We start from the raw sequence: 57,671 nt of genomic DNA on the forward strand, positions 1-57,671 counted from the left end.
GGCGAACCCGGGGAACTGAAACATCTAAGTACCCGGAGGAAAAGACATCAACAGAGATTCTGCTAGTAGTGGCGAGCGAACGCGGAACAGGCCAGTGGCTTTAAAGAGGTAAGTAGAATGGTATTGAAAGACCAGTCATAGAGGGTGATAACCCCGTATACGTAATATCTTTAAAGTCCTTGAGTAGGGCGGGACACGTGAAATCCTGTCTGAACATGGGGGGACCTCCCTCCAAGCCTAAATACTCCCTGATGACCGATAGTGAACAAGTACCGTGAGGGAAAGGTGAAAAGCACCCCGACAAGGGGAGTGAAAGAGACCTGAAACCGAATGCTTACAAACAGCTGGAGCCTCTTATGGGGTGACAGCGTACCTTTTGTATAATGGGTCAGCGAGTTTCTGTTTGCAGCAAGCTTAAGCCGATAGGTGTAGGCGCAGCGAAAGCGAGTCTGAATAGGGCATTAGTTGCTGGCAGAAGACCCGAAACCAAGTGATCTAGCCATGGCCAGGTTGAAGGTGCGGTAACACGCACTGGAGGACCGAACCCACGTCTGTTGAAAAAGACGGGGATGAGCTGTGGCTAGGGGTGAAAGGCCAATCAAACTTGGTAATAGCTGGTTCTCCGCGAAATCTATTGAGGTAGAGCGTCATGTATTACCTTGGGGGGTAGAGCACTGAATGGGCTCGGGGGTCCCAAAGACCTACCAAACCTAATCAAACTCCGAATACCCAAGAGTATGAGCATGGCAGACAGACAGTGGGTGCTAAGGTCCATTGTCGAGAGGGAAACAGCCCAGACCACCAGCTAAGGCCCCTAAATGATATCTAAGTGGGAAAGGATGTGGAGATTCCAAAACAACCAGGAGGTTGGCTTAGAAGCAGCCATCCTTTAAAGAAAGCGTAATAGCTCACTGGTCTAATTAAGAAACTCTGCGCCGAAAATGTAACGGGGCTCAAGATATCTGCCGAAGCTGTGGGTGCATATTTATATGCGCAGTAGCGGAGCGTTCTGTAAGTCTGTGAAGGAGATGGGGTGACCCTCTTTGGAGATATCAGAAGTGCGAATGCTGACATGAGTAGCGACAAACAGTGCGAGAAACACTGTCGCCGAAAGTCCAAGGGTTCCTGCGCCAGGTTAATCCACGCAGGGTTAGTCGGCCCCTAAGGCGAGGGCGAAAGCCGTAGTCGATGGAAATCAGGTTAATATTCCTGAACCTGCTAGAAGTGACGAATAGAATATGTTGTCAGATCTTATTGGATTGATCTGGCTTTTGGACTATTCCAGGAAATAGCTCTAGCGGATAGACCGTACCCGAAACCGACACAGGTGGACTGGTAGAGAATACCAAGGCGCTTGAGAGAACGATGCTGAAGGAACTAGGCAAATTACTTGCGTAACTTCGGGATAAGCAAGACCGGATTGTGGGCAACCATAATCAGGTGGCACAGAGCAGGGGGTAGCGACTGTTTAGTAAAAACACAGGGCTCTGCAAAGTCGAAAGACGACGTATAGGGTCTGACGCCTGCCCGGTGCCGGAAGGTTAAGAGGAGGTGTGCAAGCACTGAATTGAAGCCCCGGTAAACGGCGGCCGTAACTATAACGGTCCTAAGGTAGCGAAATTCCTTGTCGGGTAAGTTCCGACCTGCACGAATGGCGTAACGACTTCCCCGCTGTCTCCAGCATCGGCTCAGCGAAATTGAATTCCCCGTGAAGATGCGGGGTATCCGCGGTCAGACGGAAAGACCCTATGAACCTTTACTGCAACTTTGTAGTGGCATCAGGAAAACGCTGTGTAGGATAGGTGGGAGGCTTTGAAGCAGAGGCGCCAGTCTTTGTGGAGCCATCCTTGAAATACCACCCTGAGTTTTTTTGATGTCTAACCATATCCAGTAAGCCTGGATTGGGACCCTGCATGGTGGGCAGTTTGACTGGGGCGGTCGCCTCCCAAAAAGTAACGGAGGCGCGCGATGGTGGGCTCAAGCCGGTCGGACATCGGCTGTTGAGTGCAATGGCATAAGCCCGCCTGACTGTGAGAGTGACAGCTCGAACAGAGACGAAAGTCGGCCATAGTGATCCGGTGGTTCCACGTGGAAGGGCCATCGCTCAACGGATAAAAGGTACTCTAGGGATAACAGGCTGATCTCCCCCAAGAGTCCACATCGACGGGGAGGTTTGGCACCTCGATGTCGGCTCATCACATCCTGGGGCTGGAGCAGGTCCCAAGGGTTCGGCTGTTCGCCGATTAAAGTGGTACGTGAGCTGGGTTTAGAACGTCGTGAGACAGTTCGGTCCCTATCTGCCGTGGATGTCGAGACTTGAGAGGATTTGCCCCTAGTACGAGAGGACCGGGGTGAACATACCTCTGGTGTACCGGTTGTTGCGCCAGCAGCACCGCCGGGTAGCTAAGTATGGAAAGGATAACCGCTGAAAGCATCTAAGCGGGAAACCCCCCTCAAAACAAGGTCTCATTACGGGCCGTGGTAGACCACCACGTTAATAGGTCAGGTGTGAAAGCATGGAAACATGTGCAGCTAACTGATACTAATCGCCCTTGCACTTACACTATAAAACACACATACACTCATATCAGTCACTCTTATAAAATAACCAATTCCAATTAACCAACCATACACTCACAATACCAACCAACACACAAGGGTATATTAGATGACCTGGTGGCAATGGCGGGGAGTGAACCACCCGATCCCATCCCGAACTCGGCCGTGAAAACCCCCAGCGCCCATGATACTATGTCTTAAGGCATGGGAAAGTAGGTCGCCGCCAGGTCTTCTAATATACCCCCCTCTAAATATAAAATAATCCCCATTAAACTAAACACTCAGTTTAAACTTTCTATTACTATTATAAATAAAATAGGATTATCATTTATACTCTGTCCAATATACCTCGCAGAGTAAGAAAATAACGATCTGAACTATCCTTCAAAATAAAGAACGATAACTCTCAGATCTAAAATTAACTGAGATTAACTCAATTCATGTTAATTCAGTTCTCATATGCCAATAGGGAAATCATGCATCCCTCAACTACAAAGGCATATACACCCCTGCGGGGTGGAGCAGCCCGGTAGCTCGTCAGGCTCATAACCTGAAGGTCAGAGGTTCAAATCCTCTCCCCGCTCCCAATCAAATACATGTATAATCTGTAAGAATTAATCGCGTCGTTTACAGTGATATGGAATATATTAAAAAACCTCACTATCACTATTATCCCAAAAAATAAAAAAATTAAGAAAAACACATACGTGAATAAAAATACTAAATATGGTGGTAAAAATAAGTAACTTTATTACTTATTAATAAAGATTATCTTATATATGACCTCGGTAACGGGATACTTTGTGACGATTACCACATACATCCATACTGCACCAACGACGGCGATGTGACTTGCTTCTGTCATAAAACCATAATATACAATTCAAACCACAACAGCGCTTCAGTAAATTAACATCTAAATTAATTAGTAAATCAGCAGCGGCTTCCGCCAATGGTGATAAAACTTCAATAGTAGAGTCACTACGATATCGCCTTTGAAGCATAAAATTATTAGAGCTTTTAGTAATTGCTAAATAACTTGAAGCGCCACTCAAGAATAGAGATAACTTGGTAAAATCAAGATTACATCCAGCTTTTCGTTGTTCCACTAAAGTACGGATCACCTCTCTTAATTCTATTGCATCGTTAAACAACTCTTGATCACTGAATGATCTGGTAGGTGCGATATCAATACCAGCAATATTCACCAGCCAACGAATTACATTCTGAGAAGATCGCCAATAATCAACAATACGACCATCTAAATAGGAAACAGTATTCAGCATGTCTAAGGCAATGTGATCGCCTATCGTAAGTGAGTATAAATTTTCATTAATCATAAATAATAAACTCCATTATAACCTGTAACCATGTAAAATAAAATTTACAGGTTACATATTAAGTGTTAGCATACTCTAAGTGTTACATTTTATAAATTATACAAGGTTAAGATGGAATATATTCATTATCCAGTTTATTATAACTATATAGAATTAAATAAGGTACGTGTTTTTTATAGAGAAGCAGGTAGGAAAAATTCTCCTACATTATTATTGTTACATGGATTCCCAAGCTCATCTCATCAATTTCGGGAATTGATTCCTTTATTGGCACAGCATTTTCATATTATTGCCCCTGATTTTCCTGGTTTTGGATTTACCGAAGTGGATTCTTCTCTTGATTATACATATAGTTTTGATTCTTTATCACAGACATTAATTGGTTTTGTGGATGCTTTGCATATTGATCGTTATATAATGTATGTTTTTGATTATGGCGCACCAGTTGGGTTAAGAATGGTGCTTGGTCAACCAGATAGATTGCAAGGATTGATCTCTCAAAATGGGAATGCATATATAGAAGGATTAGGAAGTGCTTGGGATCCTATTCGTTTATATTGGGAGCAACCGACACTGCAAAATCGGCAGAATCTTAAAGATTCTTTGTTGAATTTAACAGCTACGCGTTGGCAATATACACATGGTGTAGAAAATATTGAGCAAATAGCGCCAGAGACCTATTTCTTAGACACGGCTTTGTTTCAAAGGGCAGGTAATAAAGAGATACAATTGGATCTGTTTTTAGATTATGTGAATAATTTAAAATTATACCCTCAATTCCAAGAGTATTTTAGAAAATATCAACCCAAATCTTTGATTATCTGGGGCAAAAATGATCCTTTCTTTATACCAGATGGTGCTCATGCATTTAAGAGAGATAATCCAAATGCAATTGTTGAGTTATTGGATAGTGGACATTTTGCTTTGGAGACACATGTGGCTCATATTGCAAATGCTATTTGTGATATGTTTGTGGAATAAAATATGATTTATTGAGTAAACAAAGGTTATTCTTGAAATTTTCTGAAATAAGAGGGATATATTTTAATATATTCTTAATTTTTTAATAGGATTGGTTAAATGCCCAAATATCGTTCACATACTTCTACTCAAGGTCGTAATATGGCAGGGGCTCGCGCATTGTGGCGGGCGACTGGAATGAAAGATGGGGATTTCAACAAGCCTATTATTGCTGTGGTGAATTCTTTTACTCAGTTTGTGCCAGGCCATGTCCATTTAAAAGATTTAGGCGATGTTGTAGCGCGTGAGATTGAGGCAGCAGGTGGTGTTGCCAAAGAATTTAATACCATTGCTGTGGATGATGGAATTGCCATGGGTCATGATGGTATGTTGTATTCATTGCCTAGCCGAGAAATTATTGCTGACTCAGTTGAATATATGGTGAATGCACATTGTGCAGATGCTATGGTTTGTATTTCAAACTGCGATAAGATTACGCCAGGGATGTTGATGGCTGCGATGCGTTTGAATATTCCAGTGATTTTTGTTTCTGGCGGTCCAATGGAAGCAGGAAAAAGCGCAGTTGCCAATCATAAACTTGATTTGGTTGATGCAATGGTGGTTGCAGGAAATAACAATATTTCTGATGAAAATGTAGCTGAATATGAACGTTCTGCTTGTCCAACCTGTGGGTCTTGTTCTGGGATGTTTACTGCGAATTCGATGAACTGTCTAACCGAAGCTTTGGGGTTATCTTTTCCAGGTAATGGAACGATGTTAGCAACTCATAAAGATAGAGAGTTGTTGTTTAAACGGGCAGGGAGTCGCATTGTTGAATTATGTAAACAATATTATGAGCAGGGTGATGATAGTGTTTTACCGCGCTCAATTGCACAAATTGCTTCCTTTGAAAATGCAATGACATTAGATATTGCAATGGGTGGATCAACAAATACGATTCTACATTTATTAGCGATTGCACAAGAGGGTGAAGTTCCATTTACTTTGGAAAATATTGATCGTTTATCTCGTAAAATTCCACAACTTTGTAAGGTCGCTCCGAATACTCAGAAATATCATATGGAAGATGTGCATCGTGCAGGGGGTATTTTCTCTATTTTGGCTGAATTGGCCAAAGGTGGCTTGATTGATACCACTGTAAAAACGATTCATTTTGATGTATTGGGTGAGGCCTTACGTCACTGGGATATTACAAGCAGCAAAGAAGAGTCAGTTTTACAATTTTTCAAAGCTGCACCTGGTGGCGTTCCAACACAACAAGCCTTTAGCCAAGATAAGCGTTGGGATAGTTTGGATACAGATCGCAAAGAGGGTTGTATTCGCAGTGTAGAACATGCGTATTCTCAAGATGGTGGGTTAGCAGTTTTATATGGTAATATCGCCGAAGCTGGGTGTGTGGTGAAAACAGCAGGCGTTGATAAATCCATTTTGACTTTTACAGGCACAGCCAAAGTATTCGAAAGTCAAGATGCGTCTGTTGAAGCAATTTTAGACGATCAAATTGAACCTGGTGATATTGTAGTAATTCGCTATGAAGGACCAAAAGGCGGACCTGGCATGCAAGAAATGTTATATCCAACCAGCTATTTGAAATCTAAGAATTTGGGTAAACTTTGTGCATTGCTAACGGATGGTCGTTTTTCAGGAGGGACTTCTGGGCTTTCGATTGGTCATGTATCTCCAGAGGCAGCATCGGGTGGGGCTATTGGCTTGGTTCAGAATGGCGATAAGATTATTATTGATATTCCTAATCGTTCTATTCAACTGGATGTCTCTGACGTAGAGTTACAAAAACGTCGCACAGAGCAAGATCAAAAAGGATGGAAACCAGCAAAGCCACGTGCCAGAAAAGTGAGTCTTGCCTTGAAAGCATACGCCATGATGGCAACCAGTGCTGATAAAGGTGCAGTGAGGAATAAAGAGTTGTTTGAGTAACAAGATAATAGCATAATTGTACGAAATATAAATATACCATGAAGCTCAAGCAGCAGATGTTTGCGTATAAGGGAACAGTGAATAATGGTAGACGAAAATGCTTCTTTCCTACCAATTTTAGGTAGTTTTAATGGACCATTTGCTTTTGGTGGTCAGTGCTATGACATGAGTTATAGTCCAGAACGTTTGTTGTCGATGCCTATTGCAGCATATGATGCTCAACGATTCCAAGAGTTTGAATTGGGCTTAAAAGCTTATGATGTGAGAAGTTTTATAAGAAATACTGCTTGTGTAGATGGAAATGAGAATGGACAAGCCATTATGCCGGCTCGGACTTTAAAGATGTGCACCCTTGAGGATGCTTATCTTGTTATAGCTCCTGAATTGTATGGCGTGATTGTGCAAAGTGATTACCGAATTGTTGGTCCTCCCTCTTGTTTTAGGAATCGTATAATTGATAGAGAGGGTTGCATTAAAAATATTCCATTTAGAGATAAATTAGATGATGTTTTTGTAGGTTGCGATGCGGCATCTACCAATTATTATCATTGGTTATTATATGCAATTTCAAAAACACAATTTGCGAATTTTATATTGCCATCTGATACGCAGTTAGTTCTTCCATCAAGAAGTAGTCTGTTTGAAAATAGACAGCCTGCATATAGTTTATCAACTTATGAGCAAACACTTGCGCTGAGTGGTTTAAAAGATCGTGTTACTTTATTGGATGTGGGTATTTATCCAGTCAAAAATTTATCTTATTGTTGGCATATTCCAGATTTTAAGCCCGAGTTGTATTTACTTTTTTCTGAAGTTTATTCTTTGTTTGATAAATTTGATGTGCCTAATATGCCTGAATTACCAAAACGCGTTTATATTAGCCGTGAAAAGGGACACGACAGTAGAGTTAATAGCGAAGAAAAAGAAATCATAGAGCGGGTTTTACAAGCTAAAAATATTCAAAAAATATATTTAGAAAATATGGATTTTGTTACGCAAGTTGCTCTTTTTCGACAAGCAGAATTTGTAATGGCTCCTCATGGTGCGGGTTTAGCAAATATGGTTTTTGCTCGTCCAGGAACGCCTTTATTAGAGTTAAATCGTCAATTTGAACAGCCTTATTTAAGGAATTGTTTTTATCTAATCACGGCTATGAAACAGCAACCTTATTGTTTTTTCAATTTATCAAAAGATCAATTAACAGAGGAACATCTACTGCAAGCAATTAACCGATTAAAGCCAAATTGGTGATTGGGAGATTATGAGCTTTCTAATTTAGAAATCTTGCTTTGGTATTGGCATCCCTAGGGATTTAGACCGTATTTCAGTCTTGCGTAACCAGCTGTTATTTTAAAGTGGTAACTGCTTAATTGCAGTTTATATATTAGGATTTAGGATTTGCATAATATTTCTTGATTATATGCAATCACTAAAGAATGATTGGCGTCCCGTACGGGATTCGAACCCGTGTTGCCGCCGTGAAAGGGCGATGTCCTAGGCCTCTAGACGAACGGGACAGAGGCAATATGTTCTTTTGAAATAGAAGAACGAACTATTTATATAAACACCAACAATCATTAAGGAATGATTGGCGTCCCGTACGGGATTCGAACCCGTGTTGCCGCCGTGAAAGGGCGATGTCCTAGGCCTCTAGACGAACGGGACAGAGGCAATGAGGTTCTACTTACATGGCTATTTGGTTTTGGTCAAGGATAATTTATACAAAAGCTGCATCTTTTATGAAAAAATCTGCATTTTCACGACCATTCCAGCTATTTGAACGCAACCAGCCTGCTAAATGCATTGGGCGGCGGTTATTGTAGTCTTCTAAATATGACGTAATTGGATTCTGATCGGCTTTAAACATCAAGGCTTTGATACTGGCACCATTTTCCCCTTGTAAAGTTAAACGTAATGTATTGCTGTCTTTGCCGATTCGATCAGAGCGCAGAATATGAACATGCGATAAGACAATTAAAGGTTCATCATTCCCATTTCCAAAAGGGGTTAAACGTTCTATTTGTTTAGCTAATTCAACAGAAGCACCAGCAATAGTCGTCACACCTTCAATTTCTAGGTCAACCACACTAGGGGCTTGGGCTGCTTTGGATAAATACTCATTAAGAAATTGATGCAAAGCCTCGGTTTGATTTTTGTGATAGCTATATCCAGCAGCCATAGCATGACCACCACCATGCAGTAACAAGCCAGCTTGTTTGGCTGCGATAATTGCGGCACCTAAATCTAACCCAACAATAGAACGTCCAGACCCTTTGATCGTCCCATCTGAAAGCTCTGCTCCAATCAAAGTAGGTCTGTTAATTTGTTCTTTGATTCGTCCTGCCACAATCCCAACAATGCCAGGATGCCAGTCACTATGATGTAATAAAATAACAGGCGAGCCTTTTTCATGTTGCTCTAACGCTAAGCCCGTTGCTTGTTGTAATACGCCTTGTTCGATATTTTGGCGCTGTTTATTAATTGTGTCTAATCGTTCTGCGAGTTGATGGGCTTCAACAGGGTTGTGGCACGTTAATAATTTTAACCCTAAATCTGATTCTGAAATACGACCGCCAGCATTAATTCTGGGCCCTAAAGCAAAACCACAACTGAATGCATCGGGTGCTTTTTGAACGCCTGAGACTTCTAAAAGGGCAGCCAAACCAATGCGCTCTCTTTTTCCTAAAACCTTCAAACCTTGCGTGACGAGTGCACGGTTTAATCCTGTCAATGGCATAACGTCACAGATTGTCGAAAGAGCAACTAAATCTAATAGATTGAAAAGATCTGGTTTTGGATGATTTTCAAAATAATGTTGCTGTTGTAAAGCCCGAGTGACTGCAATACAAGCAAGAAAACTGACACCACCAGCGCATAAATATCCTAGATTTGAATTACACTCTAATTGATTGGGGTTTACGCTGGCAAAAATAGAAGGTGCTGATTCGCATTTATGGTGATCTAAAACAATAATATCGGTTTTATCTTGAGGAGTTGCATCAAAAACTTGATGTGACGCAGCGCCACAATCAACACAGATGATTAATGTCACGCCTTGATTGATTAGATTTTGTAGAGCAGGGGTATTCGGTCCATAGCCTTCTTTAATTCGATCAGGAATATAAATAATTGGGGAGAGGTGAAGGTCATTAAAAAATTGCGTCAAAATTGCTGAAGAACATCCGCCGTCAACATCATAATCTCCAAAAATTGCGATTTTTTCTTGTTGAATGACAGCTTTGGCAATGCGATCAGCAGCTTTATCCATATCTTTTAAACAAGAGGGATTTGGCAGCAAGTTTTTTAACTTTGGATCAAGGAAATGCTCAACAGCCTGAGGGGATACCCCTCGCACAGCAATCATTCTGCCAACGATGTCGTATAGCGAGGCTTTTTGTGCAATATGTTGAGCATGACGATCCAGCGTGCCTGAATCGCAAAAGGATGGCATACGCCATAACCACCGCCGCCCAGACAGGCTTTGTTGTATATTCAGGACAAGCGGTGCTTCTATAGAAGGTTTTTTTAATAATTCAGACACTAGATCACAGTTAAATTTATTTAATATCCATCGGTTTTGCTAAGATATTATGACGTGCATTCACAAAACGGACTGTTTTTGAACGAGAACGTGTTACCAAAGAATTCGTCCAAACGTAGTTGCCTCTCCATTGCACGCCTTTCAGAATATCGCCTGTGGTCACACCTGTTGCAGAGAATAATACGTTGCCACTGGCCATATCTTCTAAAAAGAGCTTTCTTTGAGGATCGCCTTCGCTCATTGTTTTGGCACGATCAATCTGAGATTGGTCTTCAAACAGTAAACGCCCTTGCATTTGCCCATCAAAGCATCGAAGTGCAGCTGCTGCTAATACCCCTTCGGGGGCACCACCAGAGCCAATAAATATATCGACATTGCTGTCAGGAATACAAGTGGCAATAATCCCAGCAACATCGCCATCTGAAAGCAATTTAACACGCACGCCAACTTCACGAGCTCTGGCGATCATTTCTTGATGGCGATCTCTGTCCAATGCGCTGAGTGTAATTTCAGACACATCAACTTTTTTTGCTTTGGCAAGATTGCGAAGATTGGTTTCAATGGAATTATCAATATCAATGATGCCTTCTGGATAATCAGGACCAATGGCAATTTTATCCATATAAATATCAGGCGCATGAAGAAATTTTCCTTCTTCAGCCAATGCAACTACTGTAATCGCGTTAGGAAGATTTTTGGCAGTTAGGTTAGTTCCTTCTAATGGATCAACAGCGATATCCATTTTCGGACCACCAGAACCAACTTTTTCACCAATATACAACATTGGTGCTTCGTCCATTTCACCTTCACCAATAACGACGGTTCCAGAAATGGCAACGGTATCAAAAGCGTGCCTCATCCCCTCTACGGCGGCGTTATCAGCTTCATTTTTTTTGCCACGTCCAATCCAGCTGAAAGATTGAATAGCAGCAGCTTCGGTGACTCTGACAAGTTCTAATGCAAGGTTGCGATCAGAAACAGTATAGGTTGAAGTCGTAGGAGAAGATAGAGGCATAGTAAATGATATCCTTAAAATAACTGCTTATGCTTCTTCGATACGAAGCATAATATGTTTTTCTGTAATAACTGGAAGTTGTTGAATCGCTTGTAAAGCTTGTAACAATGATTCTTCTTTGGTTTTATGCGTTACTAAAATAATAGGCACTATGGGCGTATCATCAGTATCATTGGTTGCACCATGTTGTAATAAGCTGCGTAAAGAAACATTATGCTCTTTTAAAATAGTCGCAATATCAGCAACAACACCAGGTTTATCTTGAACCATTAACCGAATGTAATACGCTTTGTTAAACTCATTACGAGAGACAACGGTTGCTGGGGTTAACTCTTTCCAATCTGTTCCCCACATGGGAATTGTTGAGCCTCTGGCAATATCAATAATATCAGCACTGACTGCGGTTGAAGTTGGTCCTTCTCCTGCGCCGGCACCTTCTAACATTAATCGACCAGAAAATTCGCCTTCGGTAAATACTGCATTTGTTACACCATCAACACGAGCCAACGGTGTATCACAAGGTAATAACGCGGGATGAACCCGTAATTCTATACGCTCGTCATGGTGTTGTTGTGCAATGCCGATCAATTTGATGGTATATCCCAACTCTTTGGCATAGCGCAAATCATCTGGATTAATGCCACGAATACCTTCAACAAAAACATCCTTAAAGTGAATCGTATGTCCAAAACCTAGGCTGGCTAGAATAGCCAATTTATGTGCTGCATCAAACCCATCAATGTCCATAGAAGGATCTGCTTCGGCATAGCCTAATTCTTGAGTTTCTTTGAGAATATCATTAAATGCACAGCCTGTCTTTGCCATTGCAGTCAAAATATAGTTACAAGTCCCATTGAGGATTCCACCAATGCGTTTTAAACGATCTGGGGTCAATGCTTCTTTGATGGTTTTAATAACAGGAATACCCCCTGCAACGGCGGCTTCAAATAAAAGGGGAACATTTTTTTCTTCAGCAAGTTTAGCCAATTCATTACCATGCAAAGCAATTAACGCTTTGTTAGCAGTAACCACGCCTTTATGTGCTTTTAACGCTGCACAAACCAAGTCATAAGCAATCCCGCTGGCACCACCAATCAGTTCGACAATCACGTCAATATCTGGATGGGAAACAAGATCCATGGGATTATCAACCCATTGAATGTGGGATAAATCAATTCCTCGATCTTTATTTTTGCTTTTGGCACTGATCGCTACGATTTCAATCGAACGACCTGCTTTATGGGTGACGGCTTGGGCATTGGCTTGTAAAAGCCGAACAACGCCAGCCCCTACGGTGCCAAGACCAGCAATTCCCAGTTTTAATGGCTTGCTTATAGACGGGTTACTCATAAAATGTTCTCCAGGTTACGATAATTATATAGGTATTCGTTTTACTTTATTCTTTTGAATAAGAATTCATGAAATTTTTAATAGAGCGACAAGCTTGCCGTAATCTTTGTGTATTTTCAACCAAACCAATGCGGACAAAATCATCCCCATATTCACCAAAGCCCAAGCCAGGTGCCACGGCAACTTGTGCTTCTTTCAGGAGTAATTTAGAAAATTCAACACTACCCAAATGTTTAAATGGTTCTGGAATAGGCGCCCAAGCAAACATGGATGCGGGTGGGGAGGGGACATCCCACCCCGCATTATGTAATCCTTTGATTAAGGTGTCTCGACGCTCTTTATAAAGATCACGCATGTCTTGAATATAATCTTGTGGACCATTAAGTGCAGCAACAGCAGCGATTTGAATGGGCGTAAAAGCGCCATAGTCGAGGTAAGATTTAATACGTGTCAACGCAGCAATTAATTTAGGATTGCCCGCAGCAAAGCCAATACGCCACCCAGCCATCGAATATGTTTTTGACATAGAGGTAAATTCAACAGCAATGTCTTTTGCGCCAGGGACTTCTAGGATAGAAGGTGGAATTTGATCTCCGTAATAGAGTTCCGCATATGCAAGGTCTGACAGAATCCAAATAGATTCTTTTTTGGCAAAAGCAACTAGTTCACGATAGAAATCTAAACTTGCGACATAAGAGGTTGGATTGGAAGGGAAGTTCACAATCAATGCAGTCGGTTTTGGAATAGAATGATGAACCGCTCTATGTAATGCCTCGAGCATATTCTCATCTGGTGTTGCAGGAATAGATCGAACCGCAGCCCCTGCAATAATAAATCCAAATTGATGAATAGGATATGAGGGGTTGGGGACAAGAATAGTATCCCCTGGGCTGGTGATAGCTGAAGCCAAATTAGCCAAGCCTTCTTTGGAGCCCAACGTAACAATGGCTTCGCTTTCTGGATCCAAATCAACATTAAAACGGCGTTGATAGTAATTGACTAATGCTTTGCGTAATCCAGGAATACCACGGCTTACGGAATAGCCATGCACACGAGAGGAGGATGTTGCTTCAACCAATTTTTGCACAACATGCTCTGGTGGGCGGCTGTCTGGATTACCCATGCCTAGATCGATAATGTCTTCACCGCGCGCACGTGCCGCTTTTTTCGCCGCGTTAACTTCTGCAAAGACATAAGGAGGGAGGCGGCGTATGCGATGAAATTCTTCGGTCATAGGATACTCAATTCTGTGAATATGTTAAAATGTAAAATAATTATTCATCCATTCGAATACGTACGCCATGGCCGATAGCATGCGCACGAATTACAATAGATGATTCTGGTACATTATGAGCAATTAACATTTTTGCAACTGTTTTTGCACGCAATAATGCTAAAGATAATGCTTTTGATTGTGAATCTGGTGAAATGGAATAGGCATCCCCATATCCATGCACAAAAATTGTGCGTCCATGTCGTTGCCAAGCAATGGAATTGATTAACCCGTCTTGTTTAGGATTAGGTGTGTCAGAATCAATAGGAAAGGTGACTAAATCGCCTTTTGGTGCTTCCAACGGTAAAGCTGCGGGTTGAAATGCAGGGGGAAGATGTGCATCAGAAGGGATGTTAAAGCCAGGAAATTTCGAAGGTGCAGGGGGGTTCACAGGAATCTCAGGAATAACAACAGATTGATTATCAATTTGTGTACGTAAGGCTGGCATGACCACAGGCACAGGAGCCGGAGGAGCCTCTTTTTTCGATTCTTTTGGTTTTTCTTCTGTTTTTTTTGCTTCTTCTTTGGGCGGTGGATTACTAGGGTGTTTTGGGTCAGGAGGTGTTGGGTCTTGTCCTACAGCATCAAAGGATGCAGAGGATCCCTGTGGATTTTGATTATTTTCTGTTGTTTTTGTTTTGTTTGCTTGTTTATTGTCCGTCGCAGGTTTGTTTTCTGTTACTTGTTGAGGGGGTGCTGGGATTTTAGGAATCTCAAGAGGGGTAACTGTATTTTGCCAATCTGATAAGGTTCTATCTTTCGTGAGTGAATCTGTAATTTCCCTTCTTAATGCAGGAGAAGGCAGCGCAGGGGCTTGAGTTGGCGTTAATCCAACATATGGATAAGATTGATCGTTTCCAGGTACAGGTAAGCGAGGTTGTGCGACGATCCCCCCTTCAAGACTGTGGTACCAGCCCACGGGTGTTTTTACAACAGGACTATTTGCACATCCTGTGAATCCTAAAAGACCTATGAATAAACTATATCGAACGAGCGGTTGACAGATAAAGGACACTCTTTTGAACCTTCAAATTAAAAACAGCATTAAATAATTTTAATAGTAATATAGGTTTTTTTATGAATGCGCTATTTTCCTTTTGCAACACTTGGAAAATAATCATGAAAAATCATAGCTAAAAGGAAATATATTAAAAAAATAGCGGTTTTTATATAAAGACCACTAAAATATTTTCTATTCTGTTTGTTGAAGTGTATAAGGATTAGCAACAAATATATTTCTATGCAGTTAATATACTTTATTGACTGTATACTATGAAGGGAAAGATTGATGAATTTTATGCAGGCTATATCACATGATGCAATCATTTTAGATGATAATGATCCAGAAGAACCCGTAAATCCTTCAGAAAAAAATGACAAGGAAGAGGGCGCAGCATCCAGCTCTGTATTGGAAGGTAAACTTTTCAAAGAACGAAAAATTTTAATTTTTGGGGAAGTTCACGATAAATTAGCAAAAGAAGTGACCGCGCGTCTTCTGGCTTTGGCATATGATTCTGATCGTCCAATTGATATTTACGTCAATTCTCCGGGTGGTCATGTCGAGAGTGGTGATACGATTCACGACATGATTCGTTTTGTTGACGGTCATGCCCCTGTGAACTTAATTGGCACAGGATGGGTGGCGTCTGCTGGTGCATTGATTTTTGCTGCGGGCCACAAAGAACGTCGTTTCTGTTTGCCAAATACACGTTTTTTATTGCACCAACCCATGGGCGGGGTCAGAGGACCAGCAACAGATATCGATATTGAAGCAAGAGAAATTATTAAAATGCGTGAGCGTTTAAATCATATTTTTGCTAAGGAAACAGGGCATTCTTTTGAAAAAATTGCGAAGGATACAGATCGTAATTATTGGATGTCTGCAAAAGAGGCTATTGAATATGGTTTAGTGAGTAAAATTATTCATACATGGTCTGACTTGAAATAATTTAATTGATGGAGGTTTGGTTAAATGTCTAGTTTAGAAGCGATTTATACACAGCTACCTGAAAATTTACATGATTTGCCTCAGCCTAAATCTGATAAAGAATTAGAGGAAATGAATTATCGAGTTCGCCATTGGATGAGTGCCATTCCTGGATCGATAAGAATCGGTAGTAAAGAGCATAAACAAGCTGTGTGTCAGATGTTCCGTGAGACATTTAACCCATACAGACCTACATTCATGAGTTGGCCAAAATTAAGCGAAGAAGAAATTAATCGTTTAAAAAGTTTGCCTATTTGGGATATTGCGGTTCATACTGAGGGGAAAGCACGCCTACGCATGGCAGCTTATGTCAAAGAGTTGCTTGACCCAGAGATGGCGGATGCGATCGCCAGAAATGCTTGGGAGGAAAATCGTCATAAAGAGGTTTTATCTGACTTAGTTAAATTTTATGGTATCCCACTGGCTCAAGAACAACCTTATTTAGCACCTAAGGATGCTGAATGGGCTTATATGGTCACGGGTTTCAGCGAATGTTGGGACAGTTTTTTTGCTTTTGGTTTGTTTGCGGTTGCAGAAAAATCTGGTTTTTTTACCAAAGAGTTAATTGAAACCTTTGAACCGGTGATGCAAGAGGAATGCCGTCATATTTTGCTTTTTGCCAATTGGCTGGCCTGGCATCGTAAAAATATGTCTTTATTTAAAAGGATTAAATTCGAGGTTAAATTATGGGCTGTTCATGTGTTTTTGATTTATGAGCGTTTGGGGTTAATTAAAGATGTCGACGTTGATGGTCAAGAATATTACGAAGATAATAATTTTACTATTAATGGCGTGGCTGAGTTAGGCAAAGAAAAGACGACGCTAAAAGATTTTTTAAAATTATGCCTTACTGAGAATGATCGTCGTTTTGCTGGATATGATCGTCGTCTGGTCAGACCTAAAACGGCACCATTTTTAACAAAGCTTCTTTTGCGTATCTTGCCAGAAAAAATAAAAAACAAACAGATTGGTTAGCTGATTTTATTCTAAAACGATCCTCTTTCAAAGAGCTTGAAAGAGGATCGTTTTTATGTCTTAATGGTTAGACAAAATTGTCTGGCTGCTCGGCTAGAATTTAGGTCATTTGGGACTTTTCCTAGCAGTTTGAATTCATCAATATATTGAGCGATTTGCTCCCATAATTGGTTATTAATTGGGGCAATATTTTGATTTTCATTTTTGAGCATTTGTAGAATTTGTTGAGAATTTATGCCCTTCCATTCGTCGGCAAGTAATATGCTGGTTTCTTGTAAATGTTGCGTTTGCCATTTAGAGGACTGTCGAATGCTTAATGCCAAAGGCGCGGCAATATCGGGGTTTTTCTCTAAGAATTGAGTGTTAATGCCAAGAATCCGATTGGCTCTGGAACTCCAACTGCCAGTTTGGCTGCCTGCTAATTCGAATATTTGTTTGTTCGCATTGCTCAAGATTTCCCATATAAAGGGGTCATATCCAATAATCGCTTGAACTTGATTGGACAGTAATGCTGGTAATAATTCTTCCTTTTCCATTTCAACCCATTTGATATTTTGTTCGGGGTTTAGTCCTTTACGTCTGAGCAAAATAGAAAAGAAAATACGTTCTTTTTCTGCATGGCGGCGTGTTGCGATTTTTAAATCTGCCAAGTCAACTAACCTATCGATTCGACTTTTTTTAGAAACTAAAAGACGGAAATTACCTCCACTGATACCCACCAATAAGCGAGCTTGTATGCCTGTGAACAGAGCAGGTAACCAATCTAAAGCAGACAAAACAGTTGCGTCGCACTGATTGTTTTTAAAGGCATCTAATGCTTGTAGGTGATTTTGAATATTGGGAAGGATTGTTACATTTAATCCATATTTTTGAAAAAAACCCTCGGTTTGGGCAATAGTTAATAGTGAATCGATTTCACCTTTAGGCCATGCAATACGAATAGATTGGGGTTTATATTCACCAATCAAATGCTTTTTATGGGTAATATAGTGGTAAGAAGCGTATCCACCTCCACCGGCAAGGAAAAAGGTTCCTGCTAGACCAAAGAGTGTTTTTCTGCGCGTTATCAATGACTTTTTGGATTGATCTTGAGTATTCATAAGGGGTATTTACTAAAAATGAAAAAAAATTGCAAAAAATGAAAAAAAACACTTTACCATTAATATCAAATTAGGCTATAGAGTGTGCATGGCTGATCCCGAATAGCTCAGTTGGTAGAGCTAGCGACTGTTAATCGCTCGGTCGTAGGTTCGAGTCCTACTTCGGGAGCCATATAATTTTTTTAAAATCACTTAAAAAAATTACCCATTTATATTTCTTCCCCATTCCTCATAAGTAAATGTTATTGTAATTGAAACCATCCAAATATCTGGTTGTTTCTATTTTAACACTGTGTGCTTTTATTTTATTTTAACGGTCTGAGATTACATTAATTTTACTATGACAGTTGACCAAACTATATTTATATAATGCCTAGCTTGCTCTAGGAAATAAAGCACCTGTGTAAAGAAAGATTGTCTTTATTGCTTTGTTATTCTGGTGGTTTCTTAACATCTAAACACGATAATAGGTAAATATGGCATTATTTTGGAATAAACCCAGCCTTTTGCGGAAAAAACAGTTTTCTTTTCTTTCTTGTTTTTTAGTTATGGGAGGAATGGTTCAATTTGACTCTGCGGCGAAAGCAGATGAGCATAAAAATAAACCATCAACCGAAGCGTTTACAGACGATAATTCACCCATGAATGGATTAACAGATTGGCACTTGGTGCCAGCAGGCGGGGGTGGAGACTGGAAAACAGCAATCGGTCGCGTCCAAAGTAATGCCAAAGATATTGAACGTTTAAAAGCAGAGGGTAATCCTTTGCTTCCTCAACCAGAGCATTTATTAGGTACATGGGGAGGGGTTAATCCTTGGTTATATAAACATGGGGTTAACTTGAACTTTGATAACCAAAATGAATTTGCTGGAAATATCACTGGTGGTAAAAAAAAGGGAGCCACTAACGCAGGGGCTGTTGATGCGAATCTAGACGTTGATTGGAGTACTTTGGTTGGCAGAAACTGGCTGACGGATGGTTTGGTGTCTCATATGACAGTACTGGGTCGTTATGGTTCACCCGTTAGTAAGTTGGTTGGCGAGAATATTACATCTGTACAAGAAATTTACGGTGCTGGTGGAAACGTTGTTGCTAAACTCGTAAACCTTTATAATGATAAATATTTTATGGATGGTAAGATCGTTACCTCTTTTGGGCGTACAAACGTCGGTGGGTTTTATGCGACCAGCCCTATTCATTGTTATTTTATGAATAATGGTATTTGCGGAAATCCTAAACCATTAACGGGTCAAGCAGCGGGGTTTAATGCGTGGCCAGATTCGACGTGGGGAATTACCACGTTATTTAGACCAATTAAGCAATTTTATATTCGTATTGGGATGTTCGAAGTCAGTCGTGCTGCTTATGGCAATGCGTCAGGACATCGCGCTGGTTGGTCTTCATTAGTAAGAACGGGTAGCGATGCAGGGGGTGAATTCCCATTGGAAATGGGGTATGAACCACGCTGGGGTAAAAATGAGCTTGTTGGTCATTATAAAGTAGGGTTTGCTTATGATACATCTTCTTATCCTGTATGGGGCAGTGGGCTGAATGGTAAAAAAATTACGGCGATGAATGGTGCCGATCAACGTTGGAAACGTGGTCGAGATCAAGAATGGGTTTTATTGGATCAAATGATTCAACGTAATGGTCCTGGGGATTTAAATGGATTGATTGGGTATGTTGGTTTTGTTCATACCAATCCCTTGACGTTCCAACGTCAAAATCAGGTGCTTGCTGGAATTATTGATACTGGTTTTTGGAAAGCCAGACCAATGGATGCATTTGGTGTTTTATTTATTCATCAGATCATGAGTGGTAAAATGCGTGATGCGCAACGCTATAATTTATCTCAAGGAGTTTCTTTGTTAAATATTGGTGGTGCAACAGGGATACAAACCTCTGAAACCAGTATAGAGGTTACCTATATTATTCATGTTTACAGAGGTATTCGTTTTCAACCTGATTTCCAATATGAAGTCCATCCAAATGCACAAAAAAATATTAAGGATGCCGCATTCTTAGGGTTTAAAAGTCGTGTAGATTTCTAATTTATATTAGTTAGAATAAGTAATAAAACAAAAGGCTTTGATAGTTATTTAAAATATAATTATCTAAGCCTTTTTTTATTCATAACTTTTTTTTGAAAGGGAATTTTAATTGTTTTGTTGATTTTTTTAGTTGATTATTGAACTTTGAGGGTAGAGTATTTTAATATTGTAAATTATTTTATAAAGGCTGCTATTATGAAAATATCCCATATTTTCCTTATGTCTTCTATGCTTGTGGGCATGCCTAGCTTAGCATTTTCTGTTGAACCTGAGTGGAAAGATACGTCATTATCTTCAGAAACGCGTGCAAAAGCATTGGTCAAGGCGATGACACAAGACGAAAAGCTGCAATTAGTAGTTAGTCGCTATGGGGTAGGGGATGGTTCTGGTAATCAATCTGTTCCTAAAGACGCATTGGGTTCTGCGGGATATGTGCCTGGAATTCCTCGTCTTGGTATCCCAGCGCAACAAATTACAGATGCTGGGCTAGGGGTAACAAATCCAAATAATGTAAGACCTGGGGATGCAGCGACTTCATTACCAAGTGGCCAGATTTTATCTGGAACTTTTGATCCAGATCTTGCTTATGAGGCAGGGAAGATGGTGGGTAAAGAGGCCTATCATAGAGGATTTAATGTGCTTCTTGGTGGTGGAGGAGCGGTATTGGTTCGCGAGCCCAGAAATGGTCGAAACTTTGAATATTTAGGTGAGGATTCATTACTTTCTGGAAATATGGCAGCAGCTCAGATCCAAGGGGTGCAAAGTCAGCATGTGATCGCCACTGCAAAACAATTTGCCTTTGGTGCGATTGAAACCAATCGTATGAAAGTTGACATGCGTATTGGTGAAAAAGAGGCGCGGGAATCAGATTTATTGGCTTTTGAAATTGCAATAAAACAGGGAAAACCTGGTGCAATTATGTGTGCTTATAATAAAGTGAATGGCGATTATAGTTGTGAGAACAGCTATTTATTACAATTGCCAAAGAAAAATTGGGCATATCGTGGGTATATTATAACAGATTGGGGTGCAACGCATAGCACGGTCAAATCTGCAAATGCAGGTTTAGATCAAGAATCTGGTGCTTCATTTGATTCAAAAATATTTTTTGGCAAAGATCTAAAAAAAGCGATTGAGAAAGGTGAGGTTTCTCAGGGTCGTTTGGATAATATGGTTTATCGAATTGTATATAGTTTAATAGATGTTGGTGCATACGATCATCCAGCTTATAAATCCAATCAACCCGAAGACGTTGCTGCAAACGAAGCCGTTTCACAAAAAGTCGCAGAAAACGGAATTGTTTTGTTAAAAAACGCACATCATATTTTACCTCTCTCTCCGCAGCTTAAAAATATTGCCATTATTGGCGGTAAAGCTGACCAAGGTGTTCTGTCTGGGGGTGGTTCCTCGCAAGTCACCGCCAGAGGGGGGAATATTATTGACCACACAAGAATTCAACGTTGGCCAGGGCCAGTTTCTTATTTTCCATCGTCTCCTATGAAAGCAATTCAAGCATTAGCGCCGAATACAAAAATTAATTTTGCGACGGGTGATAATATTAAAGAGGCCGTTGCTTTAGCAAGTCAGGCAGATATGGTGATTGTGTTTGCCACAAAATGGAGTGCTGAAGGGTTTGATACTGCGAATTTGTCATTGTTTGGAAATCAAAATGAACTAATTGACACTGTTGCAAAAACAGGAAAGCCAGTTGTCGTCGTTTTGGAAACGGGTAACCCTGTTGAAATGCCTTGGTTAAACAATGTGGATGCTGTCATAGAGGCATGGTATCCAGGGACGTCTGGTGGACCAGCAATTGCTAATATTTTATTTGGCAAGGTCAACCCTTCTGGACGTTTAACGACCACATGGCCCCAAGCGTTAAGTCAAGTTCCTTATCCTTATATTGCTGGAGCAGGAAATTTGCCGGCAACACAAAAACTCAATGTAAAGCAATATTCATCACATAACCAACTGGTTTCTTCGGTTAATTTGAACGAGGATGGTGCAAATGTTGGATATCGTTGGTATGAACAAAAACATTTAACTCCCCTTTATCCTTTTGGATATGGTTTATCTTATACAAATTTTAAATATAAGAAAATTAACGTCACTAAAGATTTTATAGCAGATCAACATTTAATAACGGCGAATGTAACGGTTGAAAATACAGGTAGTCGCGATGGTGCTGATGTTGTTCAGGTTTATGGAAAAATGCCTGATGGTACACCTAGCCGTTTACTTGGATTTAAAAAGGTTAATTTACAAGCAGGTGAAACGAAAACCGTTGAGGTGACTTTATTCCCCGCTAGCTTGTCGCATTATTTTCCTGAAAAACATGATTGGGAAATTGCCCCAGGATCTTATGAAATTTTTGTCAGACCCAACGCATTGTCTACAGATGGACTAAAAACAACAATGCATTTGGATAAAATTAATTTGCCTGATTAATATCTTACATAATTTGGTATTCTTTTAAATAGCCACGGTATATTTAGCCGTGGCTATTTTTTTATAACAGCATACTGTGTACGACCTTTAATCAATATTGACTATTCGTAATAAATATAAGCTAATGTTTGTATATATTTTGACTGGAAGAGGATATTTTTATGAAATTGTCTCAGTTATTTTTACTTTCATCTATTTTGATTAGTGTGCCTTGTATTGGACATGCAGAAACAGCATTTTGGAAAAATACTTCTCTTTCTGCAGAGGCTCGCGCAAAGGCTCTGGTCAAGGTAATGACACAATATGAAAAATTGCAGTTGGTTGCCAGTCAGTATGCAGTGGATAATGGTTCTAAACATCTCCCTATTCCAAAAGGTGCATTGGGTAGTGCGGCTTATGTTCCGGGTATTCCTCGTTTAAATATTCCAGCACAACAAATTACGGATGCAGGATTGGGTGTGGTTAATCCTAATCATATTCGTCCAAACGATGCGGCGACTTCATTACCTAGTGGTCAAATTTTATCGGGAGCTTTTGATCGCAATCTTGCTTATGAGGCGGGAAAGATGGTTGGTGCCGAAGCGTTTCATAGGGGGTTTAATGTTCTCTTAGGGGGTGGCGTTGTTTTATCTAGAGATCCAAGGGCGGGTCGTAATTTTGAATATCTAGGTGAAGACCCGATATTGGCAGGGAATATCGGTGCTGCTGAAATTAAAGGTGTGCAAAGTCAACATGTGGTTTCTACGGTTAAACATTTTGCATTTAATAATATTGAAACCAATCGTAAAAAAATTGATATGAAAGTAGGGGAAAAAGAAGGGAGAGAATCTGATTTACTTGCTTTTGAAATTGCGATTAAAAAAGGGAACCCAAGTTCCATTATGTGTGCGTATAATAAGGTGAATGGTGATTATAGTTGTGAAAACAGTTATTTGCTACAGCTCCCTAAAAAAGACTGGGGCTATCAGGGATATATCATGACCGATTGGGGGGGCGGTCATAGTACAGTCAAAGCCGCCAAGGCCGGGTTAGATCAAGAATCCGCTGCAGACCAATTTGATAATAAAATATATTTTGGTAAAGCGTTAAAAGAAGCCATTGCCAAAGGAGAAGTTCCACAAAGTCGCCTTGATGATATGGCGTATCGCGTTTTATATGGTCTTATTCAAGTGGGTGCGTATGACTATCCAGCAGTAAAGTCCACTCAAACAGAAGATATAGCTGGGCATGAGGCAATTTCACAAAAAATCGCAGAAAATGGCATTGTTTTACTGCAAAATAAACAGAATATTTTACCACTCGCAACATCAGTAAAGAAAATTGCTATTATTGGTGGAAAAGCAGATCAAGGTGTCTTGTCTGGTGGTGGGTCTTCTCAAGTAACTGCTAGAGGAGGGAATATAAAGGATTCTACTGGTATACAAACATGGCCTGGTCCAATATCTTATTTTCCATCTTCACCAATGAAAGCAATTCAAGCCTTGGTACCCGAGGCTAAGGTGCAATTTGCTAAAGGAAATAATATTGTTGAAGCGGTTAAATTGGTCAGCCAATCTGACGTGGTGATTGTGTTTGCTACTAAATGGAGTGCAGAAAGTTTCGATAATGCGGATATGCGTTTGCCTGGCAATCAAAACCAGTTAATTGAAGCTGTTGCAAAAACAGGTAAGCCAGTGGTGGTGGTTTTAGAAACAGGTAATCCTGTTGAAATGCCTTGGTTAAACAATGTTGATGCGGTGGTTGAAGCATGGTTCCCTGGGACTTCTGGTGGTTCTGCAATTGCGAATATTTTATTTGGTAAAGTCAATCCGTCTGGGCGATTGAGCATTTCATGGCCAAAATCTTTGGCACAAGTTCCATATCCTACAATTACCAATGTGGGGCAAAGATGGAATGAAGATGATCCTGTTAAAGAAGATAAGCCTGATTTATCGGGGATAACAACGTTTAATTTGGATGTAGATAAAGCAAATGTTGGATATCGTTGGTATCAAGATAAAAAGATTATGCCACTTTATCCATTTGGATATGGATTATCTTATACAACATTTAAATACACAAAAATTGCGTTGAATAATAATCTATCTGTAAAAAATCCCACTATGATAGCCGAAGTTACAGTTCAAAATACAGGGAAAAAAGACGGTGCAGACGCTGTGCAAGTATATGGCACTATGCCGAGTGACACAACCAGCCGTTTGCTTGGATTTGATAAAGTGGCTTTGAAAGCAGGGGAAACAAAGACGGTTAGCATTCCTTTGGATTTACAAGCGGTCGCGAATTACGAACCCAAAGCTCATCATTGGGAATTATCAGCAGGGACTTATACTATTGTTGTGAAACCTGATGCGCTTTCTAATGAAGGAGTTAAAGCAGCGGTTCATTTGAACAAGATGAATCTGGCTGATTAATTTGGTTGTTTGTTAAGTTGTTTTATATTAGCCACGGTTTAGCTTCCCGCGGTTTTTTGATTGTGATGTTGATTGATTTGATCTATGCAGAGTTGTTTCAATAAAGGGTGGGATGGATAGTTTATAATCAATTTAAATTTCTAGAATTGTATAAATAACGTCACCAATAATATGTGAATATATTTGGCAAAATTTAATCAGATATTAATTTTTACTGAAAAACAGGGTAATGAGAGTTTTACAAATAATTAGTGAAGAGAGATAGGGTTGGTGAGATTAGCTTATATACCTTATATTTTGTGTGTTTAGGTAAATATTTATTTTTGCAACATGGCAAATAATGTTTAAAATACTCATCGATAGTGCTATAAAATCAGCAATTATTTGGATTTTTGTAAGAAAAGAGAAAAACGATGGCAGAAAAAAAGGTAAACAAAGTTGTTCTTGCCTATTCTGGTGGGTTGGATACTTCCGTAATTTTGCGTTGGTTGCAAAAGACCTATGAATGTGAAGTGGTAACTTTTACAGCGGATTTAGGGCAAGGAGAGGAATTAGGACCTGCACGTAAAAAAGCCGAAATGTTCGGTGTCAAAGAAATCTTTGTCGAAGATTTACGTGAAGAATTCGTTCGTGACTATGTTTTTCCAATGTTTCGTGCCAATACGTTGTATGAAGGTCAATATTTACTTGGAACGTCGATTGCACGTCCATTGATCTCTAAACGTCAAATTGAAATTGCTGAACAAGTCGGTGCCGATGCAGTGGCGCATGGGGCAACGGGGAAAGGGAACGATCAAGTTCGCTTTGAACTTGCTTATTATGCATTAAAACCTGATGTCAAAGTGATTGCGCCTTGGCGTGAATGGGAGCTAACCTCTCGTACCCGTTTATTACAATTTGCTGAAGAAAATCAAATTCCGATTGCGCATGATAAACGTGGCGAAGCCCCATTTTCTGTTGATGCGAATTTATTACATTCTTCTTCTGAAGGAAAATTGTTGGAAGATCCAGCAGAGGCACCAGATGAAATCGTGTTCCAACGCACCATTTCTCCTGAAGACGCGCCTGATAAAGCCACCGAAATTACCATTGATTTTAAATCTGGTGATCCAGTAGCGATTAATGGTGTGGCAATGTCCCCTGCAACTTTACTTACTCGTTTAAATGAATTGGGTAAAGAAAATGGGATTGGGCGTCTAGATTTGGTTGAAAACCGTTTTGTGGGCATGAAATCTCGCGGTATTTATGAAACTCCAGGTGGAACCATTCTTTTGTTTGCACATAGAAATATGGAATCTATTACCTTAGACCGTGAGGCTGGGCATTTAAAAGATAGTATCATGCCACGTTATGCTGAATTGATTTATAATGGTTTTTGGTTCTCTCCAGAACGTCGTATGCTGCAAGCATTAATCGATGAAAGTCAACATTCCGTTAATGGGCGCGTGCATTTAAAATTATATAAAGGAAATATGATCCTAATGGGTCGTGAAAGCCCCAATAGCCTATATGATATGCGTGTGGTAACCTTTGAAGATGATGAAGGTGCGTATAATCAAGTGGATGCACAAGGCTTTATTAAATTGAATGCATTACGTTTACGTTTGGGTGCGCAAGCCGGACGTCGTGGTGGCAGTTTATAACTCAGCAAATAGGAATTAACGATCATGAAAAAAATCTTTGCTTTGATAGCTCCTGCATTATTTTCCTTTTCTTTGACAGCCTGTGCTGGTGATAAAGATGTTCAGTTAACTTCAGATCAATTCATGAAGAAAGTAACAGCTGAGTCTGGTGTGAAAACACTCCCCAGCGGTTTGGCTTATCGTGTGATAAAATCTGGCGACCCAAAAGATGCTTCTCCTGCAAAAGGAGATTTGGTCTTGGTTGAATATGAAGGTCGCTTGCCAGATGGTGTGATTTTTGATGCTTCTGATCGTCATGGCGGTGGGCTGATGCAAATGCCTGTTGATGGGCTTATTCCTGGTTGGATGGAGGCATTGCTAATGATGCGTCCTGGGGATACATGGCAATTATTTGTTCCTGCAAATCTTGCATATGCGGATAAAACGATGGGAATTATTCCTGCAAATAGCCCGTTGGTCTTTAAAATCCATTTGGTTGGAGTGACTAAAGGCTCTGGTGGTAATAATTAATTTTAAGATAAAGGTGTTTTATTGTGTCTAAACCGTTAGGAAAAAGAGTTTTTTCAGGCATCCAACCAACAGGAATTCCTCATTTAGGAAATTATCTGGGGGCAATTCGTCATTGGGTTGATATTCAAGAAGGGAATGAATGTATTTATTGCCTTGTTGATATGCATGCTTTAACGGTTTGGCAAGATCCTGTGCAATTAAGAAAGCAAGTGATTGAACAAACAGCAATTTTAGTTGCGGCAGGGATTGATCCACAAAAACAAATTTTGTTTAATCAATCAGCAGTATCTGCTCATGCGCGTCTTGCATGGATTTTTAATTGTGTGGCGCGTATTGGTTGGATGAACAGAATGACTCAATTTAAGGATAAAGCTGGAAAAAATAGAGAGGCGCATTCTGCTGGGTTATATGTGTATCCTAATTTGATGGCGGCTGATATCTTGGCTTATAAGGCAACGTGCGTGCCTGTGGGTGAAGATCAACGTCAACATTTAGAGTTGGCAAATGATATTGTGCAGAAATTCAATCATGATTATGAAACGGATTTTTTCCCTCAAGTGCAAGGTTATATTCCAACAACCAGTGCGCGTGTCATGAATTTGCGTGATGGCAGCAAGAAAATGTCTAAATCTGATCCTTCTGAACAAGGACGGATTGAATTAATGGATGAAGATGATGTGATTGTCAATAAAATCAAACGTGCAAAAAGTGATTCAGAGCCTTTGCCATCGGAAAGAAAAGGGTTGGAAGGTCGTCTAGAGGCATTTAATCTGATTTCTATATATTCGGTGATGGAGAATAAAACGATTGACCAAGCATTGCAAGAGTTTGCAGGGCAAGGGTTCAGTACTGTTAAAACCGCATTGTCTGATGTGTTAATCCAACATATTGCGCCTATTCGTGAACAAACAAAAAAATTGCTTGCAGATCAGGCGTATATTCATACTATTTTAAAACAAGGTGCTGAAAAGGCATCGGCTATTGCAGAGCCGATTGTCTCTGAGGCAGAAGCAATTGTGGGGTTTATTAAATAGTTATGATAAAACAACAAACGAGTTTTTTGAAAATTCAGACGCATGGTCAAGGATTGACGATGTTGAATATGGAAATATCAAGCTGGATTTTACAAACTGGGATTGTGACGGGTCTGATTACTTTATGGTGTAAACATACATCTGCTTCTTTTATTGTACAGGAAAATGCAGATCCTGATGTGCGTCAAGATATTATGCATTATTTGAATGATTTGGTTCCTGAAAGTCGGGGTTATTTACATCATAGTGAGGGCGCAGACGATATGCCCGCACATATCAAAGCGGTCTTGACGCAAACACAGCTTTCAATTCCAGTGGTTGATCGGCAAATGGTTTTAGGAACGTGGCAGGGTATTTATTTGTTTGAACATCGAAGATATCCTCATGTGCGTGAAATTGCACTACATTTATTGGGTGAATGATTTTTATTTGCTGACTTTCTTTTATGTAAATAAAACCGAAAGAAAGTATTGTGTTGTTCTTTGAACAATGTCTTAATTTTTTGATTCCACCGCGCTGTTTGATGTGTGACAAAATTGTTTTAGACGCAGAGCGGGTATGTGCAGATTGTTTTAAGCAATTACATTTTATAGACAAACCTTATTGTTCCCAATGTAGCCGTCCATTTATGTCGAGTGTAGAAGCAGGGAGAGAGTCGATTTGTTCAGAATGCCAAGAATCCTCTGTTTTTTGGCAAAATTGCAGGGCAGCTTTTGTGTATAATGATGGGTTTAAAAGGCTGATTATGCCTTTGAAATATAACGATCAATATAAAAGCCTTCGGTTTATATCAAATTTTATGTACCGCTCTGCTCAAGACTTAATCGATCAAGCAGATTATATCATCCCCGTGCCCTTACATAAAAAAAGGCTGAGATATCGTCAGTATAATCAATCTGCTTTACTTGCATGGCAATTACGACAAAGAGGTAATATTACGGTATTACCAATGGCGTTATTACGGGTTAAAGAAACGATTATACTAGGGCATTTAAATAAAGCCGAACGACAGTTGGTGTTGCAAAATGCCTTTGTCTTTAATCCAAAATATGAACAACGTTTAAAAAATAAAAGAGTCATATTAATCGATGATGTAATGACAACTGGCTCTACGATTAAGGAATGTGCATTAACGCTGCTTGGGGCAGGGGTAAAGCACATTGACGTTTTGGTGGCTGCAAGGGTTGCTTAAAGAAATGAAATTTATTTTAAGGGTAATAGGTATCTTGTTTTATATGTATGAGTTGTTTATCATTTAAATAATTAGATATGTTTACGAAAGAATATAAAAATGGCTAAAGTAGAAATATATACACAACCTGGATGTCCATATTGCCAAAAAGCATTAATGCTTTTAAAGGCAAAAGATGCAGATTTTCGTGAAATTAATGCCCCCAAAGGAACGCCAGAGCGTGAAGAAGCAATACAAAAATCTGGTGGAAAAACCACAGTGCCTCAAATTTTTATTGATGGTAAAGCGATTGGTGGTTGTGATGATTTGATGGGGTTAAATCAATCAGGTGAGTTGCAGAAATTACTAGAATCTTGATTATTGTTTCTTGATCGTTTTATTTTATTAATTCGCTCAACAAAGGCGGTAAATTAGCCATGTCAGTTATATCGCAGAAAATTGGTAGCTTAAATTTTATTGCTGTTTTCATTTTCGTGCTTTTTGCGATTTTGGATAGTAATGTAACGACTAAGGCACAGTCATCTCAGACTATACCAGAAATTGGTCGGTGGGCTACCAAAGAAAATGACGGCGTTTTTGACATTTATTTTTGTGGTCAAAAACTATGTGGTCGTTTCGTTGGGATGCAATATACAACGGATTTACCGCCAAATACGAAATATGGAAGATCACAATGTAAATTTGTGATGTTACGTGACTTTGTCAAAGATAAATCTGGGAAATACTGGCGGGGCATAATTCTAGATCCAAGAAATGAAAAATCCTATGATGCCAAGATATGGCTTGCGAACAAAGATGTGTTACGCTTGCGTGGATATTTGGGTATCAGCTTATTTGGTGAAACGCATGTTTGGCATCGTTATACTGGTGATATATTACCAAACTGTAAATTGCCTCAATAGAGTGATTAAGTGCAATATAATAATTATATTGACTTATGAAGGTGTTAATTGATACATTTCCCTTATGATTGAGTGTCCGTCTATTAATGTTGGTAAGGGGTCAGTATGGCTTATGTTGTAACGCAGGTTTTTTCGCCCAAGGATAAGTGGAATAAAATTACGAAGCCAATTAAAGAGCAAATTTTGCAGCGTATGATTGTAAATCTGTCTTCTTTAGCTGGGGAAAATAGAGTGCAGTTGATCGCAACAGGTCAAATTGACGGTAAGATTCCAAGGGTCGTAGATTATGAATTTTATGTGATCTGGTCTGTTGAAATCTATGAAATGAGTAAGCATATCACGCAGCATTTACGTGAAAGCGAGTGGAATGAGTATTTTGACGTCGTTAATATTGGTGGACGTGCGCTCAGTGTTCCTGAATTTGCTGATGTGGTTTTGGCAGATTTGAATAAATAGTTTTATTTGGTTAAGTAATTTTTTAAATTACGGTATCAATGACATTAATTAATAAAAATAAATAAATAAATAAATAAATTAAAATAAATAAATAAATTAAAATAAATACAGAAATTAATTGATAAATTGAATGGATAGTTAATTTTAGGGTATTTCGATGTCTGAAGACAAAAATAATAATCAATCAAGTGTGGAGCAAACAGCCACGGTTGTGGTTGCTGCTAATGACGCTGTTTCCTCGTCATTAAGTGATGTGCTTTTAGGGAGTTCTGCTGGTGTTATTTCCAGTGGTGGTTCATTAAGTAGTGATGGTTCGGCTTCTTTATCTGAGTTAGCATCTGCGGGTATTGTCGGATCTGATGCGGCTTCGCTTGCGTCTGCATACAGTGCTGGTGTTATGTCGGTATTGGATGAAACATATTATGCGGGTGCATTAGGTCGTTCTTTACAAGCTGCTACGGTGCAAAATGCTGCCGTTTTAACGACAAGACCAAATGCGCCAACCCAGGGTATCGATACATATAAGATCGCTCAAAGCCAGGCTATGTGGCTTGCTACAGCGTCTAATATGGTCAAAGCGACCTCTGCAGGTTATGCTAATCTATATTACAATGTTGGCAGTAACACACTTTATGCTGGATTAAATGCAACTGTTGGTAGTGCTGGTGGCGGTAAGGGTGCTGTTATTTATAGCCAGGGCGGTAATCTGAATATTAATGCTAATGCTGGTCTAAACATAACGAGTGCTGGTCAGATTCTGGTTGGTGGAAATTTTGGCACGGATTTTACATTTAATACCTCTCAGACGCTGAGGTTGGATAGTGGAACTTATTTAAGTGCTACAGGATACCTTGGAGGGATTGCGGATAAGTCACAAGCTGGTACATCTCTCGTTGGGAAGGAAAATTTGCGTACGGGCGGTGTTTCAACAGCAGATAGTGTTGTAATGGATGTTGGTACTGATGTTGGTGTGGTTGGGGATGTGGGCGGCTTTCCCACGCAAACAATAATTGGAAATAATAATGTTATAAGAATGGGTGGGAATATCGGGGTATTTCTGAATGCCTCTATGACTGTTGGAAGTGATGTTCATATGTCGGTTGCTACTGCCACTGGTAGTGGTTTCTTTATCGGCTCAGGTGGTTATTATAGTGCGGCTGATTATGGCAATTATTATGTTCATGGAGGTATGGGGGCTGCATATCTAAATGGCACGTTAAATAGTGCTGCGCGTCTAATTTTAGGAAATAACACCACTGTTAAGTTGGATAATGCAAACTGGGGTAACTTTGCTGCTCAGGCGGGTGCTTCGGTTATTGTTGGTAAGGCATTTAATTTAAGTGCATTGGAAATTTCAGTTGGTTACGGGCAAAATCCTAATACGGGGGGTATTCTTGGTTCTCAAACTGCAAGCATGGTTATTGGTAGTGATGCAACCATCAGTTTGGGTCAAGCGGGATTGTTGGATAATGGTTCAAAATTCTATCTTGGCTCGAACGGTGCGATTGTTGTTGATGGATTGGGTGGTGTACTAAATGTTGGTAATGGAGCTACCATAACAGCCAATACTATTTCTGTTGGTAACTATACCAAGGATTATAGTGGCTTTAATCCCCAAGTTGGGTCAAATATGCAGTATTCTTGGTATAAAACGGGTTCCAATAATAGTGTAACTATTGGTTCTAATGCTGAAATCAACCTTTCTGGTGGTATTGCGCTTGATGGTAATAATGGTAAAGTGCAGCTGGTTGGTGGTACTACATCGAGCATTTTAAATGCTGGTTTTATCAGCGCGGGTCGTTTTTACAGAGATTATCGTGTGGCGCTTGTAAATGGTAGTTCAACTGCTCCTGTTACGAAGTATAATTTTGTATATGATAATACTTCTGGTGCGACTGTTAATATTGGTGATAATTATATTATTACCTTGACTTCTGGGACAATTAATACAGGGTTTGCTAATGAGCCAACCATAAGTAATAACGGAAACGTTATGAACAATATTAATGGTGGTGTGTTTACTTTTGGCAATAATGTTCAATTGAACGCCAACTCAGTTGTTGTGGGTGATTATTATCTTTCTACAGTCAATAAATACACCCATAAACCTGTTATTTTTTCTGCATTAACATTAGCAGCATCTACGACTTATGGTAGTAATGCCCAGCTAAATCTTTCTGGTGCTGTTTTGTTAAATGGTTCAGGAAATTTAATAAATTTTGGTGATGGATTGACTTTGAATGCATCAACAATGTCATTTGGTAGTGGTATCGGAGGCGGAACACAACTCAGTAATGTTTTCTCTGCTGGATCATTCGGAAGCATTACGTTAAGTAATGGATTAAGTAATACTCTGGGTGCTGGTAGGTTCCAACTGGGTAATAATGGTTATATTCACCTTCTTTCTGGTGATTACGTTATGAATGGTTCGGGTCAAGTTGGAACTCTTGCCAATAATAATCAATTTATCCTAGGGGATAATAGCAAGTTATTGCTTGATGCGGGCTCCATTTTAGTCAGTGGTCAAAGGCAAAATTTTGCAATGGGGAACACCGGAATAGTCTCTGCTGATAATTTTAATATATCAGGTTCCGCTCAAACATTTACCTTTGGTAGTAATGCGGTTATTGATATTAAAAATAATTTATCGTATGTCGGATCTGTTACTTCGATGAGTTTTGGGAATAACTTAACTCTTAATGCGGGTTCTATGTCCCTCGGTGCGGTATCTGCAACAGGTATCATTGATGGAGGAAACATTTTCTCTGCGGGAGCTTCTGCAAGTATTACTCTAAGTACTGGACTTACAAACAATATGGGTTCAGGAATATTCCAACTAGGTAATAATGGTTATATTCACCTTCTTTCTGGTGATTACGTTATGAATGGTTCGGGTCAAGCTGGAACTCTTGTCAATAATCGATTTATCCTAGGGGATAATAGCAAGTTATTACTTGATGCTGGTAACTTGGTGTTAAATGGTCAAAGGCAAACATTTACGGTTGGTAGTACTGGTACAATTGTTGCCAATACATTTAGTATGGGTGGAACATCTCAAACCTTTATCGTCAGTAATAATGCTACTGCTACGTTCAATAGTGGTATCGTGGTTGACGGTGCAATATTAAATACAACATTTGGTAATAATGTCGGGTTGACGGTTGGTGCTAATGGTATAATATTTAACACCTCAACACAGTTTGCTGTTGGCACGGGTGGATCTGTCAATGTTGCGGGTGATATTGTTTTTGGTTTGAATGCAGCTAATACGACGTTTAAAGTAGGTGCAAATCAAACAACGTTTAAAGCCAATAATATTGTGGTGAATGCCGACAGTCCATCTCTGACATTTGGTGGTGGAATTGCTTATAATGTTGCTGGTTGGAACTTGAATGGTAAGGCGGATACAATTTTATTAGGTGATGGTGCGACGGGATCCATTGGCAATATTACTGTTGGTGGTAATGCAACTGGCGCTTCCTTTAATACCGGTAAAGCAAAAAGTTTAAGTTTTGGTAATGTAACTTTGATAAATGATGCTGCACTTACTTTAAATGGTAACGTTACTGGTCAATCGTTGAACTTGGCTGGTGTAACAAAAGTGAATGTTGTTGCCGGTGCAACTGTGGATATCGGTAGTCTGTCGTTTGATGGAACACAGCAAGTTATTATTAATGTTGCCTCTGGTGCGACATTGAATATTGATTCAGTATCAACATTCAATGTTGGTTCTAGCAATATACCTAGGATTAATATCCAGGGTGGTACAGTTATTGTTGGTGGTCAAAAATTACGCTCTTTGAGTACAGATCAATATATGGTTGATTTTGGCACTACTGCGCAAAATGGTGTTTATAGATATGAGGGCACTATTCAAGAACAGAGTGGTAAAATAACGTTGAATAACTTTGCGTTATCAGATCAGGCGGTTTTTGATATTGGCACTCAATATTTAGATCAAAATCGTTATCAGACGAGTGTCAAGGATGGCGTTTTATATGTTGATTATATCACGGAAGCTGGGCAACGGGTTAATTTAGCGCAATTTAGCTATACTCCAGCAAGTGGAAGTCAAGCTGTTCCTAACGTTGTTATTAGTCAAGATGATACCAGTGGAACAGGTTGGACGATCACGTTGACAAAATGCTTTGTGACTGGGACGCATATTTTGACACCAAATGGTGAGGTCACTGTAGAGAGCTTAAATGTTGGCGACCAGGTTATTACGCTTCAGAATGGAGAACAGGTCAGCAAACGGATCGTTTGGGTTGGTCATATAGATGTGAGTGTGAACCATTACGGACATAAAGATACTTTGTATCCTGTTCGTATTAGAGCACACGCATTTGGATTAAACCAACCTTGCCGTGATTTGTTGGTGACGCCAGAACATACAATTTACGTCGATGGTGGTTTGATACCAGCACGTATGTTGGTCAATGGACGTTCTATTATCGTAGATACCGATATGGATAACTTTACAGTTTACCATGTTGAAACTGAAGATCATTCAATTCTGTTGTCAGAGAATTTAGCAACTGAATCTTACCTTAATACTGATGATCGTCATTTATTTAATGGTGATACGGTTAATCTGCATTTGGCCTTTAATGAGAATGCAGGGCATCAAATTTGGGAAAATGATGCGGCCGCACCATTGACTGTCGCAAGACATCAAGTAGAACCTATTTGGCAGCGTTTGGATTGTCTTGCAACGCAACAGGGTTATGCCTTTGTGAATAAACAAGAGACGACGAGAGATCCAGATCTTTGTTTAATTACACAAAAAGGGAGGAAACTTCATCCTGTTGATGTCAGAGGCAATGTTTATAGCTTCTATGTACCTGCAAATGTGAGCGTTGTTGCAATGCATTCAAAAGCAGCGTTACCATCAGAAGTGGTTGGTCCATTCCTTGATGATCGACGGATGTTGGGTGTTCTGGTTGCAAAAATCAGCGTGTTTGGTGATAAATCCTTTGATATTCTTCCTTCTGATATGACGGGTCTTTCAGGTTGGCATCCAGCTGAATTGAACCGAACAGATCGTTGGACAAAAGGATTGGCAACATTACCTGCAGTTGTTTCTGAGATGAGTGATAAAGTTAAGTTGATTAAAATCGAATTAACCACCACGGCAGAATATTTTGTAGATATAATTGAGTTTGCCGAACATATTGCATAAATTAAACTTGATGAAAAATAATGTGATTTTATGAATGTAAAACTTTCCTTTTCTGTAATTTAAGAAGAGGAAAGTTTTTCTTATTTTATGGTGGAGTTTTTTTATGTATGACCGTTTTATAGAACATGTTTCAAGAATATCACCAAATAAAGAGGCAATGTTATCATTTGATGGTTCGGTTACGTTTGCCAAAATGGATGCCGATATTAATCGTTTAGCAGCAGCATTGCTTGAAAAATTGACACCATTGCCCAAGGTTGTTGCGGTTTCTTATCAGCAAATGCATCCTCATTGGATGTTTTTAATGGCACTTAGCCGTATTGGTGTTGCGACAGCGTCTGTCGCTGATGATAGTTTGATTGCTGCAAAAGAAATAGCAGTTCTTAAACCTGATTTGATTATTAGTGATGCTTTCTTTGATGTGGAAACTCAAGCTAAAGTTGTAGTTCTAGATTTAGATTGGTATTCCCAAATCGTAAGTGGACCAGAGGTTCAACCTTTGCGTTTTGCTCTGGATCGTGATCGTGTGGTACGTGTTGCGATTGCTGGGGGGACATCGGATAAAAAACGTCGTATTGATTTTACAGCATCTATGATTGAGGCAGCTGTTATTCGTTTGGCTCATCAAGAATATCTTGAATGGGCTGAAATACAAGATGCTGCACGATATCATCGTTTGTTACCGACTTTAGGATTGGGTAGTGTTCATGGGTTTTTGTCTGCTTTAAGTATATGGTATGTGTGCGGTTCTGTGATTATGGCGGATAGAGAACAGTATCCTGCAGCTATTGCTATGTTAAAACCGTCGCTTATGATTATTTCACCATCTCAGTTACAAGATATTTTGAATCATTTGCCTGCTGATGTGCCTTCTGTTACTGGATTAAGATTGGTTGTTTCGGCGGGGTATTTCTCCTCGGCGTTACAAGAAACAGTTCGTAGCAAGTTAACACAACATATGCGTGTATTATATGTAACCAGTGAAGCTGGTCTGATTGCTGGTGCGCGTGTTGAACAAATGACGCATGATGATATGGCAGGGTGGTTGTTGCCTTCGGTTGATTTGCAAATTGTTGATGATGAAGGTCAAATATTACCTGTGGGTGAAATTGGCAACATCCGGATTAAAAGTGCTGAGCTTGTTGATGGTTTTTATGAAGATGAAGAGGCTACAAATCGTCAATTTAAGGATGGTTGGTTTTACCCTGGTGATTTAGGAATATTGGATGTTCGTGGGGGATTGCGTATTTTTGGTCGTGCAGACGAATTATATAATTTTGGTGGTGATAAATTTCCAGCACAAACGATTGATCGTATCGTACAATCATTGCCTGGTGTTAAAGACGCAGCTTTATTTTCTATGCCAAATGAGCAAGGTATTCCTGAACCATGGTTGGCGATCGTTAAAGATGTTGATTTCGATGTAGAAAAGGTTAGTGAGGCTTTGGAAAGTGAATTTCACAATTTACCGAATGTCAGAGCCATGTGGGTTGATGTGATTCCAAGAGATGTGGTTGACCGTGTATTGAGATATCAATTAAGTATGGTGGCAAGCCAGCAATATGCCAAAATGCACAAATGAAGAATCTATTGATGTTCATACAATTACATCAAATTAAAAACTATATAGTATAAAAGTCGTGAAAGTTGAAAGTAGAATACCCATGAAAGTATTAGGTGATAAGCAATATTCTGGTGAAATAGCTATCATTGGTATTGGTTGTCGATTTCCAGGTGGAATTGTTGATTTATCCAGTTTTTGGGAAGCTGTCTGTGGTAAAAAAGAAACCGTTAGTGAAATCTTGCCTTCTCGTTGGAACTGGAAAGGGGCTTACGATAAAGATAATACAATGATTGCAAAGAGCTTCTTTAAAAACGGAAGCTTTTTGACACAGCCAATTGATGAATTTGAACCACTATTCTTCGGTATGTCTCCAAAAGAAGCTGTACAGTGTGACCCTCAACAGCGTGTGTTGCTAGAAGTTGCTTGGGAAGCAATGGAAGAGGGAGGGCTCGTTGCTTCTCATTATGCGGGTAAAAAAGTTGGTGTTTTTGTTGGTATCTTTGCGACCGATTGGCTGATTATGCAATCCAGTCATTATGCAAGTGAAGGCAATGTGGAAACCAACTTCCTGGCGACAACAGCGTCAACGACAATGATTTCTGCCCGTCTATCTTATTTCTTTGATTTTTGTGGTCCTTCTTTGGCTTTGGATACGGCGTGTTCTTCTTCGTTGACGGCTATTCATTTAGCATGTCAAAGCTTGAGGGATGGTGACAGTGATATGGCTATGGCTGGGGGGATCAATATTATGTTAACCCCACAATCTGGTGCATTGGTAGCTAAAGCCCGTTTCATGGCTGAAGATGGTAAAAGTAAAAGTTTCGATGCAGCAGCAGATGGTTATGGACGTGGTGAAGGATGTGGTGTTGTTATTCTTAAAAGGCTAGAAGATTCGATTGAGGATGGCGACAAGATTCATACGGTTATCAGTGGTATTGGCATTAATCAAGATGGTCATAATGAAGGTATTACGGTTCCAAGTGCAGTAGCACAAGAAAAATTAATTCGCACCGTCGCAGAACAAGCTAAAATCAACTTAAAAGACATTGTTTATGTAGAGGCTCATGGAACGGGAACCCCTGTTGGTGATCCGCTTGAAGCACAAGCAATTTCGAACACGATTGGTAAAAGTCGCCCGAAGGAAAGTCCTGTCATTATTGGATCTGTCAAAGCCAATATTGGACATTTGGAAGCGGCAGCAGGGGTGGCTGGTTTGATTAAGGCTTGTTTATGCCTTGAACATAAAGCAGTGCCCCCTCAGGCAAATTTAACAGAACCAAATCCGAACATTGCCTTTGAAGATATGAATTTGCGATTGGTGCAAGATGAAGTTGTGCCATTAACAACCACTGCAAAAGATTTATACGCAGCGGTGAATTCATTTGGGTATGGTGGTTCTAACGCAAATGCGATTATTCGTTTGCCTCGTAAAGAAGAAATTGTACCCCGAATAAATTCTGAAGACGCGCATTTGCCTTCTGATAGTTATATTTTGTCTTTGTCAACAAAGCAGCAACCTTCATTAAAATTAACAGCCGAGGCTTATGCTGCGTTCTTAAGAGCGGATAATAGCCCATCTATCGAAGATATTACTTATTCTGTTGGCAAGCATCGTTCTTTTTTCCAAAGGCATTTGGTGACTTTTGGCAAAACAAAAGAAGAAATTGCCCAAAAATTAGAAGATTTCGCTCAAGACAAACCTAATCCAGATGTAATTGTTGGTCAGCAACAAATTAAAACCCAAACGCAACCTGCTTTTGTCTTTTCAGGGATGGGGCCACAATGGTGGGGTATGGGGCAATGGTTGTTGAAAAACGGACCTGCTGAATGTCTGGATATTGCCAAAGAAATTGATGGGTATTTCCAAGAGCTTTCCGGGTGGTCTATTCTTGCTGAGTTGCAAAAGACCGAAGAAGAATCTCGTATTCATGAGACAGCTGTTGCACAACCAGGTATTTTCACAATACAAGTATGTCTTGCTGAGACATTAAAGATTTATGGTATTCGTCCTGCTGCGATTGTTGGTCACAGTGTGGGTGAGGCTGCTGCTGCATATGTTGCGGGCGCATTGAGCTTGAAAGATGCAGCAACAGTTATTTATCATCGTAGTCGTCTGCAACAGACATTTGCTGGTCGTGGTTCAATGTTGGCTGTTGGGATGCCACCATCAACATCTGCCGAATTAATTAAGGACTATGAAGGGGATGTTGCGGTTGCTGCAATTAACAGCCCTCGTTCTTTTACGTTATCAGGTAGCCAAGAAAACCTTGCAAAGATTGCTGCTGAACTAGAAAAACGTTCTGAATTTAATCGCTTTTTGAAAGTCGAATTGGCTTATCATAATCCAATTATGGCTGATATTCGCGATGAATTCGAAGACGCTGTTGAAAGGATTCAACCTAAAGTTCCAACTATTCCTTTATATTCAACAGTTACAGGGCATATTTGTGACGATACGTTTTTTCATGATGCAAGCTATTGGTATCGTAATTTAAGGCAAACGGTTCTATTCGCCGAAGCGATTACGACGATGATCCATGATTCTTATTCTTTATTTTTAGAAATAGGACCTCATCCTGTTTTATCTGCTTCTATTAAAGAATGTGCTGCGACTTTAAATTCCTCTGTTGGTACTGCGTATACATTCCATCGTTCTGAACCAGAAGAGAAATCTATTGTTAAATCTTTAGCAAGCTTGTCTGCTGTGGGTTTAGAGTTGGATTGGGATAAAATTGTTTCTGGTAAGAGAGTAGATTTGCCATTCTATTGCTGGGCAAAAGAAGTTTACTTAAATGAAAGTAAACAGCTGCGTGCACGTCGTATGGCAGAGCGTGTCAATCCAGTTCTAGGGAATATCGATTGGTCAGGCTCTCGTGGATGGTTGTCTGAGCTTAATATTAATTTTATGCCATGGATTGTCGATCATCAACTTGAAGGGATGAAGATATTTCCAGGAGCAGCCTACGTCGAAGCTGCGATTGCTGCGCATGCTCAATTAGCCGCTGATGCACCAAAAGAAATGCAAGAGCCAGCAATTGTTGAAGATATCCAATTTAAAAAAGCAATGTTGATTGATGGAAAATTTTATCCATACATCACATGGTCTGTAGATGAGCTGACTGGACGGCTTTTGGCTTATGGTCGCACGGAAAATGATTCCCCGAATTGGGAGTTATATTCAACGGCGTTGTTACGTCGCACCGTGCCGTGGAATGGTGATGTTATTGAGGATATTGAGGCACTAAAAGCAAAAATCACTGAAGAAGTTGATGTTTCTTTTTATTACGGTAAAATGCATGAATATGGCATGCAGTATGGTCCAGCTTTCCAAACCATTCAAAAACTTTATCGTGGTCATGGTGTTGCTTTTGCACATTTAAAAATTGCAGAATCTGAAAAAGAGACTATCCAGGATTATTATATTCATCCAACATTGCTTGATGGTGCATTTCAGTTATTTGGATTATTAGGGGCAGAAAAACAGGTTTCTGAGACGACGTTTGTGCCTGTTTCGATTGAGCGTGTGATGTATTTCGGTCGTCATGAAGGCGAGCTTTATGCCTATGGTGGCAATATCAGACGAGATGACGAATTCTTAATCGGTGATATTTACATTTATACACCAAAGGGTGAACCTGTTGCGAAAATTACAGGCTTAACCGTTAAGGAGTTGGCGACAGAAAAACAAAAAGAGGCCAAACGTGCGCGTTGGTTATATCGTTATGAATGGAAAGATGCAGAAGTTACGCCATTATTGGGCGAAATAGCACGCATTGCGTTTATTACTGATAATGATGTAATTGCTGACCCGTTAATTGCCGAACTTGAATCTCAAGGGCTGACTGTTTTGCAAGGAAGGCTTGGGGAAAGGTCAGGTTTAGAAGCAGAAAATATCTTTAACATTCGTTATGGGAGTGAAGAGGATTATAAAGCATTTTACTCTTTTGTAGATATTCAGAAATGTCGTGCTTTAGTATATCTGCGTAAAGATAATATTCTTAATGATGATGCTATTGGATTATCTTTGGTACAAGAACTTTTATGTGTTGCCAAGAGTTTACCAGCGTTAGAAGATAAAGATGTTACTGATAATCTACGTTGTGTAATTATCACGAATGGTGCTGAAAAAGTTCTAGAAGATGAAAATATCGTTAATCTTGGACAATCCTCTTTACGTGGATTTATGCGTGTATTTTTACTAGAGCGTCCTGAAGTGCAACCTAAAATGGTTGATATTGATGGGGATATGAATGCTGTTCAAATTCCTGTTTTAGCAGCAGAAATTTTATCCGATGATGTGGAAGATGATGTTGCATTAAGAAAGGATAAACGATTTATTTCACGTTTGGTTCCTTATAAACGTCAAGAAAATATCACACCAATTCCATTTACCGATGTAAAAGATAAAAATCTTGGTTTCCGTTTAGTTCCTGGTCGTGCGGGGATGTTGGATCAAATACACTTTGATTTATTCGAACGTCAAAAGCCACCTCCGATGCATATTGAGGTAGAGGTAATGACTTCTTCCTTGAACTTTAAAGACCTTTTAAAGGTGATGGGGTTACTCCCTCGTGCAGTTGGGAAAGGTACTTTCCACCAGGATGGTTTGGGAATGGAAGCGGCCACCCACATCATCGCTGTCGGTGAAGGTGCGGAAGAAGCAGGATATTATGTTGGGGATCGTGTTGTTATTTCTACTCAAAACTGTCTAGCTTCTCACGTAACCCTTTCTGTTGAGAATTCTTACGCAATGCAGTTGGATAAGAACTCTACAATTAGGGAAAGGCATCGCTATAATCTAAGCGACAACGAGATTGAACGGCTTCATAAGGAATTGGATTTTGAGATTCCAGATGCTGAAGCTTCAACGATGCCGACTGTATACGCCACAGCTTATCATATATTACTTGATGTTGCGAATATTCAAGAAGGTCAAACAATTCTGGTGCATTCGGGTTCTGGCGGTCTAGGGCTAGCAGTGATTTCGATTGCAAAAATGAGAAAAGCTAGAATTTTTGCGACCGCTGGTAATGAAGAAAAACGTCAATATTTACGTGACCACGGTTGTGAACATGTTTGGAATTCTCGGAACCTTGAATTCGTTGATGGTGTAAAAGAGGTGACGAATGGTAAAGGGGTAGATATTGTTGTTAACTCTTTATCAGGTGAAGCCTTACAACATAGTTTAAGTCTGGTTGCACCTTATGGATACTTTTTCGAAGTTGGAAAAAGGGATATTGTTGAAGGCAAATGGCTACCGATGCATGCCTTTAATGAAAATATTACTTTCCGTTCAATGGATTTGGATCGGATGTTGGCTCAACGTCCAGACGAAATTCTCCGGATGTTATCTGCTTGTACACGTCACATCATGAATAGGGAAATCGTGATGCCGCCTTGTACTGTTATGCCAGCAGCTAAGGCAACCGATGCGTTTAGGTTATTAGCATCAGCTCAACACATTGGTAAAGTTGTGTTGGATTTTGCTGATAAAACTGATTTAATGGTTAATCCTCTTCCTAAAGAAATCCCAACAGTTCGAGATGACGCCGTGTATTTGGTGACGGGTGCTTATGGTGGAATGGGATTACAATTAATACAATGGTTGGTATCTATGGGTGCTAAACATCTTGTATTGGTTGGGCGTTCGTTAAAAATAGAAAACGAGGCTATTCAAAAAGCGTTGGATATCTTGGTAGCACATGGTATCAGCATTCATCAGATGCAGGCAGATATTGTTGATTATAACAGTATTAAATCTGTTATAGAACAAGCGAATCAATTGGATATGCCTTTAAAAGGTATCTTTCATTGCGCAGCAGTGATTGATGATGGTGTTATTACTAATCTTGATAATGAACGTTTAGCTAAGGTTATTTTGCCAAAAGCGCAAGGCGCATGGAATCTACATGAATTAACCAAAGATATGGAATTAGATCATTTTGTTCTATTTTCTTCTGCAACGAATTTGCTTGGAAATATTGGACAGGCTGCTTATGTTTCTGCGAATTTCTTCTTGGATGCTTTGGCGAAATATCGTAAGCAAAACGGATTGCCAGCTCTTGCGATTGAGTGGGGTGCCATTGATGGTGGTAGCATGTATCAAAAAGATAGTCGTGCTGCGAAAAACTTTGAAACTATTGGGGTAACTCCTATTCCGATCAAAGAAGCACTAGCAACGATCTCCTTGCTTTGGAAAGCCGATCAGCCCTGTGTTGGTGTATTAGATATTGATTGGTCTAAATGGTTTGGCGTATTTCCGATGACACGTACAGTTGGGCGCTATCAAGAGTTATTGACACTTGGGAATTCTTCCTATGAACAAACCGAGGTATTACGTCAATTAAACGCATTACCAATGGAGGAACGTTTACCGTTTGTTGTAAAGAATTTAATTGATATTCTGACCAAAACGTTGCAAATTCCACCAGATAGTATTGATGGTAATACGCGTCTGACAGAACTTGGTATTGACTCTCTTGTTGGTGTTGAGCTGCAGATTGCGATTAGTAATACGTTGGGATGTGAAATTTCATTATTACAATTAATGAAAGAAGAAAACCTTCAAGATGTGGGGAAAGTGTTATTGAGAAAGCTGAAAATATCATTTGAAAGTAATGAATCCTTGATACTTGATTCTGATGCTGAATCCTCGGAAGGTAAGGGAACAATGATCGAAGATTCTTCTAGTAAAGAAGTGGAATAAACATACAGTATGGCTCTTATTATTCCTGATGTTACTGAGGAAGATTGGGCGTGCAAAATATATGGCATTGTTGATTGGCATACCGCGACCCTGGTTGATATGTTACAACATCGTGCCAAAATTTCCCCATCTATGGTTTTATACTCCTTATTAGATGGGGATTGTAATATTATTGATCATTTAACGAGTTTTCAGTTAGATGATCGTGCTGCCACAATTGCTGCTGGGTTACATCATTTTGGTCAGGAGGGGGATCGCGTCCTCCTCCTATGTGACAATGATTTGAATTATATTTCTGCATTTTTTGGGTGTATTTATGCTGGCATGATTCCTGCGTCTGGTATTCATATTGATGTCATGCGCAGTGATGAACGTTTCGAGATGGTCGCTAATGATGTGCAGCCCAGGCTCATTATTGGACCACGTAAAATTTTGGTCGATTATAAAGCTAGCCATAAGGAATTAAATTGTAAGCCAGTATGGGTACCTTTGGAGGTTTTATTTAACGCTAAAAATAAAATCGCAATTAAAGGTAATAATCTTGATGTTGCTTTTATTCAATATACTTCTGGGACAACCAGGAATACAAGGGGGATAGAGCTAACGCATCGTAACTTGATCTTTAATCTTCGCCATCAAGCCAAAAGTTATGAATATTTAGATGAGAAATATAGTGGTCTGACTTGGTTACCTTTGGCGCATGATATGGGATTGATTGGTTGTGTTTTGCTGGCGATAGGATGCGGGGGGGAATGTATGTTGTTGCCACCCAAATATTTTATTGAAAAACCGGCTCGTTGGCTACAAGCTTTGTCACGATATAAAGTAAGCATGTCTGGAGGTCCTACATTTGCATATAATCTATGTACAAAAGAGGTCACGGATGAGGAAGTGCAACAGCTCGATTTATCTGCTTGGGAATTAGCGTTAAACGGCGCAGATACGGCGCAAGCGGATATTATGAAGCGTTTTTGTAAGAAATTTTCTGGGGTTGGGTTTAAAGCACGTCATTTAGTTTTTGGATATGGTTTAGCAGAAGCCACTTTAACAGCCACTAGGACTCAACGACGTGTTTTGCCCAAGTTTAGAAGCTTTTCAAGAAGTGCATTAATGGCTGGTTTTGCATGGCCAAGTATTAATAAATTTGATCGAAGAGAGCTGATTTCCTGTGGAACGTCTTTAGAGGATCAAAAGGTTATGATTGTTGATCCAGAGACAAATATGCCACTTAGGAACGGTCGTGTTGGAGAAATATGGATCACGGGTCCAAGTGTTGCCAAAGGATATTTAAATAGACCAGAAGAGACCGAAGAAATTTTTCATGCAAAAATTATCGGGCAAAGTGAAACTTATTTACGTACTGGTGATTTAGGTTTCATATTAAACGACAATTTGTTCTTTTCTGGACGGATTAGTAATGTGATTACATTGAGAGGAAAAACATACGATCCAGATGATGTCAGCGGTGTTTTAGAAGCGGCATGTTCTGATATCCGACCCAATGCAACCGCCTTTTTCCTAGCTGATTTAGAAGATCCTGTATCCATTACTGTGATTATAGAATTGGTTAAAAAACCATTCAATTCATATGATGCGATTGCTCAGATAGCCTATGAAATTATAACCAAAACTTATGATATTTGGCCTAAAACGATTGTGTTGACACGACCCGGAGGGGTCTTAAAGACTCCAAGTGGCAAGGCACAAATTGCCAGAACGCGTAAAGCCTTGAAAGAAAACGCTTTGCCTGTTATTAAACGATTTGATTATGAGGTCCCTGATCTTCCTCCACCTTTGACATATGAGCAGGCTCTGGTTGAAGTCAAAAAATGGATTGAAGAGGCAACAAAAGAGTGGGATGAGAATGTAAAAGAGTTAACGCGTGAAAAACTAGTGAACAGAAAAATAGATTCAGAATTGTTATTAAATTTACGACGTGATTTTGAGGCATATTTTCATATTCAGATTGATCCATCTGAATTTATGGTGGCATGTCAAAATTATAACGATTTATGTAATTTACTAGCTAATCAGATCAGCGTAATCATATCATAGCTTTACATAATCGTAAAAATTAAAAGGAAATAGAGAATGAGTGAAGATCCTAAAGTTAAAGTTGAGGGTTTTGAACGTATTAAATTAAAAACACGTGAAGAACAGGACGCAAGCAATTCAAATCAACAATCTAATTTAGAACAGAAAAATGAAAGTGCAATAAATCAACCAATCATTGATGAGTTGGCAAAAAAATTCTCTCCAGCAATAGGTGGGGATAATAGTCCTTCAAACCAACAAAATGCAGATAATGCTTCGAATGGGGCTCAACAGTCATCTCAATCTGAAAACAGCTTAATTCAGCCGCCAGCAATTCCAACTCAAGATGCGGGTCAAGGAATTGCTTTTGACTTTAATTTTGCGATGCGTGTTTCTGTACCAAAACCAGCAGAAGGTGAAGGATGGCGTATTCAACTATATGATCAAGATGCAGAGGTTGCTTTACTGGATCAACCTTGTTTTGATACAGGACACGCCGCATCAGCGAAGCATCATTATTTAAATGGAAAAATCACGGTTTACAAAATTAAAAAGGATGGGCAGCAAGAAGAAGTATTTTCTCATCAATATAATGCAGTAGGTAAGGATGTGTTGATTGTATTCCCCGTAGGATCTTTAGGGGATTCTTTGGGATGGATGCCTTATGCTGAGAAGTTTAGAGAAAAACATTGTTGTAATTTGACGCTTGCGATTGCTCAGCCATTAATTGAATTGTTTGAGAAGTCTTATCCAGAAATTAGGTTTGTGAATGCGTTGGAATACGCCAAGAAAGAACCAAAAGATTCTTATTACGCTTCTTATTACATAGGATTATTCTTTCAAGACGATGATAATCATTGGCAACCTGAGGATTTCAGACAAGTAGGGTTGCATCGTACTGCTGGCTATATTTTAGGCGTTGATCCTACAGAAGAACCCCCTAAGTTAACATATAGTGATGATACAAGACCGATAGAGGAGCCGTATGTTGTTATTGCAACGCAAGCTTCTACACAATGTAAGTATTGGAACAATCCCTTTGGATGGCATCAAGTGATTAAGTTCTTAAAATCAGTTGGATATCGTGTCATTTGTATCGATAAAGAAGTTGCTTTTGGTCGTGATTTGGTTTGGAACCATATTCCAAATGGTGCAGAAGATCAAACAGGAAATCGTTCTTTAACGGAAAGAGCACGTTGGTTAAAACATGCTGAATTCTTTGTTGGTTTATCTTCTGGTCTGGCATGGTTGGCATGGGGCGCGGGTATACCTGTTGTCATTATTTCTGGATTTACGCATCCATCAACTGAATTTGACACACCTTATCGTGTCTTTAGCACGCATGTTTGTAACGGTTGTTGGAATGATGTTCGGTATCAATTTGATCATAGTAATTTTCTATATTGTCCCAAACATGAAAAAACACCGCGTCAGTTTGAATGCACAAAAGGGATTTCACATCAACATGTGATTAAAACAATTTTGCAAATTCCAGGATGCCGATCAGAAGTAATTAATAACGCCTAACGATAAATAAAGCATTCGGGTTTAAAAACTCGAATGCTTTTTGTTTGTTAAGTTCTATATTTTAGACAAGCAAACCATATAATTAATTTTTACGTCTTGCGATATTTTCCAGCCATTAGGTCTCATGGTTAAACCTGCTATATCGATAACTCGCAGTCCTGCATGATGTGCCATTTTTCCAAGTTCAGCGGGTGTGATGAATTGTTTCCAACTATGCGTGCCAATCGGCAATTTGCGTGTTAAATATTCGGCTCCGACTTTGGCGAATAGGAAAGAGGGAATATTACGGTTAATTGTGGATAGAAAAGCCATTCCTTGATCGGTCAAAAGTTCAGCAATATTATGAACGAATTGTTGCGGATCATTGACATGTTCTAAAAGCTCTAACGCCGTGATAATTTGAAATTGTTTTTTTTCCTCTACAAGTTCTTCAATGGTTCCCACGCGATAGGTGATATGACCACTTTTGGGAGGTAATGGAATGGTATCAAGATGATTTTGTGCGGCTTGAATGACATCTCTCCCGGCATCAACGCCCAATATATTATATCCCAAAGAGGCAAGACCTTCACTGGCTATACCAACGCCGCACCCAATATCGAGAATAGGTTGGTTGGTATCAAGAGGATAGGTTTTTAAAAAATGTTGAATCCATTCGATACGTAGTGCATTCATTTCGTGGAGCGGGCTCATTGGACCAGTTTGATTCCACCATTCACTGGCAATGGCATTAAAACGATTAATTTCATCTTCTTTTACAGAATTCTTTTGATTGTCTGGATTATGTGGTGTAACGGTGGACATGGTCTGGCCTTTCACAGGGTCGTCAAGTAAAATTAATCAAATTATAAACAAAAAAATAAGTCAATAGTTTGATTATCAATTATAACTAGGTTAAGTATTCATTTAACGATATTTTCAATACATAAAGTTTATATTTTCATTATGTAAAGAGTAATAATGAAAATAATGATTACGGAGTTTGCTTTTTATGCCTCTTAGTGCCCCTAGAATAGTAATGAAGTTTGGTGGAACCTCTGTTGCCGATCTGGATCGAATTCGTAATGTTGCGAAAACGGTCAAGAAACAGGTGGATGCAGGGTGTGAAGTAACGGTTGTTGTTTCTGCAATGTCTGGTGTAACCAATCAGTTGGTGGGTTATTGTGAATTATTGAACCCTTTGTATGATCCTTGTGAGTATGATTCAATTGTTGCGACAGGTGAACAAGTAACAAGTGGATTATTAGCGATTGCTTTACAAAATCTTGGTGTTCAATCACGTTCTTGGGCAGGGTGGCAAATCCCGATCTTGACCGATGATGCGCATAGCAAAGCGAGAATTAAATCGATTGATTCTGCGAAATTGATTGAATGTATGCAATCTGGTGTTGTTCCAGTGATTGCTGGGTTCCAAGGGGTTGATGAAAATGGGCGTGTTGCGACTCTGGGTCGTGGTGGTTCAGATACATCGGCGGTTGCGTTAGCAGCCAGTATGCAAGCAACACGTTGTGATATTTACACGGATGTTGATGGGATTTATACAACAGACCCAAGAATAGTTAAAAAAGCAAAACGTATTTCTGCTATTGCGTATGAAGAAATGTTAGAGTTAGCTTCAGTTGGGGCAAAAGTATTACAGACACGTAGTGTCGAATTGGCGATGAAAGAACAAGTTCGGGTTCAAGTATTATCGAGTTTTGAGGATAATCCAGCGCCAATGGAAAATTCGTTACCTGGATCTTTGGTTGTAAGTGAGGATGAAATTATGGAAAAAGAACAAATTACTGGTATTGCATATTCTTTAAATGAAGCTAAAGTTGTTATCAAAGATATTCCCGATCATCCTGGAATTGCCGCATCCGTTTTTGCCCCTTTGGCACGTGAAAATGTAAATGTTGACATGATTGTTCAAAGCAGTGGCAGTAATCAAAAAACAGATATGACGTTTACTGTTCCAAAAACTGATTTATTAAATGTTCAACAGATTTTAGAACGTGAGAAAGAAAAAATTGGTTTTGCAGAAATGTTAACCGATGATGATGTCGTAAAAATCAGCGTTGTTGGTATTGGGATGCGCTCTCATACTGGGGTTGCAAATACGATGTTTAAAACATTGGCAGAACGTTCAATTAATGTGCAAGTGATCTCTACCAGTGAAATAAAAGTTTCTGTGTTGGTTGCAGCTGAATATGTTGAATTAGCAGTCCGTGCTTTACATACTGCTTATGGATTGGATGCTCAATAATGCAACATACGACTGTTGATATGACGGGCTTGGATAAAGATGCACTTAATGAACTGACTTCTTTATGGAGCAGAGGTGCTGAGTTTTTAGGCAGCGAAATTGCCATTTTAGGCGGTGCCATGTCTTGGGTCAGTGAACGCAATCTTGTTTCTGCGATTTCTAGTGCGGGTGGTTTTGGGGTGATTGCTTGTGGAGCGATGGATCCTGCTTTGTTAGAAGCGGAAATTATCGGAACGCAATCCATAACCACCAAGCCTTTTGGTGTCAATTTAATAACAATGCATCCTCAGTTAAACGAATTGATTGAAGTTTGTTTAAAATTAAATGTGAAGCATATTGTCTTGGCAGGCGGGGTTCCCTCTGGTGCTGCGATAAAGAAAATTAAAGATGGTGGGGCTCAAGTCATTGCTTTTGCACCTGCTTTGGTTTTGGCAAAACGTTTAATTAAAATGGGCGTTGATGCAATTGTTATCGAAGGTGCAGAAGCAGGCGGGCATGTAGGACCTGTCTCTTTGACCGTATTGGCTCAGGAAATATTGCCCGTTATTCGTGAAGTGCCAGTTTTTGTTGCTGGTGGGATTGGGCGTGGAGATGCGATTTTATCCTATCTTGAAATGGGGGCATCTGGGGCTCAATTAGGTACGGTTTTTGCAGCATCTGTTGAAAGTCAAGCGCACGAAAATTTCAAAAAGGCTTTTGTCAGGGCTGCGGCGCGTGATGCAATTACGACGGTACAAATTGATGATTCTTTTCCAGTAATTCCTGTTCGTGCCTTGGCAAATCAGGGCACCAAAGAATTTATGAAACATCAAGCTGCGGTTATTCAAAAATACCAACGTCAAGAAGTGGGCAAAGAAGAAGCTCAATTAGACATTGAACATTTTTGGGCGGGTGCTTTGCGTCGTGCAGTAAAGGATGGTGATATTGAAAATGGTTCTGTGATGGCAGGTCAGTCTGTCGGCATGGTCAAAGAAATATTGCCAGTTCAAAATATTATCCATAATTTGGTTCAACAAGCTGTCGATGCATTGGTTGCCCGACGGAAACGGATTCATATTCATCAATAAACTAGGTTGAAAGCAGCATGAGCGACTTAAATCAACTGAATTCCGATCAGAATATACATTCAATTGGGAATGTAATCAAAAAACGCAGAGAAGAACTTGGGATTAGTCTTGATGAGGCTTCTCAACGATTGCGTATTCGTTGGGTTTTTTTGAAGGCATTAGAGGACGGGCGTATCGATCAATTGCCTGGAGTTGCTTATGCTTCTGGTTTTTTGCGTGCTTATGCTGAATTGTTAAATCTTGACAGCGACGCGTTGGTAAAACAATTTCGACAGGAAAATAAAGTTAATTCTGAAAAACAACAGTTGATGTTTCCTGCGCCCGTTCCACAAAGTGGTATTCCAGCAGCGGTTATCGTACTGGTTAGCCTTATCATTATGGTTGGTGCTTATATTGGTTGGTACAAAATATCTGATCATCATCAAGCTCCTCCAGAAGTCATTCCACCACCGCCAATGCAGATTGATAAGAATGCTGGGGTGTCTCAGCAAATTTCCCCGCAAATAGCTTCGATTATGCCGACCGATCATCCAACCCCGTTGGCTCAGGATGGTCAGCAGGATAACCAACCTGTTGATGTGAAAGCAGCACCTGATATGTCTGTAACTAACCAACAGCCTGTTGCAATATCGTCTCAGCCATCACAGCCTTCACAACCAGCAGAATTACCATCATTACCAGCGCCAGCTCCTGAGACTCAAACCGCAGCTGCTGTTGAAGTTAAACAGCCAGAGCAGCCTTTAGTGATTAAAGCCATTGCGCCAAGTTGGGTACAAGTCAAAGATAAAGAAGGGCACGTTTTATATCAAAAACTGTTAAAAACTGATGAAACTTGGCAAATCCCTAGTGATAAAGATGAAGTGATTATGACAATTGGGAATCCAGGTGTTATTGTCTTGCAAAAAGGTGAAATACAATCCTTACCGTTGGGGAAAAAAGGCAAAACGTTACGTCGATTTGTATTAAATGCTTCTAAGGCAGATCAGTTGTTGCATCCTTCAGACCAAGAGACAAATCAAGGGACAGAAAGTAAACCATCATCTGATGGGATTACAACTAGAGTTAAAAAATCTGTTGTTTCAAAACCTGTTTCTCGTTCTAAACATGATGTATCTGCTGATGATTTGAATGCAAAGCAGCTTAATCGGTAAGTTTTAATGTCAGGAAGAATTGTGGTTTTGATAAGGGATGCTTAAATAAATAAACGAGTGAACAAGAGTATATAGTGATTTTTTTGGATTATTTGATATATATGTATAAAGATTATTTCGGAGATTAAAAGTAAATGAGCTTACGCCCATATCAACATATTGAACGCAATAAAACTCGTCAGATTCATGTTGGATCAGTGCCTGTTGGTGGCGGTGCACCTATCAGTGTACAAACGATGACAAATACGTTGACCAGTGATGCCAAAGCAACCATTGCACAAATCAAACGTGCAGAAAAAGTGGGCGTGGATATTGTTCGTGTTTCTTGTCCTGATGAAGCCAGTACGGCCGCATTAAAAGAAATCGTCCAAAACGTAAATGTGCCGATTGTTGCTGATATTCATTTCCATTACAAAAGAGCAATTGAAGCAGCTCAAGCTGGTGCGGCGTGTTTGCGGATTAATCCAGGTAATATTGGCAGCGCAGAGCGTGTTCGTGAAGTGATTAAAGCTGCCAAGGATTATAATTGCTCTATTCGTATTGGAGTGAATGCGGGTTCTTTGGAAAAGCATTTGTTGGAAAAATATGGTGAGCCTAATCCCGATGCGTTGGTAGAAAGCGCACTAGAACATGCGAAGATTTTAGAAGATAATGACTTTCGTGAATTTAAAATCAGTGTAAAGGCATCGGATGTGTTCTTGGCAGTGGAATCTTATCGTCAATTATCCGAAGCTTGTGATTATCCACTTCATATCGGTATTACCGAAGCAGGTGGTAAACGTGCTGGAACCGTGAAATCTTCAATTGGTTTGGGTTCTTTGTTATGGGCAGGGATTGGGGATACGATGCGTGTTTCTTTATCCGCTGAACCAGAAGAAGAAGTCGCTGTTGGTTGGGATATTTTAAAGAGCCTTGGGTTACGTCATCGTGGGGTACATGTGGTTTCTTGCCCATCTTGCGCGCGTCAAGGGTTCCAAGTGATTCCAACCGTTGCAAAGCTTGAAGAACGTTTGGCACATATTGAAACGCCATTGACTTTGTCTGTGATTGGGTGTGTGGTGAATGGTCCTGGTGAAGCAACCATGACGGATGTTGGTGTAACTGGTGGTGGTTCTGGTCGTCACATGGTGTATATGGCTGGTAAGCAAGATCACACGGTACCTGCTGAAGAAATGATTGACCATATCGTTGAGTTAGTAGAGAAAAAAGCAGCAGCGATTGAAGCAGAAAAAGCAGCAGCCAAAGCTAAAGAAGCATCTAAATAATTTAATTTAATACAAGACAGGATAAAAAGCGTGAGTGTGGTAAAGCCCGTTCGTGGAACACATGATTTAATTGGTGAAGACTCTAGACGCCATCAACATGTTATTCAAGTTGCAAAAAAAGTAACCTCTCTTTATGGGTTCGAAGAATGGACTACTCCCGTTTTTGAAGAAACAACGGTATTTGCACGCTCTCTAGGGGAAACTTCGGATGTGGTTTCTAAAGAAATGTATTGTTTTGAAGATCGCGGTGGGGATTCCTTGACCTTACGTCCAGAAGGAACTGCTGGGATTTGTCGTGCATTGGTGACGAATGGATTGACTCAATCTTTGCCACAAAAGGCTTTTTACGCGGGTCCGATGTTTCGTTATGAGCGTCCTCAAAAAGGGCGTTACCGTCAGTTTCATCAAATTGGTGCTGAATTATTAGGAACGTCTACACCATTTGCAGATGCAGAAATGATCGCAATGGGCTATCATATTTTGCGTGAGCTGGGCATTGCCGATGATGTGGTGTTAGAGTTGAATACATTGGGTGATGTTGCAAGTCGTAAAGCGTGGAGAGAGGCGTTAATCTCTTATTTTCAAGCATTTCAATCCAAGTTATCCGAAGATAGCCGTAATCGTTTAGAAAAAAATCCTTTACGTATTTTAGATAGCAAAGCACCTGAGGATCGTGCTTTATTAGCGAATGCCCCAGCTTTGAAAGATCATATGACTCCTGAAGCACAAAATTTTTGGGATCAATTAAGAGTGGCGTTGGATCAATTTAATATTCCGTTCAAAGAAAATCCTTATATTGTGCGTGGATTAGATTATTACAGTCATACAGTATTTGAATTTGTTACAACAAAGCTTGGTGCGCAAGGTACTGTTTTAGCTGGTGGACGTTATGAAGGTCTTGTTGAAGAAATGGGCGGTCCGTCTGTCCCATCGATTGGTTGGGCAGCAGGGGTGGAACGTTTGGCTTTGTTGCTAGAGGAAAGCCCAAAGGTTTCAGCACCAGTCGTTATTATTCCACTTTCTGATGATGTGCATCAGGTTGCGTTTTCTGCATTACAAGCATTGCGTTATGATAACATTTATGCCGAAGTTGCGTATAAAGGAAATTTGCGTAAACAAATGGAACGTGCGAATAAACAAAATGCACCATTGGCGTTGTTAATTGGTGAGGACGAAGCACAAAAACAAGTTGTGCAAGTAAAAGACTTAATCTCTGGCGAGCAAGCTGAAGTTGCATTAGCGGATCTTGTGGCGCATTGTAAAATGAAATTGGCGAAATAATCGATGTCTTCTGAAGAATTTTCTGTAAGTTTTAATGATCGTTTGGATAAAATTGTTGCTCGTTCAGAAGAGCTGCAACATATTTTATCAACTGAGATTTCAGGCGACGAATTTATGGAGGCATCTCGTGAGTATGCTGACTTAAATCGGATTGTTGAGTTGGTTCATGCATTGCGTAATGCCGAGGAAGAAACCAAAGCTGCTGAAGATATGTTGCAAGATCCTGAAATGAAGGATTTGGCAGAAGCTGAGTTAGAAGTATTAAATGAAAAAGTTCCACAATTAAGACATGATATTCGTTTGGCGATGCTTCCCAAAGACAAAGCTGATGAAGGGAATGCTATTTTAGAAATCCGTCCTGCCGCAGGTGGGGATGAGGCTGGGATATTCGCAGCAGAGCTATTTGGTGCTTATCAACGGTATTCAGATATGAATGGTTGGCGTTTCGAAGTTATGGAGTATGATGATACAGGCGTTGGTGGGATCAAAGGCGCGATGGCTTCAATTTCGGGCAACAACGTGTTTGCTCGTTTAAAATATGAATCAGGTGTTCATCGTGTGCAACGTGTTCCTGCAACGGAAAGTCAAGGGCGTATTCATACATCAACCGTGACGGTGGCTGTATTGCCTGAGGCTGAAGAAGTTGACGTGGATATTGATGAAAAAGATCTGCGTATTGACGTATATCGTGCTTCTGGTGCGGGTGGTCAGCACGTTAATAAAACAGAAAGTGCGGTGCGTATTACCCATATGCCTTCGGGTGTCGTGGTGGCGATGCAAGAGGAAAAAAGTCAGCATAAAAACAAAGCCAAGGCAATGAAAATCTTGCGGGCGCGTTTATATGAACAACAGCGTGCTTCATTGCATGCGGATCGTGCTGCGGATCGTCGTTCTCAGGTGGGGACGGGGGATCGTTCTGAACGTATTCGTACGTATAACTTTCCACAAGGGCGTGTGACGGATCATCGTATTAACCTTACCCTTCATAAAATCGATCGTATTATGTTGGGAGAGTTAGATGAAGTTGTGGATAGCTTAGCTCAGGAAGAACAATCAAGATTATTAGCAGCTGAAGAAGCGATGTAAGTTTTTAATATCTCATATTGGGTTGATATGCCTAGTATGAGGTATTTTGTTTAGGTTTCTTTATTTTTTATAGATTCTTCAATTTTCCGAATTATTTGTTCTAATATTGAAATAGGTTGCTGATATGTATCGTCTGCTGCGACTTTATTTGCTTCTTTTTCTTTTTGTAAATCTTTTCTGAATTTATACCAGAACGATAATTCTGACTTTATCGCGTTTATGTTTCTTAAATTATCATAACGTTTGATAAGGATTCTATTAAAGTTTGTTAATTCTTCTTTTGAACATCTGGGAAGATTTTCTTTCAAATGAATATAATTCCCTTGTTATCAAAGATTGACCGTTGTCCAAATTGATTATTCTCACATAAAAGTGCTTCTAAATTATCAAAATATTTTATTTGAGGTTTCTGTCATTATTTAATCTATGATATCGTTCGTGGATCATAGAGTGATTTCATCATATTTTCGAAATAATTTGACTATTATTAATTGATTTTATTTAAAATTTTTAAAGTTTATCATTATGCAAGATGCACAAATCTCTTTGGGATTGTTAATAGAAGAAGGTGAGAGAATCTTAAAGGTTGCAGAGGTAGAAGATCCTCGGCGAGAGGCTCAGCTATTAATCGCAGCAGCTCTACAAAAAACTATGTCCGAGATTTTTATGATGGATAAAAATACGCTGATTGATCCAGTGCTTATTCGTCAATTTTTTGCACGGCGTGCGAAAAGAGAACCTTTTGCATATATTGTCAAAGAGCAAGGGTTTTGGAGTTTAGATTTGGCAGTTTCTCCAGCAACGTTAATTCCAAGGGCAGATACAGAAACGCTGATTGAAGTATTGCTTAAATTACTCCCCGATCGTCAGAAGCTGTATAATTTCCTTGATTTAGGAACAGGCACAGGATGTTTATTGTTATCGGCACTATCAGAATATCCCAATGCGTTTGGCATTGGTGTTGATAAGATAGAAGCAGCAGCGTTGCTTGCGAGCAGAAACGCCAAATATTGTCAGTTAGAAAAGAGAGCTGCATTTATGACAGGCAATTGGGCAGATGGATTGCAAGGCTCTTTTGATGTGATTTTGTCTAACCCCCCTTATATTCGTAAAAAAGAATTATTGGAATTAATGCCCGAAGTCAAAGAGTATGAACCTATGTCAGCACTTGATGGTGGAGAGGATGGATTAGATGCCTATCGATATATTTGTAATCAGGCGGTTGATTTATTATCAAATCAGGGTATATTAGTGTTGGAGCTTGGTATAAAGCAGGACGAGGAAGTTTCTGATATTGCTTTATCTAGGGGATTATATGTTGTTCAAAAACAACAAGATCTAAATGATTGCACCAGAGCCCTTGTTTTATCTCGACAGACATTATAAAAGAATGTTGCAATTATTAAATTAGATTGCGTAGGTAAAACTAAAGACAATAGATATTACCTAATAGAGTTAAGTGAATTAATTGTTTCTATAGTGAACACGAAAATAAAGATCAATTAATATACTGAAAGATTCATATTTTTATTATGATATTTAAATAGTGACTTTTCAGAACTTAGTTCCTGAATTTAAAGCTATTGCGAATAGGAAAGCACAGCGACAACTTATGAATACAAAACGTATGCGAAGCCGTTACCATCGCCCTGGTAATGGGGGTAATCGTCATCAAAACGGACAGACCTCATTTAATCGGAATCATGTTTTCGATAGTAATGGGCCAGATACACGTATCCGTGGGACTGCTCAACAGCTTCACGAAAAATATCTTCAGCATGGTCGCGATGCGTTAAGTTCTGGAGATCGTGTCGCTGCAGAAAGTTTTTTTCAGTATGCAGAGCATTATTCTCGTATTTT

38 protein-coding genes, 4 tRNA genes and 2 rRNA genes (2 of these 44 only partly in view) are annotated in these 57,671 nt (G+C 39.7%); 33 read left to right on the forward strand and 11 right to left on the reverse strand.

All coding sequences use genetic code 11. From position 1 onward, the window contains the following. The 3 genes from QJV33_RS06780 to QJV33_RS06790 form a co-directional block, all read left to right on the forward strand. Positions 1-2,565: ribosomal RNA gene (locus QJV33_RS06780) — 23S ribosomal RNA — on the forward strand; it begins 171 nt to the left of the window's first position. A gap of 107 nt (positions 2,566-2,672) precedes the next feature. Further along, positions 2,673-2,788, forward strand: a 5S ribosomal RNA gene (gene rrf, locus QJV33_RS06785). 281 nt (positions 2,789-3,069) lie between these two features. Beyond that, positions 3,070-3,146: transfer RNA gene (locus tag QJV33_RS06790), tRNA-Met, on the forward strand. Positions 3,147-3,332: 186 nt separating this feature from the next. On the opposite strand, the gene QJV33_RS06795 is transcribed toward QJV33_RS06790, so the two are convergent. Next, positions 3,333-3,899, reverse strand: coding sequence for a CGNR zinc finger domain-containing protein (locus QJV33_RS06795; protein WP_281462612.1), 567 nt, complete (start codon positions 3,897-3,899; stop codon positions 3,333-3,335). Positions 3,900-4,010: 111 nt separating this feature from the next. On the opposite strand from QJV33_RS06795, the gene QJV33_RS06800 reads away from it, so the two are divergent. The 3 genes from QJV33_RS06800 (at position 4,011) to QJV33_RS06810 (ending at position 8,066) form a co-directional block, all read left to right on the forward strand. After that, positions 4,011-4,880, forward strand: coding sequence for an alpha/beta fold hydrolase (locus QJV33_RS06800; protein ID WP_281462613.1), 870 nt, complete (start codon positions 4,011-4,013; stop codon positions 4,878-4,880). Positions 4,881-4,979: 99 nt separating this feature from the next. Then, a complete protein-coding gene (gene ilvD, locus QJV33_RS06805; protein WP_281462614.1) occupies positions 4,980-6,815 on the forward strand; it encodes a dihydroxy-acid dehydratase in 1,836 nt (611 codons plus the stop codon). 84 nt (positions 6,816-6,899) lie between these two features. Beyond that, positions 6,900-8,066: a glycosyltransferase family 61 protein gene (locus tag QJV33_RS06810; RefSeq protein ID WP_281462615.1), complete on the forward strand. Its 1,167-nt coding sequence runs from the start codon at positions 6,900-6,902 to the stop codon at positions 8,064-8,066. Positions 8,067-8,256: 190 nt separating this feature from the next. Here the strand turns inward: QJV33_RS06810 and QJV33_RS06815 are convergent. The 7 genes from QJV33_RS06815 to QJV33_RS06845 form a co-directional block, all read right to left on the reverse strand. Beyond that, positions 8,257-8,332, reverse strand: a tRNA-Glu gene (locus QJV33_RS06815). Positions 8,333-8,404: 72 nt separating this feature from the next. Continuing rightward, positions 8,405-8,480 (reverse strand) — tRNA-Glu (locus QJV33_RS06820). A gap of 52 nt (positions 8,481-8,532) precedes the next feature. Continuing rightward, positions 8,533-10,266, reverse strand: coding sequence for a single-stranded-DNA-specific exonuclease RecJ (gene recJ / locus QJV33_RS06825; protein ID WP_408869671.1), 1,734 nt, complete (start codon positions 10,264-10,266; stop codon positions 8,533-8,535). A gap of 106 nt (positions 10,267-10,372) precedes the next feature. After that, on the reverse strand, positions 10,373-11,371 hold the full coding sequence (gene glpX, locus QJV33_RS06830) for a class II fructose-bisphosphatase (RefSeq protein ID WP_281462617.1): 999 nt from the start codon (positions 11,369-11,371) through the stop codon (positions 10,373-10,375). Positions 11,372-11,398: 27 nt separating this feature from the next. Continuing rightward, positions 11,399-12,721, reverse strand: coding sequence for a homoserine dehydrogenase (locus QJV33_RS06835; RefSeq protein WP_281462618.1), 1,323 nt, complete (start codon positions 12,719-12,721; stop codon positions 11,399-11,401). A 46-nt stretch (positions 12,722-12,767) separates the two neighbouring features. Next, the gene (locus QJV33_RS06840; protein WP_281462619.1) at positions 12,768-13,955 is read right to left on the reverse strand and encodes an LL-diaminopimelate aminotransferase; all 1,188 of its coding nucleotides are present in this window, start codon (positions 13,953-13,955) and stop codon (positions 12,768-12,770) included. 40 nt (positions 13,956-13,995) lie between these two features. After that, the gene (locus QJV33_RS06845; protein WP_281462620.1) at positions 13,996-15,009 is read right to left on the reverse strand and encodes a hypothetical protein; all 1,014 of its coding nucleotides are present in this window, start codon (positions 15,007-15,009) and stop codon (positions 13,996-13,998) included. 273 nt (positions 15,010-15,282) lie between these two features. Here QJV33_RS06845 and QJV33_RS06850 point away from each other — a divergent pair, with 273 nt between their 5' ends. Beyond that, positions 15,283-15,942, forward strand: a complete 660-nt coding sequence (locus QJV33_RS06850; RefSeq protein WP_281462621.1) for an ATP-dependent Clp protease proteolytic subunit — start codon at positions 15,283-15,285, stop codon at positions 15,940-15,942. Positions 15,943-15,966: 24 nt separating this feature from the next. After that, the gene (locus QJV33_RS06855; protein ID WP_281462622.1) at positions 15,967-16,956 is read left to right on the forward strand and encodes a ferritin-like domain-containing protein; all 990 of its coding nucleotides are present in this window, start codon (positions 15,967-15,969) and stop codon (positions 16,954-16,956) included. Positions 16,957-17,009: 53 nt separating this feature from the next. Here the strand turns inward: QJV33_RS06855 and QJV33_RS06860 are convergent, their stop codons facing one another. Continuing rightward, positions 17,010-18,056 carry an ABC transporter substrate-binding protein gene (locus tag QJV33_RS06860; RefSeq protein ID WP_281462623.1) on the reverse strand — a complete coding sequence of 349 codons (1,047 nt, stop codon included), beginning with the start codon at positions 18,054-18,056 and terminating at the stop codon, positions 17,010-17,012. 96 nt (positions 18,057-18,152) lie between these two features. On the opposite strand from QJV33_RS06860, the gene QJV33_RS06865 reads away from it, so the two are divergent. From QJV33_RS06865 to QJV33_RS06945, 17 genes are all read left to right on the forward strand, one after another. Beyond that, a tRNA-Asn gene (locus tag QJV33_RS06865) sits at positions 18,153-18,228 on the forward strand. Between the two features lie 304 nt (positions 18,229-18,532). Continuing rightward, positions 18,533-20,107, forward strand: coding sequence for a carbohydrate porin (locus QJV33_RS06870; protein WP_281462624.1), 1,575 nt, complete (start codon positions 18,533-18,535; stop codon positions 20,105-20,107). 195 nt (positions 20,108-20,302) lie between these two features. Further along, positions 20,303-22,555, forward strand: coding sequence for a glycoside hydrolase family 3 C-terminal domain-containing protein (locus QJV33_RS06875; protein ID WP_281462625.1), 2,253 nt, complete (start codon positions 20,303-20,305; stop codon positions 22,553-22,555). 161 nt (positions 22,556-22,716) lie between these two features. Further along, a complete protein-coding gene (locus tag QJV33_RS06880; protein ID WP_281462626.1) occupies positions 22,717-24,966 on the forward strand; it encodes a glycoside hydrolase family 3 C-terminal domain-containing protein in 2,250 nt (749 codons plus the stop codon). A 413-nt stretch (positions 24,967-25,379) separates the two neighbouring features. Further along, positions 25,380-26,609 carry an argininosuccinate synthase gene (locus QJV33_RS06885; RefSeq protein WP_281462627.1) on the forward strand — a complete coding sequence of 410 codons (1,230 nt, stop codon included), beginning with the start codon at positions 25,380-25,382 and terminating at the stop codon, positions 26,607-26,609. 24 nt (positions 26,610-26,633) lie between these two features. Continuing rightward, entirely contained in the window at positions 26,634-27,119 is a 486-nt protein-coding gene (locus tag QJV33_RS06890) for an FKBP-type peptidyl-prolyl cis-trans isomerase (RefSeq protein ID WP_281462628.1), read from the forward strand. A 23-nt stretch (positions 27,120-27,142) separates the two neighbouring features. Then, on the forward strand, positions 27,143-28,153 hold the full coding sequence (gene trpS, locus QJV33_RS06895) for a tryptophan--tRNA ligase (protein WP_281462629.1): 1,011 nt from the start codon (positions 27,143-27,145) through the stop codon (positions 28,151-28,153). 5 nt (positions 28,154-28,158) lie between these two features. Further along, positions 28,159-28,575 (forward strand): secondary thiamine-phosphate synthase enzyme YjbQ, encoded by a 417-nt coding sequence (locus QJV33_RS06900; protein WP_456305229.1) that lies wholly within the window; start codon positions 28,159-28,161, stop codon positions 28,573-28,575. A gap of 50 nt (positions 28,576-28,625) precedes the next feature. Continuing rightward, a complete protein-coding gene (locus QJV33_RS06905) occupies positions 28,626-29,345 on the forward strand; it encodes a ComF family protein (RefSeq protein WP_281462631.1) in 720 nt (239 codons plus the stop codon). 99 nt (positions 29,346-29,444) lie between these two features. Then, positions 29,445-29,702 (forward strand): glutaredoxin 3, encoded by a 258-nt coding sequence (gene grxC / locus QJV33_RS06910; protein WP_281462632.1) that lies wholly within the window; start codon positions 29,445-29,447, stop codon positions 29,700-29,702. A gap of 59 nt (positions 29,703-29,761) precedes the next feature. Continuing rightward, a complete protein-coding gene (locus QJV33_RS06915; RefSeq protein ID WP_281462633.1) occupies positions 29,762-30,247 on the forward strand; it encodes a DUF2147 domain-containing protein in 486 nt (161 codons plus the stop codon). Positions 30,248-30,352: 105 nt separating this feature from the next. Then, the gene (locus QJV33_RS06920; protein WP_281462634.1) at positions 30,353-30,703 is read left to right on the forward strand and encodes a DUF6616 family protein; all 351 of its coding nucleotides are present in this window, start codon (positions 30,353-30,355) and stop codon (positions 30,701-30,703) included. Positions 30,704-30,860: 157 nt separating this feature from the next. After that, the gene (locus tag QJV33_RS06925) at positions 30,861-35,885 is read left to right on the forward strand and encodes a Hint domain-containing protein (RefSeq protein ID WP_281462635.1); all 5,025 of its coding nucleotides are present in this window, start codon (positions 30,861-30,863) and stop codon (positions 35,883-35,885) included. A gap of 103 nt (positions 35,886-35,988) precedes the next feature. Beyond that, a complete protein-coding gene (locus tag QJV33_RS06930) occupies positions 35,989-37,467 on the forward strand; it encodes an AMP-binding protein (RefSeq protein WP_281462636.1) in 1,479 nt (492 codons plus the stop codon). A gap of 82 nt (positions 37,468-37,549) precedes the next feature. Continuing rightward, on the forward strand, positions 37,550-44,155 hold the full coding sequence (locus QJV33_RS06935; RefSeq protein WP_281462637.1) for a type I polyketide synthase: 6,606 nt from the start codon (positions 37,550-37,552) through the stop codon (positions 44,153-44,155). A 9-nt stretch (positions 44,156-44,164) separates the two neighbouring features. Further along, positions 44,165-46,210, forward strand: coding sequence for a fatty acyl-AMP ligase (locus QJV33_RS06940; RefSeq protein ID WP_281462638.1), 2,046 nt, complete (start codon positions 44,165-44,167; stop codon positions 46,208-46,210). A 36-nt stretch (positions 46,211-46,246) separates the two neighbouring features. After that, a complete protein-coding gene (locus tag QJV33_RS06945) occupies positions 46,247-47,716 on the forward strand; it encodes an autotransporter strand-loop-strand O-heptosyltransferase (protein ID WP_281462639.1) in 1,470 nt (489 codons plus the stop codon). 54 nt (positions 47,717-47,770) lie between these two features. Here the strand turns inward: QJV33_RS06945 and ubiG are convergent, their stop codons facing one another. Beyond that, positions 47,771-48,520, reverse strand: a complete 750-nt coding sequence (gene ubiG / locus QJV33_RS06950) for a bifunctional 2-polyprenyl-6-hydroxyphenol methylase/3-demethylubiquinol 3-O-methyltransferase UbiG (protein WP_281462640.1) — start codon at positions 48,518-48,520, stop codon at positions 47,771-47,773. 187 nt (positions 48,521-48,707) lie between these two features. Between ubiG and QJV33_RS06955 the strand changes: the two genes are divergently transcribed. The 6 genes from QJV33_RS06955 to prfA all read left to right on the forward strand — a co-directional run bounded on the left by QJV33_RS06955 (position 48,708) and on the right by prfA (position 55,811). Continuing rightward, positions 48,708-49,961 (forward strand): aspartate kinase, encoded by a 1,254-nt coding sequence (locus QJV33_RS06955; RefSeq protein ID WP_281462641.1) that lies wholly within the window; start codon positions 48,708-48,710, stop codon positions 49,959-49,961. Further along, the gene (locus tag QJV33_RS06960) at positions 49,961-51,028 is read left to right on the forward strand and encodes an NAD(P)H-dependent flavin oxidoreductase (RefSeq protein ID WP_408869650.1); all 1,068 of its coding nucleotides are present in this window, start codon (positions 49,961-49,963) and stop codon (positions 51,026-51,028) included. Before QJV33_RS06955 ends, QJV33_RS06960 begins: the two co-directional genes overlap by 1 nt. A gap of 17 nt (positions 51,029-51,045) precedes the next feature. Beyond that, positions 51,046-52,179: a helix-turn-helix domain-containing protein gene (locus QJV33_RS06965; protein WP_281462642.1), complete on the forward strand. Its 1,134-nt coding sequence runs from the start codon at positions 51,046-51,048 to the stop codon at positions 52,177-52,179. A gap of 134 nt (positions 52,180-52,313) precedes the next feature. Next, a complete protein-coding gene (gene ispG, locus QJV33_RS06970; protein WP_281462643.1) occupies positions 52,314-53,444 on the forward strand; it encodes a flavodoxin-dependent (E)-4-hydroxy-3-methylbut-2-enyl-diphosphate synthase in 1,131 nt (376 codons plus the stop codon). Positions 53,445-53,474: 30 nt separating this feature from the next. Beyond that, positions 53,475-54,725, forward strand: coding sequence for a histidine--tRNA ligase (hisS, locus tag QJV33_RS06975; RefSeq protein WP_281462644.1), 1,251 nt, complete (start codon positions 53,475-53,477; stop codon positions 54,723-54,725). Positions 54,726-54,728: 3 nt separating this feature from the next. Continuing rightward, positions 54,729-55,811 (forward strand): peptide chain release factor 1, encoded by a 1,083-nt coding sequence (gene prfA, locus QJV33_RS06980; protein ID WP_281462645.1) that lies wholly within the window; start codon positions 54,729-54,731, stop codon positions 55,809-55,811. A 50-nt stretch (positions 55,812-55,861) separates the two neighbouring features. On the opposite strand, the gene QJV33_RS06985 is transcribed toward prfA, so the two are convergent. Then, positions 55,862-56,119 carry a hypothetical protein gene (locus QJV33_RS06985; protein ID WP_281462646.1) on the reverse strand — a complete coding sequence of 86 codons (258 nt, stop codon included), beginning with the start codon at positions 56,117-56,119 and terminating at the stop codon, positions 55,862-55,864. A 217-nt stretch (positions 56,120-56,336) separates the two neighbouring features. On the opposite strand from QJV33_RS06985, the gene prmC reads away from it, so the two are divergent. Together prmC and QJV33_RS06995 are read left to right on the forward strand one after the other, a co-directional pair. Further along, positions 56,337-57,197 carry a peptide chain release factor N(5)-glutamine methyltransferase gene (gene prmC, locus QJV33_RS06990; protein WP_281462647.1) on the forward strand — a complete coding sequence of 287 codons (861 nt, stop codon included), beginning with the start codon at positions 56,337-56,339 and terminating at the stop codon, positions 57,195-57,197. Positions 57,198-57,423: 226 nt separating this feature from the next. Further along, on the forward strand, positions 57,424-57,671 hold the 5' end (the start) of the coding sequence (locus QJV33_RS06995; protein ID WP_281462648.1) for a DUF4167 domain-containing protein. The gene runs 295 nt beyond the window's last position; the window shows 248 of its 543 coding nt (coding positions 1-248); the start codon lies at positions 57,424-57,426; its stop codon lies off the right edge, out of view.

This window comes from Commensalibacter nepenthis (assembly GCF_029953305.1).
Taxonomy (GTDB): domain Bacteria; phylum Pseudomonadota; class Alphaproteobacteria; order Acetobacterales; family Acetobacteraceae; genus Commensalibacter; species Commensalibacter nepenthis.

What these genes read in the sequence shown, in the direction of transcription:
- QJV33_RS06795 (WP_281462612.1), bottom strand. Translation starts at nt 3,899, where the DNA reads ATGATTAATGAAAATTTATACTCACTTACGATAGGCGATCACATTGCC.
- QJV33_RS06800 (WP_281462613.1), top strand. Translation starts at nt 4,011, where the DNA reads ATGGAATATATTCATTATCCAGTTTATTATAACTATATAGAATTAAAT.
- ilvD (WP_281462614.1), top strand. Translation starts at nt 4,980, where the DNA reads ATGCCCAAATATCGTTCACATACTTCTACTCAAGGTCGTAATATGGCA.
- QJV33_RS06810 (WP_281462615.1), top strand. Translation starts at nt 6,900, where the DNA reads ATGGTAGACGAAAATGCTTCTTTCCTACCAATTTTAGGTAGTTTTAAT.
- recJ (WP_408869671.1), bottom strand. Translation starts at nt 10,266, where the DNA reads ATGCCATCCTTTTGCGATTCAGGCACGCTGGATCGTCATGCTCAACAT.
- glpX (WP_281462617.1), bottom strand. Translation starts at nt 11,371, where the DNA reads ATGCCTCTATCTTCTCCTACGACTTCAACCTATACTGTTTCTGATCGC.
- QJV33_RS06835 (WP_281462618.1), bottom strand. Translation starts at nt 12,721, where the DNA reads ATGAGTAACCCGTCTATAAGCAAGCCATTAAAACTGGGAATTGCTGGT.
- QJV33_RS06840 (WP_281462619.1), bottom strand. Translation starts at nt 13,955, where the DNA reads ATGACCGAAGAATTTCATCGCATACGCCGCCTCCCTCCTTATGTCTTT.
- QJV33_RS06850 (WP_281462621.1), top strand. Translation starts at nt 15,283, where the DNA reads ATGAATTTTATGCAGGCTATATCACATGATGCAATCATTTTAGATGAT.
- QJV33_RS06855 (WP_281462622.1), top strand. Translation starts at nt 15,967, where the DNA reads ATGTCTAGTTTAGAAGCGATTTATACACAGCTACCTGAAAATTTACAT.
- QJV33_RS06860 (WP_281462623.1), bottom strand. Translation starts at nt 18,056, where the DNA reads ATGAATACTCAAGATCAATCCAAAAAGTCATTGATAACGCGCAGAAAA.
- QJV33_RS06870 (WP_281462624.1), top strand. Translation starts at nt 18,533, where the DNA reads ATGGCATTATTTTGGAATAAACCCAGCCTTTTGCGGAAAAAACAGTTT.
- QJV33_RS06875 (WP_281462625.1), top strand. Translation starts at nt 20,303, where the DNA reads ATGAAAATATCCCATATTTTCCTTATGTCTTCTATGCTTGTGGGCATG.
- QJV33_RS06880 (WP_281462626.1), top strand. Translation starts at nt 22,717, where the DNA reads ATGAAATTGTCTCAGTTATTTTTACTTTCATCTATTTTGATTAGTGTG.
- QJV33_RS06885 (WP_281462627.1), top strand. Translation starts at nt 25,380, where the DNA reads ATGGCAGAAAAAAAGGTAAACAAAGTTGTTCTTGCCTATTCTGGTGGG.
- QJV33_RS06890 (WP_281462628.1), top strand. Translation starts at nt 26,634, where the DNA reads ATGAAAAAAATCTTTGCTTTGATAGCTCCTGCATTATTTTCCTTTTCT.
- grxC (WP_281462632.1), top strand. Translation starts at nt 29,445, where the DNA reads ATGGCTAAAGTAGAAATATATACACAACCTGGATGTCCATATTGCCAA.
- QJV33_RS06915 (WP_281462633.1), top strand. Translation starts at nt 29,762, where the DNA reads ATGTCAGTTATATCGCAGAAAATTGGTAGCTTAAATTTTATTGCTGTT.
- QJV33_RS06920 (WP_281462634.1), top strand. Translation starts at nt 30,353, where the DNA reads ATGGCTTATGTTGTAACGCAGGTTTTTTCGCCCAAGGATAAGTGGAAT.
- QJV33_RS06925 (WP_281462635.1), top strand. Translation starts at nt 30,861, where the DNA reads ATGTCTGAAGACAAAAATAATAATCAATCAAGTGTGGAGCAAACAGCC.
- QJV33_RS06930 (WP_281462636.1), top strand. Translation starts at nt 35,989, where the DNA reads ATGTATGACCGTTTTATAGAACATGTTTCAAGAATATCACCAAATAAA.
- QJV33_RS06935 (WP_281462637.1), top strand. Translation starts at nt 37,550, where the DNA reads ATGAAAGTATTAGGTGATAAGCAATATTCTGGTGAAATAGCTATCATT.
- QJV33_RS06940 (WP_281462638.1), top strand. Translation starts at nt 44,165, where the DNA reads ATGGCTCTTATTATTCCTGATGTTACTGAGGAAGATTGGGCGTGCAAA.
- QJV33_RS06945 (WP_281462639.1), top strand. Translation starts at nt 46,247, where the DNA reads ATGAGTGAAGATCCTAAAGTTAAAGTTGAGGGTTTTGAACGTATTAAA.
- ubiG (WP_281462640.1), bottom strand. Translation starts at nt 48,520, where the DNA reads ATGTCCACCGTTACACCACATAATCCAGACAATCAAAAGAATTCTGTA.
- QJV33_RS06955 (WP_281462641.1), top strand. Translation starts at nt 48,708, where the DNA reads ATGCCTCTTAGTGCCCCTAGAATAGTAATGAAGTTTGGTGGAACCTCT.
- QJV33_RS06960 (WP_408869650.1), top strand. Translation starts at nt 49,961, where the DNA reads ATGCAACATACGACTGTTGATATGACGGGCTTGGATAAAGATGCACTT.
- QJV33_RS06965 (WP_281462642.1), top strand. Translation starts at nt 51,046, where the DNA reads ATGAGCGACTTAAATCAACTGAATTCCGATCAGAATATACATTCAATT.
- ispG (WP_281462643.1), top strand. Translation starts at nt 52,314, where the DNA reads ATGAGCTTACGCCCATATCAACATATTGAACGCAATAAAACTCGTCAG.
- prfA (WP_281462645.1), top strand. Translation starts at nt 54,729, where the DNA reads ATGTCTTCTGAAGAATTTTCTGTAAGTTTTAATGATCGTTTGGATAAA.
- prmC (WP_281462647.1), top strand. Translation starts at nt 56,337, where the DNA reads ATGCAAGATGCACAAATCTCTTTGGGATTGTTAATAGAAGAAGGTGAG.